Annotated in this window: 39 protein-coding genes and 1 pseudogene; 17 read left to right on the forward strand and 23 right to left on the reverse strand. The window is 70.4% G+C overall.

Annotated features, from left to right (window positions below):
* Positions 1-336: 336 nt before the first annotated feature.
* On the reverse strand, positions 337-531 hold the full coding sequence (locus FE633_RS31030) for a hypothetical protein (RefSeq protein WP_138048493.1): 195 nt from the start codon (positions 529-531) through the stop codon (positions 337-339).
* 636 nt (positions 532-1,167) lie between these two features.
* On the opposite strand from FE633_RS31030, the gene FE633_RS31035 reads away from it, so the two are divergent.
* Positions 1,168-2,349 carry an acyltransferase family protein gene (locus tag FE633_RS31035; RefSeq protein ID WP_138048494.1) on the forward strand — a complete coding sequence of 394 codons (1,182 nt, stop codon included), beginning with the start codon at positions 1,168-1,170 and terminating at the stop codon, positions 2,347-2,349.
* A 56-nt stretch (positions 2,350-2,405) separates the two neighbouring features.
* Here FE633_RS31035 and FE633_RS31040 read toward each other — a convergent pair whose 3' ends face one another.
* The 4 genes from FE633_RS31040 to FE633_RS31055 form a co-directional block, all read right to left on the reverse strand.
* The gene (locus FE633_RS31040; protein WP_138048495.1) at positions 2,406-2,882 is read right to left on the reverse strand and encodes an HD domain-containing protein; all 477 of its coding nucleotides are present in this window, start codon (positions 2,880-2,882) and stop codon (positions 2,406-2,408) included.
* Positions 2,879-5,350 carry an FtsX-like permease family protein gene (locus tag FE633_RS31045; protein ID WP_138048496.1) on the reverse strand — a complete coding sequence of 824 codons (2,472 nt, stop codon included), beginning with the start codon at positions 5,348-5,350 and terminating at the stop codon, positions 2,879-2,881. The genes FE633_RS31040 and FE633_RS31045 overlap by 4 nt, the downstream gene beginning before the upstream one ends.
* A complete protein-coding gene (locus FE633_RS31050; protein WP_138048497.1) occupies positions 5,350-6,153 on the reverse strand; it encodes an ABC transporter ATP-binding protein in 804 nt (267 codons plus the stop codon). Before FE633_RS31050 ends, FE633_RS31045 begins: the two co-directional genes overlap by 1 nt.
* A 149-nt stretch (positions 6,154-6,302) precedes the next feature.
* Positions 6,303-7,481: a PP2C family protein-serine/threonine phosphatase gene (locus tag FE633_RS31055; protein WP_138048498.1), complete on the reverse strand. Its 1,179-nt coding sequence runs from the start codon at positions 7,479-7,481 to the stop codon at positions 6,303-6,305.
* A 182-nt stretch (positions 7,482-7,663) separates the two neighbouring features.
* Between FE633_RS31055 and FE633_RS31060 the strand changes: the two genes are divergently transcribed.
* Positions 7,664-8,920, forward strand: a complete 1,257-nt coding sequence (locus FE633_RS31060; protein WP_138048499.1) for a GNAT family N-acetyltransferase — start codon at positions 7,664-7,666, stop codon at positions 8,918-8,920.
* Positions 8,921-8,959: 39 nt separating this feature from the next.
* On the opposite strand, the gene FE633_RS31065 is transcribed toward FE633_RS31060, so the two are convergent.
* Both FE633_RS31065 and FE633_RS31075 read right to left on the reverse strand, forming a co-directional pair.
* Positions 8,960-9,790 (reverse strand): Fpg/Nei family DNA glycosylase, encoded by an 831-nt coding sequence (locus FE633_RS31065; protein ID WP_138048500.1) that lies wholly within the window; start codon positions 9,788-9,790, stop codon positions 8,960-8,962.
* A gap of 188 nt (positions 9,791-9,978) precedes the next feature.
* The gene (locus tag FE633_RS31075; protein ID WP_119103759.1) at positions 9,979-10,464 is read right to left on the reverse strand and encodes a ribose-5-phosphate isomerase; all 486 of its coding nucleotides are present in this window, start codon (positions 10,462-10,464) and stop codon (positions 9,979-9,981) included.
* A gap of 217 nt (positions 10,465-10,681) precedes the next feature.
* Here FE633_RS31075 and FE633_RS31080 point away from each other — a divergent pair, with 217 nt between their 5' ends.
* Positions 10,682-12,127: an amino acid permease gene (locus FE633_RS31080; protein ID WP_138048502.1), complete on the forward strand. Its 1,446-nt coding sequence runs from the start codon at positions 10,682-10,684 to the stop codon at positions 12,125-12,127.
* A 28-nt stretch (positions 12,128-12,155) separates the two neighbouring features.
* Here the strand turns inward: FE633_RS31080 and FE633_RS31085 are convergent, their stop codons facing one another.
* Positions 12,156-13,208: a serine/threonine-protein kinase gene (locus FE633_RS31085; RefSeq protein ID WP_138048503.1), complete on the reverse strand. Its 1,053-nt coding sequence runs from the start codon at positions 13,206-13,208 to the stop codon at positions 12,156-12,158.
* A gap of 185 nt (positions 13,209-13,393) precedes the next feature.
* Here FE633_RS31085 and FE633_RS31090 point away from each other — a divergent pair, with 185 nt between their 5' ends.
* Positions 13,394-14,725, forward strand: a complete 1,332-nt coding sequence (locus FE633_RS31090) for an FAD-binding oxidoreductase (RefSeq protein WP_425473250.1) — start codon at positions 13,394-13,396, stop codon at positions 14,723-14,725.
* Here the strand turns inward: FE633_RS31090 and FE633_RS31095 are convergent.
* Entirely contained in the window at positions 14,715-15,302 is a 588-nt protein-coding gene (locus FE633_RS31095; RefSeq protein ID WP_138048504.1) for a biotin transporter BioY, read from the reverse strand. The genes FE633_RS31090 and FE633_RS31095 overlap by 11 nt on opposite strands.
* Positions 15,303-15,562: 260 nt before the next feature.
* Here FE633_RS31095 and FE633_RS31100 point away from each other — a divergent pair, with 260 nt between their 5' ends.
* The 6 genes from FE633_RS31100 (at position 15,563) to FE633_RS31125 (ending at position 22,375) form a co-directional block, all read left to right on the forward strand.
* The gene (locus tag FE633_RS31100; RefSeq protein WP_138048505.1) at positions 15,563-16,957 is read left to right on the forward strand and encodes an amino acid permease; all 1,395 of its coding nucleotides are present in this window, start codon (positions 15,563-15,565) and stop codon (positions 16,955-16,957) included.
* Between the two features lie 170 nt (positions 16,958-17,127).
* Positions 17,128-17,769, forward strand: a complete 642-nt coding sequence (locus FE633_RS31105) for a superoxide dismutase (protein WP_138048506.1) — start codon at positions 17,128-17,130, stop codon at positions 17,767-17,769.
* Positions 17,770-18,006: 237 nt separating this feature from the next.
* Positions 18,007-20,229 (forward strand): MMPL family transporter, encoded by a 2,223-nt coding sequence (locus tag FE633_RS31110; protein WP_138048507.1) that lies wholly within the window; start codon positions 18,007-18,009, stop codon positions 20,227-20,229.
* A gap of 4 nt (positions 20,230-20,233) precedes the next feature.
* Positions 20,234-21,469, forward strand: coding sequence for a sensor histidine kinase (locus FE633_RS31115; RefSeq protein WP_138048508.1), 1,236 nt, complete (start codon positions 20,234-20,236; stop codon positions 21,467-21,469).
* Entirely contained in the window at positions 21,466-22,128 is a 663-nt protein-coding gene (locus tag FE633_RS31120; protein ID WP_138048509.1) for a response regulator, read from the forward strand. The genes FE633_RS31115 and FE633_RS31120 overlap by 4 nt, the downstream gene beginning before the upstream one ends.
* A gap of 10 nt (positions 22,129-22,138) precedes the next feature.
* Positions 22,139-22,375, forward strand: a complete 237-nt coding sequence (locus FE633_RS31125) for a hypothetical protein (protein ID WP_138048510.1) — start codon at positions 22,139-22,141, stop codon at positions 22,373-22,375.
* Between the two features lie 13 nt (positions 22,376-22,388).
* Here the strand turns inward: FE633_RS31125 and FE633_RS31130 are convergent, their stop codons facing one another.
* Positions 22,389-23,045 (reverse strand): mycothiol-dependent nitroreductase Rv2466c family protein, encoded by a 657-nt coding sequence (locus FE633_RS31130; RefSeq protein WP_138048511.1) that lies wholly within the window; start codon positions 23,043-23,045, stop codon positions 22,389-22,391.
* Between the two features lie 179 nt (positions 23,046-23,224).
* On the opposite strand from FE633_RS31130, the gene pepN (FE633_RS31135) reads away from it, so the two are divergent.
* Together pepN (FE633_RS31135) and FE633_RS31140 are read left to right on the forward strand one after the other, a co-directional pair.
* A complete protein-coding gene (gene pepN, locus FE633_RS31135; RefSeq protein ID WP_138048512.1) occupies positions 23,225-25,801 on the forward strand; it encodes an aminopeptidase N in 2,577 nt (858 codons plus the stop codon).
* Between the two features lie 210 nt (positions 25,802-26,011).
* Positions 26,012-27,097, forward strand: coding sequence for a hypothetical protein (locus FE633_RS31140; protein WP_138048513.1), 1,086 nt, complete (start codon positions 26,012-26,014; stop codon positions 27,095-27,097).
* 18 nt (positions 27,098-27,115) lie between these two features.
* Here the strand turns inward: FE633_RS31140 and FE633_RS31145 are convergent, their stop codons facing one another.
* The 7 genes and pseudogenes from FE633_RS31145 to FE633_RS31175 form a co-directional block, all read right to left on the reverse strand.
* Positions 27,116-28,249 carry a serine hydrolase domain-containing protein gene (locus tag FE633_RS31145; protein WP_138048514.1) on the reverse strand — a complete coding sequence of 378 codons (1,134 nt, stop codon included), beginning with the start codon at positions 28,247-28,249 and terminating at the stop codon, positions 27,116-27,118.
* Positions 28,250-28,268: 19 nt separating this feature from the next.
* The gene (locus tag FE633_RS31150) at positions 28,269-29,408 is read right to left on the reverse strand and encodes a serine hydrolase domain-containing protein (protein WP_246113912.1); all 1,140 of its coding nucleotides are present in this window, start codon (positions 29,406-29,408) and stop codon (positions 28,269-28,271) included.
* A gap of 31 nt (positions 29,409-29,439) precedes the next feature.
* On the reverse strand, positions 29,440-30,588 hold the full coding sequence (locus FE633_RS31155) for a serine hydrolase domain-containing protein (protein WP_171060182.1): 1,149 nt from the start codon (positions 30,586-30,588) through the stop codon (positions 29,440-29,442).
* Between the two features lie 124 nt (positions 30,589-30,712).
* The gene (locus FE633_RS31160; RefSeq protein ID WP_138048515.1) at positions 30,713-32,485 is read right to left on the reverse strand and encodes a TIGR03767 family metallophosphoesterase; all 1,773 of its coding nucleotides are present in this window, start codon (positions 32,483-32,485) and stop codon (positions 30,713-30,715) included.
* A gap of 231 nt (positions 32,486-32,716) precedes the next feature.
* Complete coding sequence (locus FE633_RS31165) at positions 32,717-33,196, reverse strand: NUDIX hydrolase (RefSeq protein WP_138048516.1); 480 nt, start codon at positions 33,194-33,196, stop codon at positions 32,717-32,719.
* Between the two features lie 9 nt (positions 33,197-33,205).
* Positions 33,206-34,161, reverse strand: a pseudogene (locus FE633_RS31170) (pyridoxamine 5'-phosphate oxidase family protein).
* A gap of 3 nt (positions 34,162-34,164) precedes the next feature.
* Positions 34,165-34,620 carry a VOC family protein gene (locus tag FE633_RS31175; RefSeq protein ID WP_138048517.1) on the reverse strand — a complete coding sequence of 152 codons (456 nt, stop codon included), beginning with the start codon at positions 34,618-34,620 and terminating at the stop codon, positions 34,165-34,167.
* A 130-nt stretch (positions 34,621-34,750) separates the two neighbouring features.
* Between FE633_RS31175 and FE633_RS31180 the strand changes: the two genes are divergently transcribed.
* Positions 34,751-35,293, forward strand: coding sequence for a CGNR zinc finger domain-containing protein (locus FE633_RS31180; RefSeq protein ID WP_138048518.1), 543 nt, complete (start codon positions 34,751-34,753; stop codon positions 35,291-35,293).
* Between the two features lie 131 nt (positions 35,294-35,424).
* Here FE633_RS31180 and FE633_RS31185 read toward each other — a convergent pair whose 3' ends face one another.
* Together FE633_RS31185 and FE633_RS31190 are read right to left on the reverse strand one after the other, a co-directional pair.
* A complete protein-coding gene (locus tag FE633_RS31185) occupies positions 35,425-36,231 on the reverse strand; it encodes a hypothetical protein (protein WP_138048519.1) in 807 nt (268 codons plus the stop codon).
* 1 nt (position 36,232) lies between these two features.
* On the reverse strand, positions 36,233-36,772 hold the full coding sequence (locus tag FE633_RS31190; protein WP_171060184.1) for a sigma-70 family RNA polymerase sigma factor: 540 nt from the start codon (positions 36,770-36,772) through the stop codon (positions 36,233-36,235).
* Positions 36,773-37,024: 252 nt separating this feature from the next.
* Here FE633_RS31190 and FE633_RS31195 point away from each other — a divergent pair, with 252 nt between their 5' ends.
* Positions 37,025-38,041: an aspartate-semialdehyde dehydrogenase gene (locus FE633_RS31195; protein WP_138048521.1), complete on the forward strand. Its 1,017-nt coding sequence runs from the start codon at positions 37,025-37,027 to the stop codon at positions 38,039-38,041.
* A 107-nt stretch (positions 38,042-38,148) separates the two neighbouring features.
* Positions 38,149-39,450, forward strand: coding sequence for a TerD family protein (locus FE633_RS31200; RefSeq protein WP_138048522.1), 1,302 nt, complete (start codon positions 38,149-38,151; stop codon positions 39,448-39,450).
* 4 nt (positions 39,451-39,454) lie between these two features.
* Here the strand turns inward: FE633_RS31200 and FE633_RS31205 are convergent, their stop codons facing one another.
* Positions 39,455-39,952 carry a DUF1203 domain-containing protein gene (locus FE633_RS31205; protein WP_138048523.1) on the reverse strand — a complete coding sequence of 166 codons (498 nt, stop codon included), beginning with the start codon at positions 39,950-39,952 and terminating at the stop codon, positions 39,455-39,457.
* A gap of 113 nt (positions 39,953-40,065) precedes the next feature.
* On the opposite strand from FE633_RS31205, the gene pepN (FE633_RS31210) reads away from it, so the two are divergent.
* Entirely contained in the window at positions 40,066-42,660 is a 2,595-nt protein-coding gene (gene pepN, locus FE633_RS31210) for an aminopeptidase N (RefSeq protein ID WP_138048524.1), read from the forward strand.
* Positions 42,661-42,757: 97 nt separating this feature from the next.
* Here pepN (FE633_RS31210) and FE633_RS31215 read toward each other — a convergent pair whose 3' ends face one another.
* On the reverse strand, positions 42,758-43,720 hold the full coding sequence (locus tag FE633_RS31215; protein WP_138048525.1) for an EamA family transporter: 963 nt from the start codon (positions 43,718-43,720) through the stop codon (positions 42,758-42,760).
* A gap of 129 nt (positions 43,721-43,849) precedes the next feature.
* On the opposite strand from FE633_RS31215, the gene FE633_RS31220 reads away from it, so the two are divergent.
* Positions 43,850-44,371, forward strand: a complete 522-nt coding sequence (locus FE633_RS31220) for a MarR family winged helix-turn-helix transcriptional regulator (RefSeq protein ID WP_138048526.1) — start codon at positions 43,850-43,852, stop codon at positions 44,369-44,371.
* 97 nt (positions 44,372-44,468) lie between these two features.
* Here the strand turns inward: FE633_RS31220 and FE633_RS31225 are convergent, their stop codons facing one another.
* Both FE633_RS31225 and malQ read right to left on the reverse strand, forming a co-directional pair.
* Complete coding sequence (locus FE633_RS31225) at positions 44,469-44,717, reverse strand: hypothetical protein (RefSeq protein ID WP_138048527.1); 249 nt, start codon at positions 44,715-44,717, stop codon at positions 44,469-44,471.
* Positions 44,718-44,737: 20 nt separating this feature from the next.
* The coding region (malQ, locus tag FE633_RS31230) for a 4-alpha-glucanotransferase (protein WP_138048528.1) at positions 44,738-46,661 on the reverse strand (1,924 nt) is incomplete at its 5' end.

Genomic DNA, 46,661 nt, shown 5'->3' on the forward strand with positions numbered 1-46,661 from the left:
GGGTCGTTTCCGGAACGGGAGGTCCGGGAGACATGCCGGCCCGCCGTTTTCTCGGAGCGGCAGTAGCCGGGCATGTCCCGGACAGGGAGACAGGTGGCGAGCGGAGCTGGGCGCAGGGCGGCGGCTCATCCCGGAGCGCGGCGTGGTCGGGTCGGAGGACGCCGGGGGATGAAGACTCGGGCGGTGGGTACTCGCGTCGTCGCCAAAGGTGAGCCGAGCCGACCCGAGCCGGTTCGCGAGGGCGTGGCTCCGGTCACCGGCGTGCTCAACCCGCCGAACCGCTCACCACGCCGGACCGTTCAACCCGCTCAACCCGTTCGTCCCGCCGCAACCGGCTCAGAACTGGATCGAGTTGATGGTGTCCGCTATCGAGTTGAGGAACCGCTGGATGTCGTCCGCCATGCCGGTCGAGGCCAGGAAGAAGCCGAAGAGCACGGCGACGATCGCCGGACCCGGCTTGATGGATCCTCCTCGTATCAACACCACCAGGACGATCGCCAACAGCAGCACCACTGACAGCGAAATGGCCACAACTGATCACACCCTACGGTCGGTCCGCTCTCCCGGCCCGAGGGTGCAACCCCGCACACCCCCGCCAGAACCATCGTGCCACCAACCGGGCCGCGGTATGCGACCCGTGAGGCATCGTTGGCCATGGTTCTCGCCGGACCTGCGCGTTCGACCCCCGCTCAGCGCTCCCCGGCGGAGAGGAACTGCGGTGCGCGGCACGGCAATTCGAGCCGACCCGCGCCCGGTAAATTCATGCCGCTCGTTTCGGTGCCCACGCACATGTCCACACACCCTGTTCGCAGTTAATTCGAATTGTTGCGGGAGGCACATCGGTTGACCGACAGGCGGGCCACTATAGGACCATCAAACGGACATTTCACCAGAGTCGCCTGAGGATGTTATGCACCGTTTAGTCAGACTGAATGCGGATGTAGTGGTCGCACGCGGCATGCCGACGAGTATCCGCATCACCCTGTCGACTTCCTCAAATCCCGCGCGCCCACGGGAGATAATCGGGGGATACGCAGGAATGACACCCAGGGTTTTACGAAATCCCCTCAGCAACGCTAGGGTGCCTCAGATGTCCTACGCTGCCTCGTCCCCCGCACGCGCAGTGAGGTCCCGGATCGTCTCCCCCAGCTCTTGGTGGGAGGGTCTGTGACGAACTCGCTCCGCCCACACGGCCAACAGAGGGCGCCGCTCCCGCCGGCACAGACGCCGACATCCGGAGTGCCGAGCCCGCGCCCCCCGCAGACCCCCCATGCGGGCACCACTCCCGCCGGGCCGGACGCCAAGCCGGCCAAACAGCGCGACGCGTTCTTCGACAACGCCAAGTACCTGGCCATCGTGCTCGTGGCGATGGGCCACTCCTGGGAACCGCTGACCGATCACAGCCGCGCCGCCGAGGCGCTCTACATGGTCGTCTACGGCTTCCACATGCCGGCCTTCATCCTCATCTCCGGCTACTTCTCACGCAGCTTCGACATGCGCGCCGACCGGCTCCAGCGACTCGTGACCGGCGTAGCCGTGCCGTACGTCCTCTTCGAAATCGCGTACTCGCTGTTCAAGAAGACCGCGGACGACGACCCGAGCCATCCGATCAGCCTGCTCGACCCCTGGTACCTCACCTGGTTCCTGGTCGCGCTGTTCGTGTGGCGGCTGACGACCCCGCTGTGGAAGGTCGTGCGCTGGCCCGTACCGCTGGCGCTTGCCGTCGCGATCCTGGCCTCCGTCTCGCCCGACATCGGCGACGACCTGGACCTGCAGCGTGTCCTGCAGTTCCTCCCGTTCTTCGTCGTGGGCCTGTGCATGAAGCCCGAGCACTTCCAGTTGATGCGGCGCCGCGAGGTCCGGATCCTCTCGGTGCCGGTCTTCATGGCCGCGCTGCTCGTGGCGTACTGGGCGGCGCCCCGGATGAGCTCGGCGTGGTTCTACCACCGCGACAGCGCACAGGAGTTGGGCGTTCAGTGGTGGGCCGGTGTCGTGATGACGCTGGCGCTCTTCGGCTGCTCGATGGTCCTCACGGCCTGCTTCTTCGCCTGGGTACCGCGCCGCAAGATGTGGTTCACGGTGCTCGGCGCGGGCACGCTCTACGGCTACCTGCTGCACGGCTTCCTCGCCAAGGGCTCCCGCTTCTGGGGCTGGTACGACGACTACACATGGCTGTACAAGCCGCTCGGTGAGATCTTCGTCAGCCTGGTCGCCGCCGCCGTGATCACCGCGCTGTGCACCCCGCCCGTCCAGCGCGCCTTCCGCTTCGCGATGGAGCCGAAGATGGAGTGGGCGTTCAAACGGGACGCCGCCGAGCTGGCCCGCTCACGGTCCAAGTCCAAGTCGTAGGCGCCAGGCCAGGCGGCTTCGGCTCACGGCCTCTCAGTGCTTCGGCTCACGGCCTCTCAGTCGAGGCCCAGCAGTTCGCGCATGCGCGTGTACTTCCGGGTCAGCCGGGACCGCGTGGGCCCGTCCAGGACCGCCAGCCTGGACGGGTCCGCGTTGTGCGCCAGGTCGGACTCCTTCACCAGCAGGGCTCCCTCGGTGGCCAGGATGCGCTCGGCGTACGCCTCCTGGGACTCACCCGCCCGTTTGGTGAGGGCCAGGACGATGTCCTTCGTACGCCGCGTCAGCGCGGCCTCGTGCAGCAGCCACTCCTCGGACACGGCGTCGTCCTCCACGGCGTCGTGCAGCCACGCTGCGGCGATCTGCTCGTCGTCGCCCCCACGGGCGCGAACCCCCTCAGCCACGGCCTGCAGGTGCTCGGCATAGGGCCGGCCCGCCTTGTCGGTCTGGGCGGCGTGTGCGTTACGGGCCAGGGCTTCGACCTCGGTGAGGGTCAGCGACTCGCTCTTGGCCGCTCGCGGTGCGTTGTCGGTCATGCGTCGAGTGTGCCTCGTAGCGCCGAACGGGCCGGAACCGTCGCCGCCGTCACGCCGAGCACCACCACGGCCGCCACGAACGAGCCGTACACCAACGGGGGAACGTAGGGCGCCTGGCCCGTCAGCCCCTCCATCATCGGAACGAGCGTGGCGAGCGCGATGCCCGTGCCGAGGGCGATGCCCGCGAGCGCCACGAGCAGGGCCTCCCAGTGGACCATGCGCAGCACCTGGCGGCGCGTGGAGCCGATGAGCCGCAGCGTGCCGAACTCACGGCGGCGGTCGAGGACCGTCATCACCAGCGTGTTGGCCGCGGCGACGGCCGCGAAGCCGCCGAGGACCGCCGCCATGGTGGTGTTCGCCCAGGCGTTCAGCTCGCGCTCGAGGGACTGCGCGGTGGCGTAGTCGCCGCGGTCCAGGACCGTGCCGAACTTCGCCAGGCCGGCGACGCCCCCGCCCTTCGTCCAGATCTCCGTGGCGAACGGGGAACTGACATGGGTCGCCAGGTCGGCGTGGCTCAGGGTGACTTGGGACAGTCCCATGCCGCGGGCGTACGTCGCCACGATCCTCGGATTCGCCTTCGTGCCGTCGGGCAGGCGCAGATCGAGCCGGTCCCCCACGCCGACATGGGCGGAGCGGGCGAGCGAGGCGTCGAGCGCGGCCTCGCCCCGCTTCAGGGACAGCGTGCCCTTGCCGACCTCCAGGTCCTGCACACGGACCAGGTCCCGCGCCGAGCCCATGACGCCCTGCGTGGAGGCGGAGTTCAGTGCCCCACCCGCCGGCACCAGGACCTCGGTCTTCAACAGGCCCACGGCGGCGGTGACGCCGGGGGTGCGGGCGGCCCGCCGTACGGCGTCGGGGGCGAGGCCCGCGTCCGACGTCACGATGTGGTCGGCCACGATGCCGGCCCGCTGCTGCTCCTGCGTGGCCCGCTCCTCGCTGGTGTGCATGAAGACGAGCACCGAGGAGAACGCCATCGCCAGGACGATCGGAGTGATCGCGGAGGCCAGACGACGGGCGTTGGTCCGGGAGTTGGCGGCGGCGAGTGCGGCGGAGGCGCCCGCGCCGCGCAGCGGAAGCCCGAACAGGGCGGCGCAGGCACGGGCGACCAGCGGGCCGAGCAGCGCCACGGCCAGCATGAACAGCACGACGATGCCCAGCGCGGCGTTGGCCGCGTCCTCGCCGGTCAGCGAGGCGGCGAACCCGGCGCAGACGAAGCCGCCGACGGCCGCCGCGATCCCCAGCGGCGTACGGATCCAGCCGGGCCGCAGCCGCTCCACGGCCGCCTCGGCGAGCGCCTGCCCCGGCTTGACCCGCGCGGGGCGGCGGGCCGCCATGTACCCGGCGAGCAGGGCGGTGCCGAGCACAGCGCCGACGGCCGAGAGCAGCGGGATGTACGAGACGGACAGTTCCACGGGCTGCGGGATCGCGCCCTTGTCCTTGAGCTGCCCGAACCACCAACGGGCCAGGGCGATTCCGGGCACACAGCCGACCAGGCCCGCGAGGGGCGCGACGAGCAGCGTCTCGGTGGCGATGGAACGGCGGATCTGACGCGGAGTCGTACCGATGGCGCGCAGCAGGGCGAACTCACGAGCGCGCTGGGCGACCGACAGCGCCACCGTCCCTGCCGCTGTGAACACGGCCACCATCGTGGCGATACCGCCGAAGGAGCCGCCGAGCCCTGCGAGGACCTCCTTGGCCGCGGCGAGGGAAGGGTCCTCGACCGTGCCGCGATCGTCACCGATGTGGACCTCGGCACGGCCACCGAGGGCCTGTGCCACCTGGGACTTGAGAGCTTCGGCCGTCACTCCGTCCTTCGGCAGGACGGCGATCGCGTCGATGCGCCCCGGGTGACCGGAGACGCGTACGGCCTCGGAGTCGGCGAACCAGACAGTGTCCTGCCGGGCCTTGTCCTGCCCGGCCCTGGCCTGCTGCCCTGCCTTCGCGATGCCGGAGACGCGGAAGGTGCGGGGGCCGTCGGCCGTGGTGAGGGTGATGTGCTCGCCGACCGTGCCCGACGCGCGGACGACTTCGCCTTCGCCGGGCGCCCGGCCCGCCGTCAGCCGCTCGCCGGTGAACGCCGTGGAGCCCCAGCCGTGGGCGGTGGCCGGGGCGCCGGAGCCCGTCCGGAGCTGGAAGGTCACGTCCGCGACCGCCTTGCGTGCGCCGGTCACGGAACCGGCCTTCGCCACCAGGGAGTCGTCCAGCCAGGCCTTGTCCGGAACCGGCTCGGCCTCGTCCTCGCGGCTGTCGCCGCGGCCGGTGACGCGGTGGGCACGCTGGTCGGCGGCGGCGACCACGGGGGCGTCGGCGTAACGGACCGGCGGAACGGACGCGCGTAAGCCCGTCTCCAGGAGGATGCCGCAGGCCGACACGATCAGGGCGGCCATCGCCAGGGCGATGAACGTCCCCACGAAGGCGGCGGGTTTGAAGCGGACGGCGGCACGGGCCAGACCGTTGGGCACGAACATCAGGCTGCCGCTCCCGCGTGGGCGGGGGCCGTCAGCGCCGTCATCCGGGCGGCGATCCGCTCGGCCGAGGCGCCCTCCACATGGTCGACGATCGAGCCGTCGGCGAGGAAGAGGACACGGTCGGCCCAGGCGGCGGCCGCCGGGTCATGAGTGACCATCACCACGGTGGCCCCCAGTTGGTCGACGGCCTGACGGAGCAGGGCGAGGACCTCGCCGGCCGTGCGTGTGTCGAGCGCGCCGGTCGGCTCGTCCGCGAAGACGACGTCCGGGCGGGTGACCAGGGCGCGGGCGATCGCGACGCGCTGCTGCTGTCCGCCGGAGAGCTGACCGGGACGACGGCGGGCCAGGCCGTCGAGGCCGACCTGGGCGAGGACTTCGGCCGCGCGGCGCCGGTCGGGGCGGTGGCCCGCGAGGCGCATCGGCAGAACGACGTTCTGCTCGACGGTCAGCGACGGCAGCAGGTTGAACGCCTGGAAGACGAAGCCCAGGCGTGAACGGCGCAGCGCCGTCAGCTTGTTCTCGCTCATGCCGGTGATCTCCGTGCCACCGAGCCGCACGGTCCCTCCGCTCGGCCGGTCGAGTCCGGCCGCGCACTGCAGGAACGTGGACTTGCCGGAGCCGGAGGGTCCCATCACGGCGGTGAAGCTGCCGCGTGCGAGGGTGAGGTCGACTCCGCGCAGGGCGTGTACGGCGGAGCCGCCGCGGCCGTACTGCCGTCGTACGCCACGCAGTTCGACGGCCCAGTCCGCCGCGAGGGCCGTACCGTTCCGCACGTTCTGTGCGGTCCTCTTGCGCAGGCCCATGGCCGGGTCCGTCCTTCCGTCGCGTCCAGCGGTGCTGATGCTTCGAAACTACGGATCCGGGACCTGCGGCCACCATGCGGCCGACCGCCGACTCTGGGGTGGGGAGAACCCCACCCCACGCGCCCCCGTCGGTCACTCGGCGGCGGCCGTCACCGGGTGACCGGCCCCACCACGCCCTCTCGGCAGATCAGGAGCAGCGCGCGGTCGTCGTTCACGTCTCGCGCGACGGCCTCGATGAGGTGCCAGGCGGCGCCGTGGAAGCCGCCGGCCACATAGCGGTCGGCTTCGCCGGTGAGGCGGTCCATGCCCTCGACGATGTCGCGGTCGGAGGTTTCGACGAGGCCGTCGGTGAACAGCATCAGGACGTCGCCGGGGCGCAGGGAGCCCTTCACCGGGTCGAACTGGGCACCGTCGTAGACACCGAGCAACGGGCCCTCGGCGGTCTTCTCCTCCCAGCGGCCGTTCCCCGCGCTGAGTTGGAGCCCCGGAGGGTGGCCGGCCGAGTAGAGCTCGTAGTCGCCCGAGTCCAGGTCCAGGACGAGGTGGATCGACGTCGCGAAGCCCTCGTCCCAGTCCTGGCGGAGCAGGTAACCGTTGGCCGCGGGAAGGAAGGCGTGAGGGGGCAGGGAGCCCAGCAGGCCGCCGAACGCCCCCGACAGCAGCAGCGCACGCGACCCCGCGTCCATGCCCTTGCCCGAGACGTCCGTCAGGACGACCTCCAGCGTGCGGCCCCCGTTCGTACGAGCCGCGACAACGAAGTCACCCGAGAACGACTGACCCCCCGCCGGCCGCAACGCCATCTCCCGGTGCCACCCCATGGGCAGCTTCGGCAACTTGCTCTGGACGCGGATCCGTTCGCGCAGGTCGAAGAGCATGGTCCCGCCGCGCCGCCACGGCACACCGACCCGGCTGCGGAACTGCGCGATGAGCAGGCCGAAGAAGCCGCAGGCCGCGACCACGAGGACGATCCCCGGTGTCACCCTGGACGGGCCCTCGGTGTACGGGCCGAGCTTCACGGACTCGACGATCAGGGCGGTGGCCGCGGCGGCGTACAGGCCGAGCAGGCTGGCGGGACGCAGCAGGAGCCCGCCTGCCACGATGGGGAGGACGAGGGCGGCCGGTGAAGCCCACACGGAATTGGCGAGTGTGACGGCCGTGATGACGGGAATGGTCAGCAGCAGACCGGCCAGCGCGACCCAGTCCGAGCCGTCCCCGCGGAAGTAGTCGACGGCGGATCTGCGCAGCCCGGTGCGGACCCGGTGAGCCTGCTTCTTCAACCGGGCCGTGAACGTGTCGGCTTCCGCGCGCCGCTCTCGTCCTGCTGCCATTGTTCGGGACCCTATCCATCGGACCAGGTGCTTGGCACGGGAGGTCCTACTTGTCCCCCGTCCGAGGACCGAAGTCACAGAAATGTCCGACCCCCGAGGATCGCACGGCCGGACCGGTCGGACCGACCAGTGCCGGAAGAAATCCACTCGCTCATCCCGGATTGCCCTGGTAGGCATGGCACATGACGACTGACTTGCGCGTGCTGAGTCCGGACGACTGGGACAAGTGGTACGGAACGCTGACGCTCGCGTTCGGTGGCGCCGACGAGTCGGCCGAGGAGCGGGACCTGTGGAACGGTCTCACGGAGTTCGACCGCTCGCTCGGTGTCTGGGACGGCGACGCGTGCGTGGGCACCGCCGGCGCGTTCAGCTTCCGGGTCACGGTGCCGGGCGGCGCGCTCGTCCCGGCGGCCGGCATCACCATGGTGAGCGTCGCCGCGACACACCGTCGCCGCGGGGTACTGACGTCCATGATGCGGCGGCAATTGGACGACGTACGGTCCTGGGGCGAGCCGCTGGCCGTACTGACCGCGTCCGAGCCGATGATCTACGGCCGGTTCGGCTACGAGAACGCGACACAGCAGCTGCGCGCCGAAATCGACACGGCCCGGGTACGGCTGACGGTGCCGCCGGGCACGGACGACGTACGGCTGCGGCTCGCCGAGCCGGGCGCCGACGCCGTACGCGACGCCTGCGAGGCCGTGTACGCGCGTCAGGTGGCGACCCGGCCCGGGATGCTGGCGCGGCGGCCCGGCTGGGAGCGACTGCCGCTGCTCGACCCGGAGAGCGAGCGGAAGGGCACCTCACCGTTGCAGTGCCTGCTCGCGGAGCGGGACGTCGCCGGTGAGGAGCGCGGTGAAGTGGTCGGTTACGCCCGGTACTTCATCAGGCCGGAGTGGGACACGGCGGGGCCGAAGGGCACGATCGAGCTGCGCGATCTGGAGGCGGTGGATCCGGCGGCGTACGCGGCGTTGTGGCGGTTCCTGTTCGACATCGATCTGACGTCGACGCTCAAGACGCACAATCGGCCCGTCGACGACGCCTGGCAGCACCTCGTCTCCGACATCCGGCGGTGCCGGCCGGCACTGCGGGATTCGTTGTACGTGCGGCTCGTCGACGTCGGGGCTGCGCTTGAGGCGCGGACGTATCAGACGCCCCTGGACGTCGTGTTCGAGGTCGAAGACGCGTTCTGTCCCTGGAACGAGGGGCGTTGGCGGCTCACCGGTGACGCGAAGGGGGCGGCGTCCTGTCGGCGGACCACGGACGCGGCGGATCTCGCGCTGTCCGTACGGGAGTTGGGGGCGGCCTATCTCGGGGGCGTGTCCCTGACCGCGCTGGCCGCCGCGGGGCGGGTGCGGGAGTTGCGCCAGGGCGCGCTCGCGGAGGCCTCGATCGGTTTCTCGTCCACCGTGGCGCCCTGGCTGCCGCACGGTTTCTAGGACCTGTCCGGCCCCAGGACCTGATCCGCCGGACAGGCCCTAGGCGCGCCCGGGTCCGTTTCCCGTTTTCTGGCAGGTCGGGCACCAGAAGAGGTTGCGGGCGGCGAGATCGGCGGTGCGGATCTCGCCGCCACAGATGTGGCAGGGCAGGTTGGCCCTGCGGTACACGTAGACCTCGCCGCCGTGGTCGTCCTTGCGCGGCGGGCGGCCCATCGCCTCAGGTTCGTGTTCCGGGCGGACCGTGTCGATGCGATTGTTGCGGACGCCCTCGCGCATGAGCGCCACGAGGTCCGTCCACATCGCGTCCCACTCGGTTCGGGTGATGTCCTTTCCTGCCCGGTACGGGTCGATGCCGTGCCGGAAGAGGACCTCCGCGCGGTATACGTTGCCCACGCCCGCGATGACCTTCTGGTCCATCAGGAGTGCGGCGATGGTGGTGCGGCTGCGGGAGACGCGGGTGTACGCCCGTGCCGGCTCGGCGTCCTCGCGCAGCGGGTCCGGGCCGAGGCGGTCGTGTATCGCCTGTTTCTCGGTGTCGGTGATCAGGGCGCAGGTGGTGGGGCCGCGGAGGTCGACGTACGCGGTGTCGTGGGTGAGGCGGAGGCGGACCGTGTCGGTGGGTGGGGGTGTGGGGGCGCCGCCGAAGGTGACCTTGCCGAAGAGGCCGAGGTGGATGTGGGTCCAGTCCTCGCGCTCGAACCGCAGGAAGAGGTGCTTGCCGTGGGCCTCGGCGGTGGTCAGTGCTGTGCCGTTCAGGAGGGCGGCGGCGTCGGAGAACTTGCCCTGGGGGCTGGTGACGTGTGCCTTCCGGCCACCGAAGCGGGCGAGGTAGTCCTCGGCCAGCCGGTGAATGGTGTGCCCTTCGGGCACGGGCGCCTCCTGGTCTTGCTGTTCGCACTGTTGGTGTTCGGCCGACGGTCCAGGCGGGATTCTTTCCCCGAGCCCGTCCCTTCCCGAAACTGGGGGCTCCGCCCCCAGACCCCCGTATCGGCCTGAACGGCCTCGTCCTCAAGCGCCGGACGGGCTGAAAGACAGCCCCTCCGGCGGAGAAAGGCGCCCTACGGCTGCGGGTGGTGCGCCGGGATCTCCGGCAGCGTTCCCGTCGTCTCGTACGCCGACAGCATGTCGATGCGACGGATGTGCCGCTCGTCGCCCGAGAACGGCGTGTTGAGGAACGTCTCCACGAACTTGGTCGCCTCGTCCTGGGTGTGCATACGCGCACCGACCGCGACGACGTTCGCGTCGTTGTGCTCCCGCCCCAGCGACGCGGTCTCCTCGCTCCAGGCGAGCGCGGCCCGAACCCCGGCCACCTTGTTCGCCGCGATCTGCTCCCCGTTCCCGGAGCCCCCGATCACGATGCCGAGAGAGCCCGGGTCGGCCGCGGTGCGCTCCGCGGCGCGGAGGCAGAACGGCGGGTAGTCGTCCTGGGCGTCGTAGATGAGAGGCCCGCAGTCGACGGGCTCGTGGCCGGCGGCCTTGAGCCACTCGACGAGGTGGTTCTTGAGTTCGAAACCGGCATGATCAGAGCCGAGATACACGCGCATGGTCAGAGTGTGACACGCCTGTTTCGGATCGTCCGCGCGGGGTCGAGCAGCGCTACACAACCTCAAGAAAACCTCAAGTAACGATCCGGATTCGAAGGTTCAATAATCCATTCACCTGGGATTCACTGGACCGGCTCGTTCCCTCTCCCCCCACCACCCCCACTGCCCCCACCACCTTCACACGCTCCCCCGCACCCCCCTGCGCAAAGGACCCCCCATGACCTCGCAGCCGACCATGACCAAGGCCGGAAGCGGCCCAGGAGGCACCGGAGAATCCGGCGACGGCCTCCAGGCAGGGCTCAAGAACCGTCACCTCTCGATGATCGCGATCGGCGGCGTCATCGGCGCCGGTCTCTTCGTCGGATCAAGCTCCGGCATCGCCACCGCGGGCCCCGGCATCCTCCTGTCGTACGCCCTCGTCGGCACGATGGTCGTCCTCGTGATGCGGATGCTCGGCGAGATGTCCGCCGCCAACCCGACCTCGGGTTCGTTCTCCGCGCACGCGGACCGCGCGCTCGGCCGCTGGGCCGGCTTCTCGATCGGCTGGCTGTACTGGTTCTTCTGGGTCGTCGTGCTGGCCATCGAGGCGACCGCGGGCGCGGTCATCCTGGAGAGCTGGGTCCCGGCCGTACCGCAGTGGGGCTGGGCCCTGATCGTGATGCTCGTGCTCACCGCCACCAACCTGGGCTCGGTCGGCTCGTACGGCGAGTTCGAGTTCTGGTTCGCGGGCATCAAGGTCGTGGCGATCGCCGCGTTCATCGTCATCGGCGGGCTCGCGGTCTTCGGTCTGCTGCCGGGGGTCGACAGCGACACGGCAGGGCTCGGCAACCTGACCGACCACGGCGGTTTCCTTCCCAACGGACCCGGCGCGATCCTCACCGGCATCCTGCTGGTCGTCTTCTCCTTCATGGGCAGCGAGATCGCCACCCTCGCGGCAGGCGAGTCGGAGGACCCGCAGCGCGCGGTCACCAAGTCCACCAACAGCGTCATCTGGCGGATCGGCGTCTTCTACCTCGGCTCGATCTTCGTCGTCGTCACGCTGCTGCCGTGGGACAGCGACGCGATCCAGAAGGACGGCTCGTACGTCGCCGCCCTCAACTCGCTCGGCATCCCGAACGCCGGCGAGATCATGAAGTTCATCGTGCTGACGTCCGTGCTGTCCTGTCTCAACTCCGGCCTCTACACGGCCTCCCGCATGGCGTTCTCGCTCGGCCGGCGCGGCGACGCGCCGAAGGCGTTCGCCCGCACCACGCAGCGCGGTGTCCCGATGACGGCGATCCTCGCGTCGGTCGCCTTCGGCTTCGTCGCGGTCTTCTTCAACTACGAGTTCCCCGACTCGGTCTTCCTCTTCCTGGTCAACTCCTCGGGTGCCGTCGCCCTGTTCGTCTGGCTGGTGATCTGCGCCTCGCAGCTGCGCATGCGGAAGATCATCGAGCGTGAGACGCCGGAGAAGCTGGTCGTACGGATGTGGCTGTACCCGTATCTGACGTACGCGACGATGGCCCTGATCGTGTTCGTACTCGGCTACATGCTCACCGACACCGAACACGACGGCCGCGAGACGGTACTGCTCTCGCTCCTGGTGGCGGCGATCGTCGTCGGCCTCGCACTCGTGCTGGAGAGGGTACGGCGCGGCAAGGAGCGGCAGGGCGCCGAAGTCTGACCCCCGCGTTTACGACGCCTCCGCGGCCTCACCGCGGGGGCGTCGTCGTGTCCGGCGAGGCCGGCGGCCGCGAGGTGCCGGCGACCGTGGGCTGCGGGCTGACGTCCGGCAACTTCGTCTCACCGCCGGGACGGATCGCTGTGATGATCATGACGATGCCCACGGCGGCGGCGACCACCAGCACGAGAACGGTGAGCAGCCGCGGGAGCCAGTCGGGTGCGCCGCTCTCCTCGGTCTCCCTCTCGCGCTCCGCCTCCCTCCCGCGCTCCGGCGCCGCCTCGCCTTCGAGCACCCGTTCCAGGACCCGCGCCGTCTCGCCCGCGTCCGGCCGCGCCGCCGGGTCCCGGGCCAGCAGCCCACGCAGCAGCGCGGTCAACGACTCGTCCTCGGACGGCAGTTGAGGTTCCTCGTACATCGCCGCGTGCAGGGTGGCGAGCGTCGAGGCGCGCTGGAAGGGAGAGCGCCCGGTCAGGGCGGTGCAGAGCGTGGCGCCGAGTGACCACAGGTCGGAGGGCGGGCCCTGCGGGCGGCCGCCGATACGTTCCGGCGGGATGTACTCCGGGGAGCCGACGATGACCCCGGCGGCGGTCAGCCCCTGGGCGTCCTGGAGAGCGGCGATCCCGAAGTCGGTGAGCACGACCCGGCCTCCCGGCCCCAGCAGGATGTTGCCGGGTTTGATGTCGCGGTGCAGCACCCCGGCCGCGTGCACCCGGCGCAGCGCCTCGACGAGCGCGAGCCCGATGCGGGCGGTCTCGGCTACGTCGAGCGGGCCGTGGTCGACGACGGTCTGGGCCAGCGAGGGAGCCTCGACCAGTTCCATGACGATCCAGAGCCGGTCGGCCTCCTCGGCCACGTCGTAGACGCGTACGACATTGGGGTGGTCGATCCGCGCGCTCGCCCGGGCCTCGCGCAGCACGCGCTCGCGGCGGACCGCCGGCTCCTCGGTGCCGGTGGCGTCGAGCCGGAGTTCCTTCACGGCGACCGGACGGTCGAGCAGTTCGTCGGTCGCGCGCCAGACGCGGCCCATGCCGCCCTGCCCGATGGGTTCGAGGAGCCGGTACCGGTCCACGACACACACCATGCGAACCCACCCCCAACCTCCTTCCATGACAACACAGTTCGTGGTGATGACACGAGACCGGAAATCAGGGGAGGAAAGCGGCGGAAAAGCTGACGGCATGTGTCAGGTTATGGAGGCAGTGTGGGACGCGTCGGCCCGCGCGGGTCGAAGGATGCGATGGACGATGCGATGGACGGAGGGCTCACGTGAGCTTGCAGGACCTGAGTGCGGACCGCCTGGTGTTCCGGCCCGGTGACGACGGGTACGAGGAGGAGACGGCCGGGTTCCAGACCGGTTTCGCGCAGCGGCCCGCCGTGGTCTTCGCCGCGTCCTCGGCGGACGATGTGCGGGCGGCCGTGGCGTACGCGGCGGCCGAGGGGCTGCCCGTCGGGGTGCAGGCCACCGGGCACGGATCGCCGGGCTCCGCCGAGGGCGGCGTGCTGATCACCACGAAGCGGATGGACCGGGTGACCGTCGACGCCGAGGCGCGTACGGTGCGCGTGCGGGCCGGTGTCCGCTGGGGCCAGGTCGTCGCGGCCGCCGAGCCGTACGGGCTCGCTCCCCTCAACGGCTCCGCGCCCTCCGTGGGTGCCGTCTCGTACACGCTGGGCGGTGGACTCGGCATCCTGGCGCGGGAGTTCGGGTACGCGGCCGACCATGTCCGCTCGCTGGAGGTGGTCACGGCCGACGGACGACTCCGGCAGGTGACCCCCGGCTCCGACCTCTTCTGGGGCCTGCTCGGCGGCGGCGCGAATCTCGGTGTGGTGACGGAGCTGGAGATCGGCCTCGTACCGGTGGCCCGGCTGTACGGCGGATCGCTCGCGTTCGACGGGCGTGAGGTGGACCCGGCGGTGGTGCTGCGCGCGTACGAGCGCTGGACGCGGACCGTCCCGGACGGCCTGACCTCGTCGTACGCGGCCGTCCCCTATCCGGACATCCCCGCGATGCCGCCACACCTGCGCGGCCGGTACGTCATCTCCGTACGAGTCGCTCACACCGGCACCGACGGCGATCAACTCGTCGCTCCCCTGCGCGAGATCGGCCCGGTCCTGTCCGACTCGCTGCGCGAGATGCCGTACGCCGAGAGCCACACCATCCACTCCGACCCGGACTTCCCGCACGCGTACTACGGGGACAGCGCGGTCCTGAGCGAGCTGAACGTCGAGGCAGCGGGTGAACTCCTGTCCCTCACCGGACCTGACGCGCCCTCGATGTACGTCGTCCAGATCAACCACCTCGGCGGGGCGCTCGCCAAGGAGCAGCCGAACGCGGTGCCGCACCGCGAGGGCCGTTTCCTCGTACGGGTCCTCGGCGCCGTCGACGACTCCGCGCGGGCGCGGCTGCACAAGGCCCTCGCGACGGTGGAGCCGTGGACGACCGGACGAGCGCTGAACTTCGCCTTCGGGGCGAGTGAGCGTACGGAGGGGCTGTACGACCCCGGGACGCACAAGAGGCTCGCCGGTCTGAAGTCGGCGTACGACCCGGCGAACCTCTTCCGCGGGAACTACAACATCGGCGGCCGCCAGGTCACCGCTTGACGAGCTTCCAGGCGGTGGGCAGCAGGCCCATCGCCAGGGCCGCCTTCAGGGCGTCGCCGATCAGGAACGGGGTGAACCCGGCGGCGACGGCCTCCGTGGGGCTCAGTTCCGTGGCGGCGGAGAGGTAGGGGACGCCGATCGCGTAGATGACGGCCTCGCCGAGCAGCATCGTGCCGGCCATGCGCAGCACCGTGCGGTCGGCGCCGCGGCGGGCCAGGGCGCCGACGAGGGTGGCGGCCAGCATCATGCCGATGATGTAACCGAAGGTCGGGGACACGCCGTGGCTGCCCTCCGCGAACCAGGGGACTCCGGCCAGGCCGACGAGCGCGTACACGGCGAGCGAGAGGAAGCCGCGGCCGGCCCCGAGCGCGGTACCGACGAGCAGGGCCGCGAAGGTCTGCCCGGTCACCGGCACCGGCGAGCCCGGCACGGGCACGGCGAGCTGCGCGGCGACCCCGGTGAGCGCGGCGCCGCCGGCCACGAGCACGATGTCGCGGACGCGCGACGCGGGCAGCAGGTCGGCGAGTACCTCGCCAGGGGTGGAGCCGGTGTCGTACGGGTCGGCAGCGGTACTCATGGAGACTCCGGCGGTGTGCGGCAGCTGGGACAGGGCGACGCTATCCCAGACGGGTGAATCGATCACCGGCAGCGGCCGACAAAGCGTGGATCGCCAGCTTGGTGCGCTCCATACAAAGCGCCTCCAGTACACCCACGGCAAAGTGAACCTGGTCACTGAGTTGTGGCCGTTTTGCGCGGTAGGGCGACCGCATCGGAGACTGTGGGATCTCGCCAAACCGCGAGTCCCGCACCGTCTCACGTAATGGACAAGCCGCGCTCATGTCCCGCACCAACGCCGACGCCGCACCCGACACACTCACCGCGGAGGCCTCCCTCTCCCCCGGCCTGAAACAGCGCCACCTCTCGATGATCGCCCTCGGCGGCGTCATCGGTGCCGGGCTCTTCGTGGGCTCGGGCGCGGGCATCGCCGCCGCGGGCCCGTCGATCGTGATCGCGTACGCCGTCTCCGGGCTGCTCGTCATGCTGGTGATGCGCATGCTCGGCGAGATGTCCGCCGCGTATCCGTCGTCGGGTTCCTTCTCGGCGCATGCCGAGCGGGCGATCGGGCCGTGGGCGGGCTTCACCGCCGGCTGGTCCTTCTGGGTCCTGCTCTGCACGGCCGTCGGTCTGGAGGGCATCGGCGCCGCGAAGATCGTCACCGGATGGCTGCCGGGCACGCCGGAGTGGGCCTGGGTGGCGCTGTTCATGGTCGTCTTCTGCGCCACGAACCTCGCGGCCGTGCGGAACTTCGGCGAGTTCGAGTTCTGGTTCGCCGCGCTGAAGGTCGGCGCGATCACGCTGTTCTTGGTGCTGGGCCTGCTGGCCATCGCCGGTGTCCTGCCCGGCTCGGACTCCCCCGGCCTGACCAACCTCACCGGCGAGGGGGGCTTCCTGCCGAACGGCAGCGAGGGGCTCGTCGTCGGCCTGCTCGCGTCCGTTTTCGCGTACGGCGGTCTGGAGACCGTGACGATCGCGGCGGCCGAGTCGAAGAACCCGGTTCAGGGCGTGGCGAGCGCCGTACGCACCGCGATGTGGCGCATCGCGCTCTTCTACATCGGCTCGATGGCGGTCATCGTCACACTCGTCCCGTGGAACTCGAAGGCGGTCGTCGAGCAGGGCCCGTACGTCGCCGCCCTCGGCCATCTGGGCATCCCGGGCGCGGGCCAGTTGATGAACGTGGTCGTCCTCGTCGCGCTGCTCTCGGCGATGAACGCCAACATCTACGGCTCCTCGCGCATCGCGTACTCGCTGGTGGAGCGGGGCCAGGGCCCGAAGGCGCTCGGCCGGGTGTCGAGCGGTGTCCCGCGCGTCGCGGTCCTCGCCTCGTCCGTCTTCGGCTTCGTCTGCGTCCTGCTGAGCTACTGGCGGCCGGACGACGTCTTCCCGTGGCTGCTGAACATGATCGGCGCGGTGATCCTGGTCGTCTGGATCTTCATCGCGGCCGCGCAGCTGCGCCTGCGGCGCCGCCTGGACCGGGAGGCGCCGGAGAAACTGGCCGTACGGATGTGGGCGTTCCCCGTGCTGACGTGGGTGGCACTCGCGGGCATGGTCGCGATCTTCGTCCTGATGGCACGGCAGCCGGACACACGGGTGCAGCTGTACTCGACCGGTGGCATGACGCTGTTCCTGGCGGCCGTCGGTTATGCCTGGCAGAGGGCGCGCGCCAAGAACTGACGCATCACCTCAGGCCCACCGACCGCTGAAGGGCCCTTGCGCGGAGGACGGTTTCGCGCAAGGGCCCTTTTTGCGCGCCCGACTTCGCAAGTCCAGCGCACCCCTTCACTCTCTTGCTGTTAGCCTGCAATTGCAAGCTACTTGCAATAAGAGGTCGGAGGAGACCTGGAATGGCCGTCTACACGCTTCCTGAACTGCCGTACGACTACTCCGCGCTGGCGCCAGTGATCAGCCCCGAGATCATCGAGCTGCACCACGACAAGCACCACGCGGCGTATGTGAAGGGGGCGAACGACACTCTGGAGCAGCTCGCGGAGGCGCGCGACAAGGAGTCGTGGGGCTCGGTCAACGGGCTGGAGAAGAACCTGGCCTTTCACCTGTCCGGTCACATCCTGCACAGCATCTACTGGCAGAACATGACCGGCGAGGGCGGCGGCGAGCCGCTCGCCGTGGACGGTGTGGGCGAGCTCGCCGACGCGATCGACGAGTCCTTCGGCTCGTTCGCCGGGTTCAAGGCCCAGCTGACCAAGGCCTCCGCGACCACCCAGGGCTCCGGCTGGGGCGTCCTCGCGTACGAGCCGCTCAGCGGTCGCCTCGTCGTCGAGCAGATCTACGACCACCAGGGCAACGTCGGCCAGGGCTCCACCCCGATCCTGGTCTTCGATGCCTGGGAGCACGCCTTCTACCTGCAGTACAAGAACCAGAAGGTCGACTTCATCGAGGCGATGTGGCAGGTCGTCAACTGGCAGGACGTGGCGCGGCGTTACACGGCCGCCAAGTCCCGTACGGATGTGCTTCTGCTGGCTCCCTGAGACGAGCCGCCCCGATACGCCCCGCCTCGTGATCGTCTTCTCACCTTTCACGCCGGCGGGCGGAATGAAGGAAACCCCCGCGAGGACGTGACTCGCGGGGGTTTTCCGCGCTCGCGGGGGTCTTCCGCAAGCCGGGGGTGGGGCTCTCCGCACCCCCGCCGTCCACCGATCGGTGGACGGCAAGTTCCATCGAGTACCTCTGTCTGCCAACTGCCCTGCTCAGCAAGGCTTTTGGGCATGAACTCACTTACTGTGCGCATGGCTCGCTGGAGTGCGCTGCACCCCTGGCGGGCGATCATCGGCTGGCTGGTGTTCGTGGCGCTGTGCCTGGCGGTCGGCAGCGCTGTCGGGCTCAACAGCGCGAAGACCGCGGACTACCGGGTCGGCGAGGCCGGCCGCGCCGAGGCGATGGCCGCCGAGGGAAACCTGGAGCGCAGGTCCACGGAGCAGGTGCTGATCTCCGCCCGCTCCGACGCCGGTCTCGACCGGGGAGCCGCCGAAGTGTCCGCGAGGGCCGCCGCGGAGGACCTGACCGCCCGGATGGAGCGCCTGCCCGAGGTGGCGGGTGTGGCCGACCCGCTGCTGTCCGAGGACGGCCGGATCCTCATGGTCGAGGTGGCCCTCAAGGGCGAGGAGCGGGACGCGAAGGACAAGGTCGACGCGCTGCTCGCGCAGACCGAGGCCGTACAGAAGGCGAACCCCGAGCTGCTGCTGGAGGAGACCGGAAGTCCCTCCGTCAGCAAGGGAGTCGACCAGCAGCGCGGCGACGATCTGGCACTCTCCGAAGCGATCACGTTGCCCGTCACACTGATCACGCTGCTGATCGTGTTCGGTTCGGTGACGATGGCCGGGGTGCCGCTGCTGCTCGCGCTGTCGTCGATCGCGGCGGCCGTCGGGCTGTCGATGGTGGTCTCGCACCTCTCCCCCGACACCGGAGTCGGGACCAACATCATCCTGATGATCGGGCTCGCGGTCGGCGTCGACTACACCCTCTTCTATCTCAAGCGAGAGCGCGAGGAGCGGGCGCGCTCCGGCGGGAGGCTGAGTTCCGAGGCGCTGGTGGAGCTGGCCGCGGCGACCTCGGGCCGGGCGGTCGTGGTGTCCGGGCTCGCGGTCGTGGTCTCCACGGCGACACTGTTCCTGGCCTCCGACGTGATCTTCTCCTCGCTGGCCACCGGCACCATCGTGGTCGTTCTGGTGGCGGTGCTCAGCTCCCTGACCGTGCTGCCCGCGCTCCTGGTCAAGCTCGGCAAGCGGGGAGAGCGCAGTTCGTCGCGCCATGCCGCGCGCGGCAAGCGGCCGCTGCGGGTGCGGGGCGAGGGCGGCGGCCGGGTGTGGACGGTACTGCTGCGGCCCGCGACCCGGCATCCCATGGCCACCCTGTGCCTCGCGGTCGTCGCTCTGCTCGCGCTCGCCGCGCCGCTGGCCGGGCTGAAGATCACGGAAATGAGCCGGGACACGCACTCCCGGGACATCCCCGCCATGCAGGTGTACGACCGGCTCAACGAGGCCTTTCCCGAGCGGCGGGTCACCCACGACGTCGTCGTACGCGCCGAGGCCGGGCGTTCCGGTGAAGTGAGGGCGGCCCTGGAGGAGCTCGCCGAACGCGCCGACGCGGACCCGCTGTTCACCGGGGAGTCCCGGATACGCACGTCCGACGACCGGCGGACCAGCGTGCTGGAGCTGAAGGTTCCGCACCTCGGCAACTCGGACGAGGCGTACGACTCCCTCGACCATCTCCGGGACGACTACGTGCCCGCCACCATCGGCCGGATCGACGCGGCCGAGACCGGTGTGAGCGGTGACGTCGCCCGCTACGCCGACTATCCCGCGCACCAGAACGGCAAACTGCCCCTGGTCCTCGGCGCGTTGCTCCTTGTGACCTTCGCGATGACCGTGTACGCGTTCCGTTCGGTGGTGCTGGGCCTGCTCGGTGTCGTACTGAACCTGCTGTCCGCGGCGGCGGCACTCGGGATGCTCGTCCTCGTCTTCCAGAACGGCTGGGCCGAGGGGCTGCTGAACTTCGAGTCCACCGGGTCGATCGGGTCGCGGGTGCCGCTGTTCCTGTTCGTGATCCTCTTCGGGCTCTCGATGGACTACCAGGTGTTCGTGGTCAGCCGGATCAGGGAGGCCGTGCTCGCCGGCGTACCGACGCGGCAGGCCGTGCTGGACGGGATCCGCACCTCCGCGGGGGTGGTGACCAGCGCGGCCGTGGTGATGATGACGGTCTTCGTGAGCTTCGTCTTCCTGCACATCATCGAGATGAAGCAGATCGGCTTCGTCCTCGCGACAGCCGTACTCCTGGACGCCTTCATCATCCGGATCATGATCCTGCCGGCGGCGATGCTGCTGCTCGGCGAGGCGAGCTGGTGGCCCTCGCACGGGGCGCGGCGGCGGCCGACGGCTGATCGCCGGGAGGCCGAAGCGGCCACCAAGTCGCCGGTGCCGGACGTACGTTGACGTCATGACCGCCTCCGCCCTCCGTGGACACACCGACCCCTTGTGGGCCGTCACGCTCCGCCGCTGGAACGCGGCGTGCTGGGTGCTGTTCGGCGCGATGGCGATCGGGCTCGCCGCGCTGGACCGGCCCGGCGCGAGCAAGTACTGGACGCTCGGACTGCTCGGGTGTCTGATGCTCTGCTACGCGGTGGTGGACCGGTTCCCGGACAATCCGGTGCTGCGCCCGCACACCTATCTGCTGATACTGGCCGCCACCCTCGGCGCGTTCGCGTATCTGCACGCCTCCTTCGGGACGCTGTTCATGGTGACGCTCCCGCACTTCTGGATGTTCGGCCGTACGCGGCGGGCCTCGCTGGGGTTCCTGGGACTGGCCGCCGGGGGGACGCTGGCCGGGAGCTGGTTCCGGCTCGGCCCCTCGGCGACGTTCTTCGGCGAGACCCTGATCCCCGTGGTGATCGTCGTGGCCGTCGGGATGCTGATCGGGCTGTGGGTGCACTCGGTGGTCGCCCAGAGCCATGAACGGGCGCGGCTGATCACCGAGTTGGAACAAGCCCAGTTCCAGCTGTCCCAGGCGCATCAGCGTCAGGGGGCTGCCGATGAGAGGGAGCGCATGGCACGCGACATCCATGACACGCTCGCGCAGGGCTTCGCCTCGATCATCGCGCTCGCGGAGGCGGCACGGGCCGGACTGGACACCGATCCGGCACGCAGCGCACAGCAGTTGCGGTCGATCGAGTCCACGGCGCGCGAGAACCTCGCGGAGGCGCGGGAGCTGGTCGGCTCCGCGCAGCGCGGCGGTCAGGTGGCGGCGGGTTCGGTGGCCCACACGCTGCGCCGGACGCTGGACCGTTTCGTGGAGGACACCGGGCTCGCGGTCGACGCGGAGCTGGCGGACATCGAGGCGGACTTCGAGTGCGACCAGCCGACCCGGATCGCGCTGCTGCGCTGCACACAGGAGTCACTCGCCAATGTGCGCAAGCACGCGCGCGCGTCCACGGTCGGGGTCGTGCTGGCCCGGCAGCCGTACGGGGTGGAGCTGGAGATCACGGACGACGGGGCGGGGTTCGTCGTGGGGCAATCGGCGGGGTTCGGGCTCGACGGGATGCGCAAACGGCTGGCGGAGCTGGGCGGGGAGCTCACGGTGACCAGCTCGGTGGGGGACGGGACGCGCGTACTGGCGACGATCCCGATGGACGGCGAGACCGGCACGATCGGCGAGACCGGCGAGGAGCTGACATGACCGGCGGCGGAAAACTGCGGATCATCGTGGTGGACGATCACACGGTGATGAGGGCCGGTGTGGTGGCCCTGCTGGCCGCCGAGCCCAGCATCGAGATCGTCGGCGAGGCAGGCGACGGCCGCGCGGCCCTCGAACTCGTCGCCGCGCACGAGCCCGACGTGGCTCTGGTGGACCTGCGGATGCCCGTATTGGACGGGGTGGCGACGACCGCGGAGATCGTGGCCGCGTACCCGCGTACCAGGGTCCTGATCGTCACCACCTACGACACGGACGCCGAGATCGAGCGCGGGGTCGAGGCAGGCGCCATCGGCTACCTGCTGAAGGACGCCACCCGCGAGCAACTGGTCGACGCGATCCACGCGGCCTCGCGCGGCGAGACGGTCCTGGCGCCCCGGGTCGCGGAAAAACTCGTCGCCCGCATGCGCCGCCCCGCCCATCCTCCCCTCACGGCCCGCGAGACCGACGTCCTCAACGCCGTGGCCGACGGCCTCACCAACGCCGAGATCGGCGCCCGCCTGGTCATAGCCGAGGCCACGGTCAAGACCCATCTCCTCCGCCTCTTCGCCAAGCTGGACGTGAACGACCGGACTCGGGCGGTGGTGGTGGCGATGGAGCGGGGGCTGTTGCGAAGGTCTTCCGGTATGGGGGGCTCCGGGTGATAGTTACGGAATGCCCAGGGAGATGACGTACCGCTGCTATACGTGTGGCACCTACGAGCCGCACCGTCAGCCGCGGGACGACCGGGAACGGAACGTGATCCGGAAGCTGGCCAAGAAGCGGAAGGGCAACGCGTTCGTCGACGACTACTGGATCTGCGTCAGCCGCGACCGCGACTGCCGCAACATCCGGTACGCGTACGACGACAACCCCTTCGACCCTCCCGTGAAGATGCCCGAGCCCGAATGAGCCCCCCGCTCCCTCACAGGTTGCTGAAGTCCGGACCCGCCGTACGCGTGCGCTTGATCTCGTAGAAGCCCGGGACGGAGGCGACTAGCAGGGTGCCGTCCCAGAGCCTGGCGGCCTCCTCGCCCTTGGGGGCCGGCGTGACGACGGGACCGAAGAAGGCGAGCTGTTCGCCGTCGGCGCCGGGGACGGCGATGACGGGGGTACCGACGTCCTGGCCGACCTTGTCGATGCCTTCCTTGTGGGAGGCGCGCAGCTCGGCGTCGAACTCGAAGTCCTCCTGGTCCGCGTACTCGATCAGGTCCGCGGGGAGACCTGCGTCGTCGAGGGCGGCCGCTATCGCCTCGCGGGTCGGGCCCTCGCCCTGGTTGTGGAAGCGGGTGCCCATTGCCGTGTAGAGCGGGCCGAGCACCTCGGCGCCGTGCTTCTGCCAGGCGGCGGTCACCACCCGGACCGGGGCCCAGGCCTTGGTGGACAGCAGCTCCCGGTACTCCTCGGGCAGCTCGTCCAGCTTCGGCTCGTTCAGGACGGCGAGGCTCATGATGTGCCAGCGGACCTCGATGTCCCGGACCTTCTCCACCTCCAGGACCCAGCGCGAGGTCATCCACGCCCAGGGGCACAGAGGGTCGAACCAGAAGTCGACGGGGGTCTTGCCTGAGGTCTGCTCGGACATGGCTCTCCTCGAAAAGGACAAAAGGGCGGCAACGGTCGCTGCCAGGGTGCTGTCTACCAGCCCCAACGCCGTCGGTCACGCGGCTCATTCCCAGGTGCCCGGTGTCAGTGGCACATGGGAGGATCAGTGCTGTTCGGAGGAGACGCAGCCCGTCATACAGCCACGAGGGAGTGCCGCCCGTGCCCGGTGAGAATCTGTCCCGCGACGAGGCCCGCGAGCGGGCCGCCCTGCTGTCCGTCGACGGGTACGAGGTGTCGCTCGACCTGCGCTCCGCCGTCGGCGACACGGACGCCGAGCCGCGGACGTTCCGGTCGGTGACGACCATCCGCTTCCGCTGCGCCGAGCCGGGCGCCACCAGCTTCGCGGACCTGATCGCGCCGAGCGTCACGGCCGTCTCCCTCAACGGCAAGGACCTCGACCCGGGCGCCGTCTTCGACGGCTCCCGCATCCTCCTGGAGGACCTCGGCGACGACAACGAACTCATGGTCGACGCCCAGTGCGCCTACAGCCGCACCGGCGAGGGCATGCACCGCTTCGTGGACCCGGAGCACGGCGAGGTCTACCTCTACACGCAGTACGAGCCGGCCGACTCCCGCCGCGTCTTCGCGAACTTCGAGCAGCCGGACCTCAAGGCCCCCTTCCGGTTCGAGGTCCGGGCCCCCGAGGACTGGGTGGTCTGGAGCAACGGGGTGGGTGAACAGCACGACGGCGTATGGCGGTTCGCCGAGACGAAGCCCATCTCGACGTACATCACGGCGTTCGTCGCCGGCCCGTACCACTATGTGACGGACCGCTACTCCCGCACCTTCGAGGACGGTACGACGCTGGAGATCCCCCTGGGCGCCCTGTGCCGCAAGGGTCTCGCCCGGCACTTCGACGCCGACGACGTGTTCCTGGTGACCAAGCAGGGGCTGGACTTCTTCCACGACCACTTCGACTACCCGTACCCGTTCGGGAAGTACGACCAGGCGTTCGTACCGGAGTACAACCTCGGCGCGATGGAGAACCCGGGGTGTGTGACCTTCCGCGAGGAGTTCATCTTCCGCGGCAAGGTGACACAGGCGGCGTACGAGCGCCGGGCGAACGTCATCCTGCACGAGATGGCCCACATGTGGTTCGGCGACCTCGTCACCATGGAGTGGTGGGACGACCTGTGGCTCAAGGAGTCCTTCGCGGACTTCATGGGGACCTTCACGACGGCCGAGGCGACCCGCTTCACCGACGCCTGGATCACCTTCGCCAACAACCGCAAGGCATGGGCGTACCGCGCCGACCAGCTGCCCTCCACGCACCCGATCACGGCCGACATCCGTGACCTGGAGGACGCCAAGCTGAACTTCGACGGGATCACGTACGCCAAGGGCGCGTCCGTTCTCAAGCAGCTGGTGGCGTACGCCGGGCGGGAGGCGTTCCTCGAGGGCGCGCGGCGCTACTTCAAGCGGCACGCGTACGGCAACACGCGCCTGGGCGATCTCCTCTCCGTCCTGGAGGAGACGAGTGGCCGCGACATGGCCGCCTGGTCGCGGGCCTGGCTGCAGACCGCCGGCGTCAACTCCCTCACACCGCAGGTGCTCCTGAGCGCCGAGGGGCGCATCGACGAGGTCGCGATCCTCCAGGAAGCCGCCGAATCGCACCCCCAGCTGCGGCCGCACCGGGTGGCGGTGGGCCTGTACCGGCGGTCGCCCGAGGGCGCCCTGGAGCGGTACGCGCGCGCCGAGGTGGACGTCGACGGCCCGCGCACGGTCGTGGCCGAGCTGGCCGGTGCCGACGCCCCCGAGCTCGTGCTGGTCAACGACGACGACCTGACGTACTGCAAGATCCGCTTCGACGAGGGCTCGCTGGCGACGCTGCGGGAGCGGCTCGGCGACCTCACCGACCCGCTCGCCCGCGCGCTGTGCTGGTCGGCGCTGTGGAACCTGACCCGCGACGCCCTGATGCCCGCCCGTGACTTCATCGATCTCGTCCTGCGCTTCGCGGGCCGCGAGTCCGACATCGGCGTGCTCCAGATGCTGCACGCATGGGCGAGGTCGGCGCTCACGCACTACGCGGCGCCCGACTGGAGGGACGCGGGCGGACTGCTGCTCGCCGAGGGCGCGCTGCGCGAGCTGCGGGCGGCCGAGCCCGGCAGCCAGCACCAGCTGACATGGGCGCGGTTCTTCGCGGCGGTCGCGGCCGGCGAGGACGATCTACAGCTGCTGCGGGGCCTGCTGGACGGCACGGACAAGTTCGACGGGCTGGAGGTCGACCAGGAGCTGCGCTGGGCGTTCCTGGAGCCGCTCGCCTCGCGCGGCGCCGCCGACGAGACCGTGCTCGCGGCCGAGCTGGCCCGCGACGACACGGCGTCGGGCAATCGCCACCAGGTCCGCTGCCTCGCCGCCCGCCCCTCGGCCGCGGTGAAGGCCCAGGCGTGGGCGGCCGTCGTCGAGTCGGACACGCTCTCCAACGCACTGGTCGAGGCGACCATCGCGGGCTTCGCCCAGCCGTCGCAGCGGGAGCTCGGCGCTCCCTACGTCGCCAAGTATTTCGAGGCGATCGAGCGCGTCTGGGAGGAGCGGTCCATCCAGATCGGCATGAACGTGGTCAAGGGACTGTTCCCGTCCCTCCAGGACTCGCGGGCGACGCTGGACGCGACCGACGCGTGGCTGGCTTCGCACCAGAGCACGGCACCCGCTCTGCGCCGGCTCGTACTGGAGGCGAGGGACGACCTCGCTCGGACGCTGCGGGCGCAGGCGTGCGACGGGGCCGCCGCCCGCTAGGAAACGGCGACTTCGCCCCACCCCGGCCGCGTGTTGACGCGTACCGTCCATAACAGTTACGGAATGCGGGTAATCGACGCCGTAACCCCCATACGGACCAGGGGGTTTCGGCAATCGAACGTCTGCACTTTAGGGCGACCTTGTCCGTATTTGTCGACGGGAATGTAACAGCGGTTACGGGGCGGATCGGGCGGGGGGACATTGCGGGGCATGAACCACAACACCCCGCTCTCCCCCCGCCCCCTCCACCATCTGTCCGACGTCCAGCGGCGTGTGCTGAGCACCGCGCAGCTGCGGGCGCACGGCGTGAGCACCTCCGAGATCAACGAGCAGTGCCGTCCGGGCGGGGCCTGGCAGCAGATCCTGCCCGGCGTCGTCCTCCTCCACCCGGGCCCGCCCACCGGCGAGGAACGACTGCACGCGGTCCTGAAGTACGCCGCCCGTTCGCCCCTCCGGGCAGCACAGGGGATCCCGGCCCAGCCGGCTCCCGCCGGGCCCGCCGGACCTGCCGGGCGCGATGCCGAGGCCGGGGCTGCTCCTCAGCGGTACGCCGACCCCGTGATCACCGGCCTCGCCGCCCTCACCCTGCACCGCTTCTCATCGGCGCCGCCTCTGCTGTCCCTGGAGCACATCGATGTCCTCGTCCCGCGGCTGCGCCGCCTCCGCTCCTCGGGCTGCGCGCGCATCGTTCGCACCTCCGTGATGCCGGCCCCCGAACAGATCACCGGCTTCCCGGTGGCCCCCGTCGCCCGCGCCCTGGCGGACGCGGCCCGCGAACTCGCGGACGCGGGCGCCGTACGCGGTCTGCTCACCGAGGCAGTACGCGGCGGCCACTGCGAACCGGCCGCCGTGGTACGGGAGTTGACGCAGGCCCGACTACTGAGCCGTCCGCACGTGGTGGACGCGGTGAACTCACTCCTGGCCGAGGGCCGGGCGATCGCGGAGGACCGCCTGTACCGCATGGTCCGCGAGAACGGCCTCCCCGACCCGGTCTGGAACGTCGACCTGCGCCTGCCCGGCGGCCCCTACCTCGGCGGCCTCGACGCCTACTGGCCCGAACAGGCCGTCGCCCTCGAACTGGACACCCGCACCCCACGCCCGGACGAGGACGCGCTCGGGTCCGAGTACGCCCGCAAACGCGAGCACCTGGAACGCCTCGGCATCACCGTCGTCCACATCACGCCGCGAAAACTCCGCGACGCGATGGAACAACAGGCGGCCGTCGTACGCACCGCTCTGATGGCGTCGGCGGATCGCGACCCGGCGGCATATGTGGTCGTGCTGCCTCGGTCGTGAGGGACCGACCGGGCAGCTCTACTCGCAGAACTCGGCCTCGATGACCGCCTCGGCGTCGCCCGCGAATTCGCCGTTGAAGTTGAACGCGAGGGCGTGGCGGCCGTCCCGGGTCGTGAACGCCGCCGTCGAGCTGCCGTGGACGTCGCCGCCGTGGCCCCAGACCACCTGGCCGCAGCTCAGCTTGTACCGGATGAGACCGAGACCGTAGCGGCGGCTGTCGTTCCATCGGACAGTCTTCGTCATCTCGGCCATCTGGGGCTTCTGCAACAGTTTCCCGCGCAGCAGCGCCGTGTAGAAGGTCATCAGGTCCGCGGAGGTGGAGATCGCGTCGCCGGACGCGCCCGCCACCGAGGGGTTGTACTCGGTGAGGTCGTGGATCCGGGCGTCCGGGTCCTTGGAGAGCTTCGAGTAGCCCCGGCTGCTCGGCCGCGGCAGAAGCGGGTCGGTGCCCGGTGAGCGGGTGCCCTGCAGGCCGAGGGGCTGGATGATGCGCCGCTGGATCTCGTCGGCGTACGAGTGGCCGGTGACCTTCTTGATGACCATCCCGCCCAGGATGAAGTTGGTGTTGGAGTAGTTCCAGTCCTCTCCCGGATCGAAGTCCGGCTTGTGCCGCATGGCCATGGCCACCATCTGCTCGGCGGTCCAGGTGTCGTAGCGGTGTTCGAGGAACTCCTCGCTGAACACCCTCTGCTGGTACTCCGGGTCCGCGAGTACGTCGTAGATGCCGCTGGTGTGGTTGAGGAGTTGACGGAGGGTGATGCGGCTGCCGTCGTTGTCGTTGCCCTGGACTACGCCGGGGAGCCAGCGCTCGACCTTGTCGTCGAGGTCGAGCTCGCCCTCCGCTTCGAGCTGGAGGAGCACGGTGGCGATGAACGTCTTGGAGATGCTGCCGACGCGGTAGTGGTCGTGGGGGCTACGGGGCTGTCCGGTTCTGATGTCCCCCACACCTGAAGTGCCGCTCCAGGTGCCGTACTTGTCCTTCGCCTGAGCCGTGACGCCGGGTACGCCGTCCTCGACCGCGGCGTCCATGGCTCGCTGGGTGGGACTGTGGCGGTCGGTAGCGGGTGCCGATGCCGCGGCGGGTGCCGCGAACGTTCCCGCCGTGACCGCGATCGCCGCGGTCACTCCTATCAGTGTGGTACGCGTTGACATGTCTTCCCCCATATACAAGTCATTTGGCGCAGTACTCCGCGTCGATCACCGCGTTGCTGTCCCCCGACCAGGTGCCGTTGAAGTTGAAGGCGATCGAGTGGCGGCCGTCCGCCGTCGTGACCGCCTCCGAGAGCGAACCGAAGAGTTCGCCGCTGTGGCCCCAGACCACGACGCCGCAGCTCAGCTTGCGTTCGATGAGGCCCAGGCCGTAGCCGGCGCCGGGGGCTTCGTCGACCTTGACGGTCGTCTTCATCTCGGCGAGCTGGGCCTTGGGAAGGAGCTTGCCGCGCAGCAGGGCCGAGTAGAAACGGTTCAGGTCGGCGGAACTGGAGATCATGGAGCCCGAGCCCCCGGCGAGCGTGGGGTTCAGTTCCGTGACGTCGTACGTCGGGCCGGTCGTGGACTCGGCGAGCTTCGCGTACGCCCGGCTGCTGGGCTGCGGCATCTTCGGGTTCGTACGGGGGACGGATGTGGCGTGCAGGCCGAGCGGTTCGATGATGCGGCGGCGGATCTCATCCCCGTACGAGTGACCCGTGGCCTTCTCGATCACCATCGCCGCAAGGGAGTAGTTGGTGTTCGAGTACTTCCAGTCCGTCCCCGGCGCGAAGTCCGGCTTGTTCGCCATGGCGTACTTCACGAGCCGGCCGAGGGTCGCCGTGTCGTAGCGGTTCTTGAAGAAGCCATCCTTGCGGATGTACTTGCGTATGAACTCCTTGTCGTCGCGGTAGTTGAAGATGCCGCTCGTGTGGTTGAGGAGCTGGCGGAGGGTGATGCGGGTGCCGTCGTGACCGTTGCCCCGGACCACGCCCGGCAGCCACTGGTCCACCTTGTCGTCCAGGGAAAGTCTTCCCTCGGCCTCCAGTTGCAGCAGCACCGTCGACACGAAGGTCTTGGTGATGCTGCCGACGCGGTAACGGTCATGGGCGGAACGCGGCTTGTTGGTCTTGAGGTCGCCGACGCCCGAAGTGCCCTTCCAGGTGCCGTACTTGTCCTTCGCCTGACCGGCGACACCGGGTACGCCGTCCTCGACCGCGGCGTCCATGGCCCGCTGGGTGGGGCTGTGATGGTCGGTCGCGGGTGCCGAGGCCACGGCGGGTGCCGCGAACGTTCCCGCCGTGACCGCGATCGCCGCGGTCACTCCTATCAGTGCGGTGCGCACTTTCCTGTCTTCCTTCCTGTGACCTGTGGAGTTACTTGGCACAGAACTCCGCCTCGATCACTGCTTCGCTGCTCCCCGACCAGTCGCCGTTGAAGTTGAACGAGAGCGAGTGGCGGCCGTCCGCCGTCGTGACCGCCTCGGACGACGAGCCGTGGATGCCACCGCCGTGGCCCCAGACGACGGTGCCGCAGCTCAGCTTGTGTTCCATCAGACCGAGCCCGTAGCCGGCGTCGGGGATTTCGTCGACCTTGACGGTCGTCTTCATCTCGGCGAGCTGCGCTTCGGGCAGGAGCTTGCCGCGCAGCAGGGCCGAGTAGAAACGGTTCAGGTCGCCGGAGTCGGAGATCATCTCGCCTGCCGCGCCGGCGAGTGAGGGGTTCAGTTCGGTGACGTCGTACGTCGGGCCGGTCGCGGTCTCGGCGAGCTTCCCGTATGCCCGGCTGCTGGGCTGCGGCACCTTCGGGTTCGTACCGGGGACGGATGTGGCGTGCAGGCCGAGCGGCTGGATGATGCGGCGGCGGATCTCGTCCCCGTACGAGTGGCCCGTGGCCTTCTCGATCACCATGCCCGCCAGGATGAAGTTGGTGTTCGAGTAGTTCCAGGACGTGCCCGGCGCGAAGTCCGGCTTGTGGGACGTGGCGATCCGCACGAGTCGCTCGGGCGTCACCGTGTCGTAGCGGTGCTTGAAGAAGCCGTCCTTCAGGAAGAACGTCCGGCCGAACTCCTCGTCCGCTGTGTAGTTGAAGATGCCGCTCGTGTGGTTGAGGAGCTGGCGGAGGGTGATGCGGGTGCCGTCGTGACCGTTGCCCCGGACCACGCCCGGCAGCCACTGGTCCACCTTGTCGTCCAGGGAAAGTCTTCCCTCGGCCTCCAGTTGCAGCAGCACCGTCGACACGAAGGTCTTGGTGATGCTGCCGACGCGGTAACGGTCGTGGGCGGAACGCGGCTTGTTGGTCCTGAGGTCGCCGACGCCCGAAGTGCCCTTCCAGGTGCCGTACTTGTCCTTCGCCTGACCGGCGACACCGGGTACGCCGTCCTCGACCGCGGCGTCCATCGCCTCCCGCGTCGCGCGGTGGCCCTGGCCGGTCGGGGCCGGGGCGGCCGTCGCGGACGCGGTGAACGAAGCCGCGGTGAGCGCCACGGCTCCCACCAGACCGAGACGCAGTGTTCGGGATCCCATGTCGTGTCCCTCTCGTCGATGACACATCGCCGGGAGGGACCGGGTGTCGGGGCGCGAGGGTTGCCTGCCCCGGGCGGGTTGGGCGCTTTTGAGCCCCCCTTCGGAGGAACTCGTGTCGGCCCTCTCAGCCCTTCTTCAGGACCAGTTCCACGTTGCGGTCCCCCGCCTCGCCCGACAGGTCCGTACGGGCCCCGGGCGTGTTGAACGACAGCTCTCGGTAGAGGGCCGCCAGGCCCGTCTGGGAGAGGTCGCTGAAGTCCGTGCGGTGGGGCGCCGCGGACTCGATGAGCGTGGTGAAGAGGGAGACCGTGCCGTCGTGGTTGTCCACGACCTCGATCACTCGGGCGAGTTGCGGGAAGTCGATGTGCGAGGCGGTGGAGATCTCCCAGAACGACTGGTTGCCGGAGGCCGAGTGCGGGGTGATGTCGTTCTTGTGGCTGTGCCCGTTCACCCAGGCCAGGGTGGAGCGGTGGCCGGCGAGCACGTCGACCAGTTCGTCGCCGCCGTGGCGGCTCTCGCCCGGGTGGTCCGGGTCCTCACGGAGGTTGCGCATCGTCTTGCTGGTGTGGTGGCTGAAGACGATGACGTGTTCCTTGTTCTTGTCGGCCTCCTTCAGCGTCCGCTCCAGCCAGCGCAGCTGCGCGGTGCCGATCGAGCCCTCGTAGTGACCGCCCGGGTCGGTGGTGTCGAGGCTGACGCCGATCAGGTCGTCCGCGATGCGGAACGCGTAGTACTGGGTCTTCGCGGCGAGGTTCGCCTGCGAGTAGCCGTGGCCGATGGGGCCCGCGCCGGTGTGGGCCGGGTCGAGGTGCGCCTGGAGGTACTCGGTGGGTGTGAAGGGGGCGCGTCCCTCGTCCGGGGTGACCGAACGCATCCGGCGGGCCTCGGACTTGAGCATGTCCCTGAAGGCCGCGCCCTTGGGGTCGCCGCCGTTCTTGACGTTCTTCCAGATGGCGGCGCCCACCGCCTCGTCCAGCTCCATCAGCTTCTTGCCGCCCACCGCGAATTCGGCGAAGAAGGAGTCGCCGGGCGCGTAGCAGCCGCCGGGCAGGGAGTCGTGGTTGCCGACGGTGGAGTACCAGGGCAGGTTGAGGCCGGGGCTGCGCAGCTCCCGGACGGCCGCGGCGAGGAAGCCGTCGATCTGGGGGAAGCCGAGCTGCTTGTCGGAGTCGCGAATTGCCTCGTCGGGCTGCCAGTAGAGCTTCAGGCCGCTGTTCTGGACGCCCTCGTAGCGGCGCGGATCACCGGAGTTGGGGGTGATGCGGCCGCCACTCATCACCTTCAGGAACCAGTCCAGCTCCGTTTTGGCATTGTTGTCCGTGTTGTCGCCGGTGGTCATCACGAAGTGCAGCGGGGAGCCGGTGACGGGCGCTCCGCGCAGCGCGTTGACCCGCTCGACGAGCGAGACCGCGCCGGCCACCGACAGGGACTCCTGCGGACGCCAGGCGCTGCTGGTCTGGGTGCGCAGGTACTCGTACCGCAGCGGGTGCTGTACGTCGACCAGGTGCAGGTCGGTGAACTGCACGAAGGAGGCGAGTGCGGTGCGCCGCCCCTCGCGCCCGGACTTGGCCGCGGCCAGATCGGTGCGGACGACCCGCTGCCAGGCGGGCCCGTCGCCGAGCCGCCGGAAGCCGGAGGAGGTACGGGGCGCCGCGACCGACGCCAGCGTGGTGCCACGGGTGTACGGAGCGAGCGGCGGGGCAGGTGCCTCGCGGGACATGGCCACGGCCGCGTGCCCCTGGACGGCGGCGGAGTCGGCGGCGGCCTCACCGGCGCCCGGCCGGAGCGCGAGTCCGATCCCCGCGGAGAGCGACACCGCCCCGGTGGCGGCCAGGAAGGCGCGGCGGTCACGAACAGTAGCGGTGGCGGCGGTGGCGACAGAGCGTGTGCGCGACATGGCGCGGTCTCCCCGAGTGCGAACGCGTCAACAGTGGTCTCGGACGGTTCACTGACGCGAACTGTCCGTTCACACTGGATGGTTGGCACCGGGAGTGACCTGCGCGTGAACGAGGCGGCAACGGGCAGCGCCGATCGCATACGTGGATCTTGGACCATGTGCGCGTCAACCGCCTCCTCGTCGAGCCGACGGAAGACGGTCACTCCATGTTCACTTTCTTGGGTACGGAACCTATTTCTCGAGGGTCCCCGGTTCCGCCGGAGGTATCGCCACACGCCCGGCCGCCGGGCGCTCGCGCCAGAGTGCGAGCCCCACGTCGACCAGCTCGACCCGCTCCAGACCGGATACCTCGTCCAGCGGATGCCAGGCCGCCATGTCGGTGGAGCCGTTGGTCTCGTGGCGCAGTTCGCCTCCGGTGACACGGGCCTCGTACACGATCCGCAGTCCCTGGAAGTCGGCCGTCGTGCCGAGCCGGCGCGGATAGCGGCGACGCACGGAGTCGACTCCGAGCAGCTCGACCGGCTCGACCGCGTACCCGGTCTCCTCCTCGGCCTCCCGGATCACGGTGTCGTACGGGTCCTCCCCGTGATCCATCCCGCCGCCGGGCAGCGTCCAGCGTTTGCTGCCGTCCCCGTCCACCCAGCGCGCGAGCAGCATGTGCCCGTCCCGCACGCACACGGCGTAGGCCGCCACCCTCAGCTCCTTGTGCATGCGCAGACGTTACGGCAGCGGCGGGTTGGCCGGTGAGTACTCGGGAGCGGACCAGCGCAGCGGGCTGGCTCCCGGTGTCTCGACGACCTCGGTGACCGTGAAGCCGACGGTGCGGCCGCCGTCGGGCTCGAAGTCCGTACGCGCGGTGCCCGTGAGCTGCAGTGTCGTGCCGGTGGCCCAGTCGAGGAGCAGCAGCCCGGCGCGCGGATCGGCCGCCAGGTTGCCGAGCGTGAGGAACATGGAGTTGCCGGGGTAGTCCCGCCAGCTCAGTTCGGACGGTGAATGGCGCGTACGAAGCCGGGGTTGCCGCCCCGGTGGCTGGCGTCGGCGCCGTGCCCGTGGACGGTGGCGAGGAAGAAGGTGTCGGCGGCTTCGACGAACTTCCGCTGTTCCGGAAGGAGTTGACCGCTCCTCCGCGCGGCACCCGCCGTCCGGCGCGGCACCTCCTCGTAATGGTCCCTCTTCTGCAGGTACTTGGGGCAGTTGGAGAACACCTGGTCGGCCTCGACCGCGAATCCGCGGGGCGTGGGGCGGGCCCGTCCGTTGAGGCGCATACGGCGGCGGGTGCGCGGGTCCAGCGCGATGGTGCCGACCGGGACGCCGGCCGACTCCCCGATCGGGATGCCGGTCGGGGAGTCGGCCGGGGTATGGGGCGGGGTGTGGGCCGCGAGCGTGTCCGCGAGGGGGTCGCCCTCGCGCACGCCGCCCGCCACCGAGATCTGCCGGGGTCCCGTAGCCCTGACGAACCCGGGGGCGCCGGTGAGCAACGAGGCCCAGACCCGGCCCGCCCGGTCGGCCGCGCCGAGCACCAGCATCGGCTGGAGTTCCAGGAAGGCGGCGGCCACCGGTCTGATGCCCTGGCCGATGGACCGGCCGACGTGATCGGCGAACTCGCGCACACCGACGCGGTCCTGCACGGCGCGCGAACCGGGGTGATAGGGGTCGTACGCGGCCACGAGATCCATCCTTTAAAAGAAACCGCAGGTCGGAGCGGTCCCGGAAGGCGCCGGAGCCTCTTCGGCGCCGCTCGGCGCGTAGATCTCCAGGCGGGTTCCGTCCGGGTCGTGGAAGAAGATGCCGCCCGACGCCGCGCCCTCGCCATGGGCGACGACACCGTCGTACGCGAAGTCGACGCCGTACGCGCGCAATGTCGCCTCGTACTCCCGGACCCGCTCGACCGTGTCGGCCTCGACGGCGAGGTGATGAAGGCCGGCGCGCCCGGAGTCGTACGCGCCCTGAGCCTGTTCCCACAGCGTGAGCGTCGGGCGGCCGGACTCGCCGAAGAACGCGAACCGGCGGCCCTGCTCCTTCCCCTCGGCGATCACACCGAAGCCGAGGACGTCCCGGTAGAAGGCGAGCGAGCGGTCGAGGTCCGTGACATTGAGACCGATGTGGCCGGTGCGCAACGTGCTGGTTGCCGACATGGCTCACCCCTTCGTCAGCGGCTGCCCGCCTCATGCGGGCTAACCTGTGTAATGGAGATTAGCGGTTAGGTGCGAGATCGTGCAACCGGCCACGTACCCTTGACCGGTTAGCACTGGAGGGAGACCCGAGATGTCCGCCGCCCGCGATCCGCGTCCTCTCACCGGCGAGCCGCTCTCCCTCGACCTGCTCAACACGCGGTGGATGCACGAGGGCGCGGTGCGGGACCTGCTCGTGGACATCGACGGACTGGCCGTGTGGCTGGCCGCGAACGGGCTCGATCACTTCACCGCGGACGAGGCGGCACTGCGCCACGTCCTGCGGGCGCGGGACGCCCTGCGAGCGGTCGTCGACGGCCCGCTGGACGCGGAGAGTGCCGGGCGGGTCGACGCCGTCCTGGGCCACGGCCGGATCCGCGCGACGCTCACTGCCGAAGGGCCGGGCGAACGTGCGGAGTTCAGCGACACATCATGGGGGCCGGCCTGGCTCGCGGCCCGCGACTACCTGGAGTTGCTGAGCACGGCCCCCGACCGCGTCCGCGCCTGCGCGCACGAGGCGTGCATCCTGCACTTCTTCGACACCTCGCGGAACGGCACCCGCCGGTGGTGCTCCATGGCGGTGTGCGGCAACCGCGCGAAGGTGTCCCGCCACTACGCGCGCGCGAAGGAGAGCTGAGCGCGGGTCTCCGACCGACTGACCGGCCGGTCGGCCGATCGGCCGATCGGCCGACCGACTGCGGGCAGGGCAGGGCGGGGCGGGCGGGCGTCCGGTGTGCCGCACCGGACGCCCGCCCTTTCCGGCTCGCCTCAGCGCCCGGGGCCCGGGCACTCCAGCCCGCGCGCCCCCGGCAGCGCGTCCACGATGTCCTTGCGGGCGTCGCCGACGCCCCAGCCGACCTCCCAGTCCTGCCGGTCCTCCGGATACACCGGCACCCGCACCAGGGTGTAGTCACCGACCTTCAGGTCCTTGCGCGCGCTGCCCAGCAGCGTGACGGCGATCGTCGGGTGCTTCGCCACGGACCGCTCGGGCCGGTAGTAGCGCTTCACCTCCAGCACTACCCGTACGTCCCCGTCGTCACGCGGCGTGATGCTCCGCACGGTGCCCTCGACGAGGACCTTCGAGCAGGCGATGTGCATCTCGGGCGAGTACTCCGCGTTGCCGCTGTCCTCGTTGGTCCCCTGTTGCGCGGCCGACTTGTCGCTCGCCGCGCCGCTGTCGCTGCCCGCGCTGCCGTTCATGCCGAACCACACGAGTCCGCCCAGCATCGCCGTCCCCATGCCGAGGGCGAGGGCACCCAGCGCCACGCCCGCGTAGCGCCTGGGCCGGCTTGGTTTCACTGATTTCGCCGGTTTCGCTGGTTTCGCCGGCCGGGGCAGCTTCGTACTGGCCGGCCTCAGCGGCTCGGCGGCCGGCGACCGCTCGGGGCGCTCGCTCTCCGCGGCCAGGGCATCCCCCATGATCCGCAACTGCTCCCGCAGCGTCGCCACGTCCGCCACCGCCGACCGGTGCTCCGCCATGAACGCCTCGTTCTCGACGGCCTCCGGGGGCAGAGGTTCATCCAAGAGCGCGGCCAGCAGGGCATCGGCTTGCTGATCGCCTTCGTACTCGGCCACGTCACACCACCTCGTCCTCGTGCAGGCGGGCGCGCAGCGCGCGGACCGCCGTGTGCAGCCTGCTCTTGACCGTGCCCTCCGGGATGCCGAGCTCCTCGGCTATCCCACGGACCGGCAGGTCGGCGTAGAAGCGCAGGACGAGGACCTGCCGCTGGGCGTCGGGCAGCTCGTCCAGGCCCTGGGCCACGGCGAGCGAGAGCACCTTCGAGTCGTCGCCCGAGGTGTGCTCCATTTGGCGCAGCGAGGCCAGACGTTCTCCGATCCGTTCCTGGCGGCGCCTGGCCCGGTGCCAGTCCATCGCCAGGTTCGACGCGACGACCGCCGCCCACGCAGACACGTCGCGCGGCGCCTCCGCGCCTCTCGCCGCCCGCTCCAGGAGCCGCAGCCGGACCTGCTGTACCCCGTCCAGCAGGTCAGCCTGCGGCACCCCGCCGAGCGCGAGCACCGCACGCACCCGGCGCTCCTGGGCCGCGTCCAGCGGATCGTCGACCGGAGCGTCGACCCCCTGGGCGCGGCGGGCTTTTCTGCGCAGCACAGCCACCCCTCCCTTGGGGGGTGCCGTGTGGTGCAGGCCGGGCTCGCGGGGTCTGGCACGCACCACACGGCACCCCCCAACCGCGTTTCCTCTAGGACGCCGGTACGGTGCGAAACGTTCGACCGAGACGTACGTCACATCGCCCGGGGGCACACCGTCCCACTCCTCGGGCAACACGACAAAGGATTGGACAGCCGGACCGGGGACAGACGCATGATGGAAGCGCCGTCCAGTAATGCCCAGGTAAAAGGAGTCGCCGTGAAGGTCGGAATCGTCGGAGCCACCGGTCAGGTCGGCACGGTCATGCGCAGGATCCTCGCCGAGCGGGACTTCCCGGTCGCCGAGCTGCGTCTGTTCGCCTCGGCCCGCTCGGCCGGCACGGCCCTCGACGGTGTGACGGTGGAGGACGCCGCCACGGCCGACTACTCCGGCCTGGACATCGTGCTCTTCTCCGCGGGCGGCGCGACCTCCCGGGCGCTGGCCGAGGAGGTCGCCTCGCAGGGCCCGGTCGTGATCGACAACTCCTCGGCCTGGCGCCGCGACCCGGACGTACCCCTGGTGGTGTCCGAGGTGAACCCGCACGCGATCGCGGACCGCCCCAAGGGGATCATCGCCAACCCGAACTGCACGACGATGGCCGCGATGCCGGTGCTGAAGCCGTTGCACGAGGAGGCGGGGCTGGAGGCGCTGGTCGTCGCGACGTACCAGGCGGTGTCCGGCTCCGGCCTGGCAGGCGTCGCCGAGCTGCACGGCCAGGCGCAGAAGGTCGTCGCCGACGCGGACCAGCTGACCCACGACGGCGCGGCGGTCGACTTCCCCGAGCCCCAGGTCTACAAGCGTCCCATCGCCTTCAACGTCCTCCCCCTCGCGGGCTCCATCGTCGACGACGGCCTGGGCGAGACCGACGAGGAACAGAAGCTCCGCAACGAGTCCCGCAAGATCCTGGAGATCCCGGCGCTGAAGGTCTCCGGCACCTGCGTCCGTGTCCCGGTCTTCTCCGGCCACTCCCTCCAGATCAACGCCCGCTTCGCGCGTCCGCTGTCGGTGGAGCGCGCGACGGAGCTCCTGGCGGGCGCTCCGGGCGTCGCCCTGTCGGACATCCCGACCCCCCTCGAGGCCGCCGGCCAGGACCCGTCCTACGTGGGCCGCATCCGCACGGACGAGACCGTGGAGAACGGCCTCGCCCTGTTCGTCTCCAACGACAACCTCCGCAAGGGCGCGGCGCTGAACGCGGTCCAGATCGCGGAACTGGTGGCGGCGGAACTCAAGGGCTGAGGCTCAAGGCCTGAAGCCAAGGGCCACAAGCGGCCTCGCCGCCGCGCCTGCCGCGGGCTTGTGTCGAACCGGCCACGGCGGCGTGCGGTTTATGTGAAGATCCCGCCATGACCCAGATGGCCAAGGGCGGCAATGTGCCCGTTCCGGTGGAAGCCCTTCAGGCGGCGGTGACCTGGCAGCAGGGCCCGGATGTTCCGGACGTGGACGTCTCGGCCCTGCTGCTCGACGGTACGGGTCGCGTCCGGTCGGACGCCGACCTCGTCTTCTACAACCAGCGCGAGCATCCCTCGAGGGCCGTGCGCCATCTGGGCAAGGGACAGGGCCCGGGCGGGACGGCCGCCGACTGGATCTGGTTGGACCTGGCGGCCGTCGAGGCCCAGGTGGACCGGGTCGTGGTGGCCGCCTCCGCCGACGCGGGCACGTTCGGGCAGATACCGATGCTGGACATCCGGGTCGGCCTCCCCGCGGGGCAGCCGGTCGCGTCCTTCTCGATCGGCGACGCGACCACGGAAACGGCCTTTGTCTTCGGGGAGTTCTACCGCAGGAACGGCGGCTGGAAGTTCCGCGCGGTGGGCCAGGGCTACGACTCGGGCCTGGCCGGGCTCGCGACGGACTTCGGAATCGCCGTCGAGGAGACGCCGGCCCCTCAGGGCCCGCCGCCCCCTCCGCCGATGCCCGTCGCACCCCCGCCCGCACCCGCACCTCCACCTCCCGCCTTCACGCCGGCTCCGCTCTCCCAGGCGCAGGGCCAGGGACAGTGGCCCGGGCAGATGCAAGGGCTGAGCCAGACGCAGGGACAGATACAGGGGCAGGGGCAGGGGCAGGGGCAGGGGATCCTCGCCGATCTCGCGGTCGGGTTCGCGCCCTTCGTCCACCAGGGCTCGGGCAAGCAGCGCGTCACCTGTCCGCCGTCCCTGCCGCCCGGCTGCCGCGTGGTCGTCGAGATCGAGTGCCGCGACAGCATCTCGGTCACCCTGTACACGTGCGACGAGTACGGCCGCACGGACGAGCTGCTGCTGGACGCCTACGAGGACGAAGTCCACGGCCGCACGGTGACCACCGTCCCCGGCGACCGCCCGCTGTCCCTGAGCGTGGAGGCCGACACCCCGTGGATCCTGCGGGTGCTGCCGCTCGGCCACGCCCGGCGGCTGGAGCACACCCTCCACGGCAGGGGCCCGGACCTGCTGGTGTACGAGGGACAACCGGGCGTGCTCTCCTTCACGCACCAGGGCGAGAGCAACTTCACCGTCTGGTACCACTGTTCGTCCACCGATCCCCACTGGCCGGAGGACGAACAGGAGCTCCTCGTCAACGAGGTCGGCCGCCTCGACGTACTGGCCCCGGTCCAGCGCCCCGGACTGCTGCGCGTGGGAGCCGACGGCCCATGGCGGATCGCGGTGGGCGGCTGACGGCTCAGGGCCGGCGTACCTCGTACAGGAAGCAGCCGTACTCCACGGCCCGTACGTGCACGAGGGCCACCTCGGGGTCGGCGAACGCCTCCGCGAACGCGTCGTCGAAGCTCTCCGGAGGCTCGACGAGGCGCCCGCCGAGGATGTGCCCCTGTGCCGAGTAGCGGCGAAGGGTGCGATGGGCCTTCGAGAACGGAAGTCCGTCCAGGTCGGGTCCCGCACAGTCGTCCGCGTGGATGAAGACCGGGCCCTGTTCGTCGTACGCGCCCGGATCGGCGCCCGTCTCCGCCGCCCAGCGGCGCAGCGGGGCGTACGAGACGAGAGCGATCGTTTCGCCCGGCTCGCTGCGGCGCAGGCAGCAGCGGAGCGGGGCACCCCCCTCGCCGTCCACGAAGGGAACCGTCGGGCGACCCGCGTCGTCGACGGAGCGCAACTCCTTCAGGGCGGTGGGCGGGACGGGGCGTGCGGTGTACGTCGTCGTGTCCTCGATGTACGTCGTCATGTCATCGATGCTCCCGCCCGCGCGAGCCTCTCACCGGCGGGAAACGGACGTCGCCTTCCCCGCAGGTCCCGTGGAAGGATGGCCGAACCCACACATAACGAGGAGATGACCGCGTGCCTGGCACAAACCTGACCCGCGAAGAGGCTCAGCAGCGGGCGAAGCTGCTCACCGTTGACTCGTACGAGATCGATCTCGACCTCTCCGGCGCGCAGGAGGGCGGCACCTACCGGTCCGTGACCACGGTGCGCTTCGACTCGGCCGAGAACGGCGCCGAGTCCTTCATCGACCTGGTGGCCCCGACCGTCCACGAGATCGCCCTCAATGGTGACCACCTCGATCCCGACGAGGTCTTCAAGGACTCGCGGATCGCGCTCCCGGGCATCCTGCGGGGACGCAATGTCCTGCGGGTCGTGGCCGACTGCGCGTACACCAACACCGGTGAGGGGCTTCACCGGTTCGTCGATCCGGTCGACCAACAGGCCTACCTCTACACACAGTTCGAGGTTCCGGACGCACGCCGCGTGTTCGCGTCCTTCGAGCAGCCCGATCTGAAGGCCACCTTCCAGTTCACCGTGAAGGCGCCGACGGGCTGGACGGTCATCTCCAACTCCCCGACGCCCGAGCCCAAGGACGACACCTGGGTCTTCGAGCCGACGCCGAGGATCTCCACCTACATCACCGCGCTCATCGTCGGCCCCTACCACAGCGTCCACAGCGTGTACGAGAAGGACGGGCAGTCCGTCCCGCTCGGCATCTACTGCCGTCCCTCCCTCGCCGAGTTCCTCGACTCGGACGCGATCTTCGAGGTCACGCGGCAGGGCTTCGACTGGTTCCAGGAGAAGTTCGACTACGCGTACCCGTTCAAGAAGTACGACCAGCTCTTCGTGCCGGAGTTCAACGCGGGGGCGATGGAGAACGCGGGCGCGGTCACCATTCGCGACCAGTACGTCTTCCGCTCGAAGGTGACGGACGCGGCGTACGAGATGCGCGCCGAGACCATCCTGCACGAGCTCGCCCACATGTGGTTCGGCGACCTCGTGACCATGGAGTGGTGGAACGACCTGTGGCTCAACGAGTCGTTCGCCACATACACCTCGATCGCCTGCCAGGCGTACTCCCCCGACTCGCGCTGGCCGCACTCGTGGACCAGCTTCGCCAACCAGATGAAGACGTGGGCGTACCGGCAGGACCAGCTGCCGTCCACGCACCCGATCATGGCCGAGATCCGCGACCTCGACGACGTGCTCGTCAACTTCGACGGGATCACGTACGCGAAGGGTGCGAGCGTGCTGAAGCAGCTCGTCGCGTACGTCGGCATGGACGAGTTCTTCCGGGGCGTGCAGGCTTATTTCAAGACGCACGCGTACGGAAACACGCGGCTGTCGGACCTCCTCGGCGCGCTGGAGGAGACCAGCGGGCGCGACCTGAAGAACTGGTCGGAGAAATGGCTCCAGACCGCCGGCATCAACATCCTCCGTCCCGAGATCGAGACGGACGCGGACGGTGTCATCACGTCCTTCGTGATCCGCCAGGAGGCCCCTGCCCTGCCCGCCGGCGCGAAGGGCGAGCCGACGCTGCGCCCGCACCGTATCGCCATCGGCCTCTACGACCTCGACGACGACAGCGGCAAACTGCGGCGGGGCGGCGAGGACAGCGGCGCCGGCCGCATCGAGCTCGACGTCGACGGCGAACTGACCGCCGTACCCGAGCTGGTGGGCAGGCGCCGCCCGGCGATCGTGCTCCTCAACGACGACGACCTCTCGTACGCGAAGGTCCGCCTCGACGAGGATTCGCTGGCGTTCGTGACGGAGCACCTGGGCGACTTCGAGGCGTCCCTCCCCCGTGCCCTGTGCTGGGCCTCGGCCTGGGACATGACGCGTGACGCGGAGCTCGCCACCCGCGACTACCTGTCCCTCGTGCTGTCCGGCATCGGCAAGGAGTCGGACATCGGCGTCGTACAGACGCTGCACCGCCAGGTGAAGCTGGCCCTCGACCTGTACGCGGACCCGGCCTGGCGCGAGGCCGGCCTGACCCGCTGGACCGAGGCCACGCTCGCGCACCTGCGCGCGGCGGCCCCGGGCAGCGACCACCAGCTGGCCTGGGCGCGCGCCTTCGCGGCGACCGCCCGTACCCCGGAGCAGCTGGACCTCCTGGAGGGCCTGCTCGACGGCGGCGAGACCATCGAGGGGCTGGCCGTCGACACCGAGCTGCGCTGGACGTTCGTACAGCGGCTCGCGGCGGTGGGCCGGTTCGACGAGGCGGAGATCGCGGGCGAGTACGAGCGCGACAAGACGGCCGCCGGTGAGCGCCACGCGGCGACCGCCCGGGCCGCCCGCCCGACCGAGGAGGCGAAGGCGGAGGCCTGGGCCTCGGTCGTCGAGTCCGACAAGCTCCCGAACGCCGTGCAGGAAGCGGTGATCGGCGGCTTCGTCCAGACCGACCAGCGCGAACTCCTGGCCTCGTACACGGAGAAGTACTTCGCTGCCGTCAAGGACGTCTGGGAGTCCCGCTCGCACGAGATGGCCCAGCAGATCGCGGTCGGTCTCTACCCGGCCGTGCAGGTCTCCCAGGACACCCTGGAGAAGACGGACGCCTGGCTGGCCTCCGCCGAGCCGAACGCGGCCCTGCGCCGCCTGGTCTCGGAGTCCCGCTCCGGCATCGAACGCGCCCTGAAGGCCCAGTCAGCGGACGCGGCGGCACAGCCGTAGGCCATACGCCTCAGCCCCGCGCCCCTGACGGGGCGCGGGGCTGAGGCGTATGCGGCTCCGCCGCGTGGGCGCGACCAGCCACGGACGGCCCGCGGCATCAGGACCGCACTTCCCGTGGGCTCGGAGCGCCACCCGGCGTTCCGAGCCCACGGGCCACCACGGCCCCGCCGTCGCCTCCACCCCGGACGGGGGTACGCGGTCCCAGTTGACCGAACACCGTCGCTCCGAAGGCCAGCGCCATACCCGCCACCTGCACGGGACCGAGCGCCTGGCCGAGCGCCGCCCAGCCGACGACGGCCGCGGTCAGCGGGGAGAGCGGGCCGAGGAAGGTGACCTGGGTGGCGGCGAGGCGGCCGATGCCGCGGAACCAGAGCCAGTACGCCACCGCCGTGTTGGCCAGCGCGAGGTAGAGGTAGCCGCCGATCGCCCGGCCGTCGAGCGCGGGCGGCGCCCCCTCGACGAGCAGCGCGATCGGCGCGATCAGCAGGCCGCCCGCGGTCAGCTGCCAGCCGGTGAGGGCGAGCGGCCCCACGCCGTCGGGCCGGCCCCACCGCTTGGTGAGGACCGTGCCCGCGGACATCGAGGCGGTCGACGCGACGGCCGCCATGACGCCTATGACATCCAGCGCACCGGCCGCTTTCAGTACGACGAGGCTGACGCCGAGCGCCGCCGCGATGCCGGTGAGCAGCGTACGCACGGTCGGGCGCTCGCCCAGCAGGACCGCCGCGAGACCCGCGACGAACAGCGGGCCGACGGAGCCGACGACCGCCGCCATACCGCCGGGCAGGCGATAGGCGGAGAGGAAGAGGAGCGGGAAGAAGGCGCCGATGTTCAGGGCGCCCAGGACCGCCGCCTTCCCCCACCAGACGCCGCGCGGCAGTCTCCGGGCGACCGCGAGCAGTACGAGCCCGGCGGGCAGGGCCCGCATCAGGCCGGTGAACAGAGGGCGGTCGGCCGGCAGGAACTCCGTGGTGACGGCGTAGGTGGTGCCCCAGGAGATGGGCGCCAGCGCGGTGAGGGCGATGGTGACGGGGGCGGCGGAGGTGGCGGGGCGGCTCATGACCGGCTCCAGGCGACGGCAGGATGGCGGGCGGGAGGAAGTGGCTTGGGCGTAAGTAGCTTACCTATAAGCTACTTATCGTCAAGCTACTTTCTTGCGACCGAGCGAACGAATGCGGATACTCCCCGTATGGCCACGCCCGAGTCCCCCCGAGACGCCGTCGACGCGATCATCGACCAGTGGGCGGTCGTCCGCCCCGATCTGAACACCACCGCGATGGAGGTCTTCGGCCGTATCTACCGGCTCTCACGGACGTTGGGCGACCGGATGGACAAGGCGTACGCGCGGTTCGGGGTCTCGCGCGGCGAGTTCGACGTACTCGCCACACTCCGGCGGACCGGCGCCCCGTACACCCTCTCGCCCCGACGGCTCTCCGAGACGCTGATGCTGACCACCGGGGGGATGACCGGCCGGCTGGACAAACTGGAGCGGGCCGGCCTGCTCCGCAGGTCCCCCGACCCGCACGACCGCCGGGCCCTCCAGGTCACGCTCACCAACAAGGGCCTGGCGATGATCGACGACGCGGTCGAGGCCGGGCTCGCCCTCCAGACGCAGGCGCTGTCGGCGCTTGATGAGGACCAAGCCGGACAACTGGCCGACCTGCTGCGTCAGCTGCTCGCGGGCACGGTCGACCCAGAGCCTTGGAGCTGAGAACACGCCGAGGGCGCCTTCCTCGCCCGCGTACCGCGAAACGCGCGTACGTGGGCGAGGAAGGCGCCCTCGGAAAGATCCGGAGAACCCCCGGGAGTCAGCCCTGCTTGGACTTGGGCTGCCGGTCCGTCGACTTGTCCAGGACCATGACCAGGCCGGCGATGACCGCGAACAGCACGATCGGCGCCACGACATAGAGGCCCAGCGTGTCGATGACGCTCAGACCCGAGCCGGGGTCGTCGCCGTCGTCGGGAATCAGTGCGAGCGCGGGGGACGACATGAGCAGCATCATCAGCGTCGTACCGGCGGCCAGCGTGCCGGCGCGCAGGGCGTTCTTCTTGTCCACGGAGCAAACGTAGCGAACCCCTAATCCGGTCGCGCGCCCGGGGGTGCCGTATGAGGCTCGCACCGCTCGGCGGCCCGTCCGCGCACCACGTCGAGCAGGGCGTGCAGACGAGGAGAGGCGGCGAGTTCGTCCAGGGTGACGGGGCGGCCCTCGGCGTCGGCGACGGGCAGGCGCCAGTTCGGGTACTGGTCCCAGGTGCCGGGCAGGTTCTGCGGGCGGCGGTCGCCGACGGTGTCCGGGAGCCAGACGCCGATCATGCGGGCCGGGGTGCGCAACAGGAAGCCGTGCAGGGCCTGGATCTCGGCTTCTTCCGAGACTCCGGCTCCGCCGCCGGCCCCGTCGAGCAGCCCGAGCCGGGCGAGCAGCGCCAGCCACTCCCCCGTCTCCGCGGACGCCTCGGCTCGCTCCTCCTCCAGAGGGCGGGCCAACAGGCCCAGACGGTCCCGGAGTTCGACATGGTCGCCGGTGAGACGGGCTGCGGTGGGCGGCAGGTCGTGGGTGGTGACGGTGGCCAGGCAGTCGTCGCGCCAGCGTTCGGGCGGCAGGGGCAGGCCGTCGCCGTCCCAGTCCCGCTCGAACCACAGCACGGATGTGCCGAGCACGCCGCGCTCATGCAGCGTCTCGCGGACGCCCGGCTCGACGGTGCCGAGGTCCTCGCCGATCACCAGCGCTCCGGCGCGCGAGGCCTCCAGCGCGAGGATCGCGAGCATGGCCTCGGCGTCATAGCGAACGTACGTTCCTTCGGTCGGCGCCTCTCCCCGCGGGATCCACCAGAGCCGGAAGAGGCCCATGACGTGGTCGATGCGCAGGGCACCGGCGTGCCGGAGCAGGGCACGCAGCAGGCGGCGGTACGGGGCGTAGCCGGACTCGGCCAGCCGGTCGGGGCGCCAGGGAGGCAGGCCCCAGTCCTGGCCGCGGGCGTTGAAGGCGTCCGGGGGCGCTCCGACCGACATGCCGTCCGCGAAGTACTCCTGCTGCGCCCACGCGTCCGCGCCGCCGGGGTGCACGCCGACGGCGAGGTCATGGACGAGTCCCACGGCCATGCCCGCGTCGCGCGCGCTGCGCTGGGCGGTGGCGAGCTGTGCGTCGGTGAGCCAGGCGAGGCGGCTGTGGAAGTCGACGCGGTCCATCAGCTCGCCGCGGGCCCGGGAAGTCGCGGCCGAGCGCGGGTCACGCAGTCCCGAGGGCCAGGAGTGCCAGTCGGAGCCGTACCTCTCGGCGAGCGCGCACCACGTGGCGTGGTCCTCCAGGGCCTCGCCCTCCTCGGCGAGGAAGTCGCAGTAGGCGGCGCGTCGTCCGGGCCCCAGCGGCACCTCGCGCACCAGCTCCAGCGCCTCGCGCTTGAGCTCCCACACGGCGTCGCGGTCGATCAACGCGCCCTTGTGGAGGACGGATCCGCGCAGTCGGTCGGCGCGCTCCAGCAGCGTACGGACCCGGTCACGGTCCTCGACGTACGCGAATTCCGGGATGTCCTCGACGCGCAGATACACGGGGTCGGGGAAACGGCGCGAGGAGGGCCGGTACGGAGAGGGGTCGGTGGGCGCGCCCGGTACGGCCGCGTGCAGCGGGTTGACCTGTACGAATCCAGCGCCGTGCGCCCGCCCCGCCCAGGCCGTCAGCTCGGCGAGGTCCCCGAGGTCGCCCATGCCCCAGGAGTGGTGGGAGAGGAGGGAGTAGAGCTGGACGAGCAGTCCGTATGTGCGCCCCGGGGGCGTCGGCAGCCGGGCCGGGGCGACGACGAGGTGGGCGCGGCCGGTGCGGCCGTCAGGGGCAGTGGCCTCCAACTCGTGGACGCCCTCTGGTAGTTGCTCCGCCGAGGCACGGGTTTCGCCCTGCTCGGTGCGGATGCGCAGGCGGGTGCCCGCGGGGAGTGCGGCGAGAGCGGTGGGGAGCGGGCCGCTCGGGCGCCCGGCTCGCGCGGCGGGCGCGGGGGCGTCCGCCGCG

This window comes from Streptomyces montanus, from assembly GCF_005786655.1.
Classification (GTDB): Bacteria; Actinomycetota; Actinomycetes; order Streptomycetales; family Streptomycetaceae; genus Streptomyces; species Streptomyces sporangiiformans.

Bases quoted from the DNA above. Each gene is read 5' to 3' on its own strand.
- FE633_RS31220 (WP_138048526.1), top strand. From the start codon at position 43,850: ATGGCCACGCCCGAGTCCCCCCGAGACGCCGTCGACGCGATCATCGAC.
- FE633_RS31100 (WP_138048505.1), top strand. From the start codon at position 15,563: ATGTCCCGCACCAACGCCGACGCCGCACCCGACACACTCACCGCGGAG.
- FE633_RS31085 (WP_138048503.1), bottom strand. From the start codon at position 13,208: ATGGTGTGTGTCGTGGACCGGTACCGGCTCCTCGAACCCATCGGGCAG.
- FE633_RS31080 (WP_138048502.1), top strand. From the start codon at position 10,682: ATGACCTCGCAGCCGACCATGACCAAGGCCGGAAGCGGCCCAGGAGGC.
- FE633_RS31045 (WP_138048496.1), bottom strand. From the start codon at position 5,350: ATGTTCGTGCCCAACGGTCTGGCCCGTGCCGCCGTCCGCTTCAAACCC.
- FE633_RS31130 (WP_138048511.1), bottom strand. From the start codon at position 23,045: ATGTCCGAGCAGACCTCAGGCAAGACCCCCGTCGACTTCTGGTTCGAC.
- FE633_RS31215 (WP_138048525.1), bottom strand. From the start codon at position 43,720: ATGAGCCGCCCCGCCACCTCCGCCGCCCCCGTCACCATCGCCCTCACC.
- FE633_RS31095 (WP_138048504.1), bottom strand. From the start codon at position 15,302: ATGAGTACCGCTGCCGACCCGTACGACACCGGCTCCACCCCTGGCGAG.
- FE633_RS31160 (WP_138048515.1), bottom strand. From the start codon at position 32,485: ATGTCGCGCACACGCTCTGTCGCCACCGCCGCCACCGCTACTGTTCGT.
- FE633_RS31180 (WP_138048518.1), top strand. From the start codon at position 34,751: ATGTCCGCCGCCCGCGATCCGCGTCCTCTCACCGGCGAGCCGCTCTCC.
- FE633_RS31105 (WP_138048506.1), top strand. From the start codon at position 17,128: ATGGCCGTCTACACGCTTCCTGAACTGCCGTACGACTACTCCGCGCTG.
- FE633_RS31200 (WP_138048522.1), top strand. From the start codon at position 38,149: ATGACCCAGATGGCCAAGGGCGGCAATGTGCCCGTTCCGGTGGAAGCC.
- FE633_RS31075 (WP_119103759.1), bottom strand. From the start codon at position 10,464: ATGCGCGTGTATCTCGGCTCTGATCATGCCGGTTTCGAACTCAAGAAC.
- FE633_RS31120 (WP_138048509.1), top strand. From the start codon at position 21,466: ATGACCGGCGGCGGAAAACTGCGGATCATCGTGGTGGACGATCACACG.
- FE633_RS31115 (WP_138048508.1), top strand. From the start codon at position 20,234: ATGACCGCCTCCGCCCTCCGTGGACACACCGACCCCTTGTGGGCCGTC.
- FE633_RS31165 (WP_138048516.1), bottom strand. From the start codon at position 33,196: ATGCACAAGGAGCTGAGGGTGGCGGCCTACGCCGTGTGCGTGCGGGAC.
- FE633_RS31140 (WP_138048513.1), top strand. From the start codon at position 26,012: ATGAACCACAACACCCCGCTCTCCCCCCGCCCCCTCCACCATCTGTCC.
- FE633_RS31055 (WP_138048498.1), bottom strand. From the start codon at position 7,481: ATGGCAGCAGGACGAGAGCGGCGCGCGGAAGCCGACACGTTCACGGCC.
- FE633_RS31155 (WP_171060182.1), bottom strand. From the start codon at position 30,588: ATGGGATCCCGAACACTGCGTCTCGGTCTGGTGGGAGCCGTGGCGCTC.
- FE633_RS31040 (WP_138048495.1), bottom strand. From the start codon at position 2,882: ATGACCGACAACGCACCGCGAGCGGCCAAGAGCGAGTCGCTGACCCTC.
- FE633_RS31145 (WP_138048514.1), bottom strand. From the start codon at position 28,249: ATGTCAACGCGTACCACACTGATAGGAGTGACCGCGGCGATCGCGGTC.
- FE633_RS31175 (WP_138048517.1), bottom strand. From the start codon at position 34,620: ATGTCGGCAACCAGCACGTTGCGCACCGGCCACATCGGTCTCAATGTC.
- FE633_RS31110 (WP_138048507.1), top strand. From the start codon at position 18,007: ATGAACTCACTTACTGTGCGCATGGCTCGCTGGAGTGCGCTGCACCCC.
- FE633_RS31205 (WP_138048523.1), bottom strand. From the start codon at position 39,952: ATGACGACGTACATCGAGGACACGACGACGTACACCGCACGCCCCGTC.
- FE633_RS31060 (WP_138048499.1), top strand. From the start codon at position 7,664: ATGACGACTGACTTGCGCGTGCTGAGTCCGGACGACTGGGACAAGTGG.
- FE633_RS31125 (WP_138048510.1), top strand. From the start codon at position 22,139: ATGCCCAGGGAGATGACGTACCGCTGCTATACGTGTGGCACCTACGAG.
- FE633_RS31050 (WP_138048497.1), bottom strand. From the start codon at position 6,153: ATGGGCCTGCGCAAGAGGACCGCACAGAACGTGCGGAACGGTACGGCC.